Here is a 56,904-nt window from a genome sequence, read left to right on the forward strand (position 1 = left end):
GGTGACCTCGAAGCTGAGGCTCAGCGCGGCGGCGGGCGTCAGGTCCTGCAGCCGGTCGGGCCATTCCACCAGGCAGATCGCCTCGTCGAAGGCCTCGGTCAGCCCCAGTTCGACCACCTGGTCAGGGTCCGAGAGGCGGTAGAGGTCGCTGTGCCAGAGCTCGCCCGTGGGCACGTCGTAGACCTGCACCAGCGTGAAGGTGGGCGAAGGCACGTCCTCGGGCTCGTCCATCAGCGACTGGATCAGGCAGCGGGCGAAATGGGTCTTGCCCGCCCCGATGCCGCCGGTCAGCAGCAGCACGTCGCCGGGGCGCAGGCGCGGGGCGAGCGTGGCGGCCAGCGCACCGGTGGCGTCTGGAGAGGGCAGGGACAGGGCGCGCGTCGTCATGGCGCGAAGATACAATCCCCGCCCGCACGCGCAAGCGGCATCAGGGTGTCAGCCGGGGACGTTCGCCATCCGGGGATCGTGACTGAAGCGCAGGAGCGTCGCGCCGCCGGTCATCGGGCTGACCTTGCACATGAGCGGCCGGCCGTCCCGCAAGAGAAGTGGCGCCTCCCAGGCGGCGCGGTCGCCAAGGCTCAGCACGAAGTCGCGGATGTCACCCCAGATCGGGCTGGGGGCGCAGGCGTCCTGCCAGGAGGCGGTGGCCTCGGTCACCGACAGATCGGCCACGCAGGTGTCGGGATCATCGCCCCAGAGCCCGCGATAAGCTTCGTTGCAGAAGCTGAGAACCCCCTGGGGTGAAAAGACCGCCACCGCCTCCTCGATGCTGTCGAGCACCGAATGGGCCTGATCCAGCTCCTGCCGGAAGCGCCGGGTGAGGGTGATTTCGGAGCTGATGTCCTCGAACAGAAAGGCGATCCCGGCATCTGGATGCGGCCGCCCCGTGATCCGGTAGGTCAGGCCCGCGGGCAGTTCCCACGTCTCGATGTAGAGATCGGAGGAGGCCGCGGCGATGAGCCCCGTCAGGTGTTCGCGCCAACCCTTGTAGTTTTTTGGCTCGGGCATCATGCGCCCCTCGCGTAGCGTGTCGAAGACGCTCATGACGTTTGGGCGGGTGCTGAGGAATTCGGCCTGCAAGCCGGTGAGGTCGATCAACGCGGGATTGAACAGCACCAGGCGGTGATCGCGGTCGAAGACCGCGAGGCCGATTGGCAAATGCGCGAAGATACGGGTCAGGGTCTGCAGGAAACTGCGCTGGTTTATCTCGGCCCGGATGATGGCGTCGATATTCGTGGCGAAATGCATCCAGCCATCACGGTTGCGATGGGACTGCACCTCGTACCAGTAGCGGCTGTCCTCCCCGCGCGCGCCAAGAGCGGTCCGGCTGCGGCGCGTGTCGCTGCCGTCGGGGGCGACCAAATCGAAGGGTGCGGGGCCAGTGGGCGAGGCGTCGACCTGCGCGCAAGCGTCTTCGTAGGCGGCATTGCTCCAGACCACGTTTTGCGTCTCGTCGGTTTGCCAGATCGGGCAGGGCACCAGGGCCAGGGCGCGGCGCAGGCGGGGCAGCTCGTTCAACTCGGACTGCAGCTTGAGCCGCGCACCCGCGGCCATGGGCTCGGCCTCGATCAAGAGCCGAAGCGCGGGGCCCTCTGGACGGACCAGCAGCCGGGCGCCGGATGCCCCGACGGCGGAAAAGCTTGCTGGCTCGGCGGGCAGGGTTTCGGGCAGCGGGCCGAAATAGACCTCGAGCCGCGGCCGCAGCGACGGCCAGTCCGGCGTGTCGCCGGGCTCGGTTTCGAGAAAGTTTCGCGCTGCCCGGGTAATGTCGGCGACCCTTTGGCCGATCATCAGGATTTCGGTTTCTTCGTCGCGGCAACTCGGGCTTTCGTCCGCGCGCCCCGAGGCGGGCGATGCGTGGGACGCGCGCAAGCCGTAGGTTCCCAGAAACGCCGCGATCCCAGCGCCGACTCCGATGGCGAGCGCGATTGTGAGCTCCAATCCGGCCTCCGTTCCGTTGGACGTTTGGCCAGATTACGGTCTTACTGGTTAATAGACGGTTAATTTTGAGCGAGCGATCAAGAGCGGTGCGCAGAGGGGTGAGGTCAGGCGCCGAAGGCGGGATTCTCGCCGAGCGGGGTGCCGGGCGCGGTCTCGGGCGCGACGATGGCCACGCGCGGCCAGACCAGTTCGACCACCGCGCCCCGGCGTGTGCCCGGAGGCTCGGGTGCGGTCGGATCCGAGCCATTGGCGAAGCTCAACTCGGCGCCGGAGCGCTCCAGCAGGGTCTTTGCGATGAAAAGGCCCAGCCCCATGCCCTCGTATTCGGGCCGGGCGCGGCGTTCGGCCTCGGTCTTGCGGCGGCGGATCATCGGATCGCCGATCCGGCCTATGAGATGCGGCGGGAAGCCCGGCCCGTCGTCGATGATCCGCACGGTGACGCTTTGCGCATCCCAGCCGGTCTCGATCCAGACCCGGCTGCGGGCGAAATCGACGGCATTCTGCACGAGATTGCGCAGCCCGTGGATCACCTCTGGGTGACGCAGGACCTGCGGCATGGGCAGATCGGTGTCGCCGATCGTCTCGAGGCTGACGTGCTTGCCGCGGTTCTCGTGCGGCTCGGCTGCTTCGCGGATCACCTCGGTGAGCGGAGCAGTGCGCAGGTGCAGATCGTCCTTCCCCGCCCGGCCCATGGAGCGAAGGATGTCGCGGCAGCGGTCGGCCTGCGCCCGGATCAGCCGTGCGTCCTCCTGCAGCTCGGGGCGGTCGTCAAGCTCTTCGATGAGCTCGGCCGAGGTCAGCTTGATGGTTGCCAGAGGCGTGCCCAGCTCATGCGCCGCCGCAGCCACCACGCCGCCCAGGTCGTTGAGTTTCTGCTGCCGCGACAGCGCCATCTGGGTGGCGTTGAGCGCATCTGACATGGCGTTCATCTCGGTGGTGACCCGGCGGGCATAGACCGACAGGAAGACCAGAGCGATGGCGATGGCCGCCCATTGACCGAAGACGAAGAGATCGGGGATCTGCAGCACCTGCCCGTCGACCGTGTGCAGCGGCACATGCGCAAAGACCATGCCCGAGATCAGCAGGAAGGCAGTGACGTTGAGCACGATGGTCGAGCGCAGCGAGAGCATCACCGCCGAAACGGTCACCGGCCCCAGCACCATGACAGAGAAGGGATTGTGCAGCCCGCCGGTGAGATAGAGCAGGAAGCACAGCTGCAAGAGGTCGAACATCACCATGAGGAAGTTCTCGGCTTCCGACAGGCGCTTGGTCTCGGGGAAGATCAGGCTGGCGACGAGGTTGCCGATCACCGAAATGCCGACGGCGAGATAGCACAGGCCGAGCGGCAGCTGCAGATCGTAGACCGATTGGGCCACCACAAGCGCCGCGATCTGGCCGACGATGGCCACCCAGCGCAGCAGGATCATCGTGCGCAGCCGGATGAAGGTGCTGCGTTCTTCCTGCCAGGGCAGGACCAGGTCCGTCGGGCTCATGCCGGTGTCTTCTTTCGCATGGTTTCTTGGCTTGCGCCCCGGGGGGCAATCGTTAGGTCTGGGAGTGTCATGCTTGGGTCGGGGATTTGCAATGCGCCTCGCCCCGGCGCCGGCCCGATCGATCCCCGGAAGGAACCCGCCATGAAACCCGCCACGCTTGTCGCCATTGTCGCCGCCGGCGGCCTCGTCGCCCTTTCCGCCGGGATCTGGGTGGCAACCCAATGGGGCCGGGGAGACGATCCATTTGCCGACTGCCGCGAAGGCGTGGTGGCAGGCGGGGCCGGGGCGATCGGCGGACCCTTCGAGCTGGTGCTCCCCTCGGGAGAGACGGTGACCGACGCCGATGTGATCACCGAGCCGACGCTGCTTTATTTCGGCTACACCTTCTGCCCGGACATCTGCCCGCTCGACAATATCCGCAACGCCGATGCGGTCGACCTGCTGGCCGAGGCCGGCTATTCGGCGACGCCGATGATGATCTCGGTCGATCCGGCGCGGGACACGCCCGAGGTCATGGGGCAGTATGCCGCGAACATTCACGACAAGATGATCGGGCTGACCGGCTCGGAAGCGCAGGTCGCGCAGGCCGCGAAGGCCTACCGCGCCTATTACAAAAAGAACGACGAGGATCCCGAGTTCTACTCTGTGGATCATTCGGCCTTTACCTACCTCGTCTTGCCGGGACTTGGCTTCGCCGAGTTTTTCCGCCGCGACGTGTCGCCGGTGCAGCTGGCCGAGCGTACCACCTGCTTCATCGATCGCATGGGTCCGGCTTGATTTGACCGCATGTCGCGGGCGGGATAAGAGAATTTCTCATACGGCGCTTCAAGCCGGTCCATAGGACGGGGGCCTCCGTGGCGGAACTCACACAAGACGACCTGGGCGACGATCGCTCGCTGCTGCTTGTCGATGACGACGAGCCTTTCCTCAAGCGGCTGGCCAAGGCCATGGAGAAACGGGGCTTCGAGGTCGAGATTGCCGAGTCGGTCGCGGCCGGCACTGCCATCGCCAAGGCGCGTCCGCCGGCCTATGCCGTGGTCGACCTGAGGCTCGAGGATGGCAACGGGCTCGACGTGGTCGAGGTGCTGCGCGAGCGGCGCCCAGACAGCCGCATCGTCGTGCTGACCGGCTATGGTGCCATCGCCACCGCCGTCGCCGCGGTGAAGATCGGCGCCACCGACTACCTGTCGAAGCCGGCCGACGCCACCGACATCACCAATGCCCTGCTGTCGCGCGGCGACGACCTGCCGCCGCCGCCGGAGAACCCGATGAGCGCCGACCGTGTTCGTTGGGAGCACATCCAGCGGGTCTACGAGCTTTGCGACCGCAACGTGTCGGAAACCGCGCGGCGTCTCAACATGCACCGCCGGACTTTGCAGCGCATCCTCGCGAAGCGCTCTCCGAAGTGAGGGGCCGCGCCCGGGCAAGCGCGGCCTCCGGCGGCGGTATGTCTGCCTAGGAGAAATCAGGGGCCGCGCTTCGCAAGGGCGCGGCTTCCGTCTGTCCGGCAGGGCTCAGAGGTCGTAGCGCTTGAGCACCTTGTCGACGGTGCCGCCATCGCCGAGCAGGTAGTTGCGGATCGTGCCGTAGTCCTCGAAGCCGCGACTCTGATAGTAGATCAACCCGCCCTCGTTGTCGGCGCGGATCTCGGCGTTGATCCAGGCGTAGGCTTCGTCGCGGCAGGCGGCGCGGGTGGCCTCGAAAAGCGCCGAACCGATGCCGAGCCCGGTGCGGCCGACCCGCGCGAAAGTTGCGATCTGCGCGACGGTGTCCGCCTCGTCCTCTGCAACGTGCCAGACGGCGCGCGGCGTGCCCATCCAGTGGCGCAGGTCCTCTCCGCTGACGGGCTGTGTCATCGCCGTGGTGCCGCCCTGCGCGATGATCTCGTTGAGCAGCTCGGCCATCGGCCGCGCATCGAGCGTGCCCGCACGGCGGATGGAGATCCCAGCGCGGCTCACAGCAGCGCCAGCAGCTCGGCGTGGCGCGCGGTATAGGCGCGGCGCACCTCGACCGGCGGACGCAGGTGGATGTCGAGCCCTTCGACAAGGGTAGCGTCGGGGCGCTTGAAGAAGCGCGAGGCTTCGGTTTCGGAGAAGCCGGCGATCTGGGTGGCTTCCATCCAGGCCGAGACGTTATCGGCCTTCTTGATCTGCTTCTTGAGACGGATGCCGGGCGTGGCGGGCAGGCCGAAGCGGATATGGATCGCCGCCGCCAGCCGCTTGTCGAGTTCGCCGTAGCCCGGGCCGACCGCCGCTTTCACCGGTGAGATCATGTCGCCGATGACGTATTCGGGCGCGTCATGCAGCAGCGCGAAGAGTTTCTCGGCGGGACTGGCACCGGGGCACAGACGGCAGAACAGCGTCTCGACCAGCAGCGAATGCTCGGCGACGGAATAGGGGAAGTCGCCCCGGGTCTGGCCGTTCCAGCGGGCGACGAAGGCGAGGCCGTGGGCGATGTCCTCGATCTCGATGTCCACCGGCGTGGGGTCGAGCAGGTCGAGGCGTCGGCCGGAGAGCATGCGCTGCCAGGCGCGGGGTTGCTTGGGTTTGGGAGGCATCTTCAGAGGTCCAGGTCTTCCGTGGCGTAGACAAAATTGCCGTGCAGCTTGCCGCGGACCCAGTGGCCGAGGCCGCGGAACCTGCGCTGGATCCAGGTCTCGTTCCCGCGGTTCTCGAGGATCAGGATTGGCCTGCAGCGGTGGATGAGGTGATAGGCGCCCTTGAGCGCGCGCTTCTCGTGACCCTCGACGTCGAGTTGCAAGATGGTCACCTGCCGGTCGCGCGGAATAGCGAAGTCGAGCATCGCCGCTGCGACGCCGGGCAGGACGTCGCCGAAGAACGTGCCGGCGTGAACGATGTCTCCGCCGCCGGCATGGGCGCGCATGAAGGCCATGGTCTGCGGCTCATAAATTCCGCCAGCCCGGACGGCCTTCACCGCGGGGCGCGTCTCGAGCCCTTGGGGCACGCAGTAGCGCCCGTAAGCGTTGCTGGGAGGGGTCTGGTCCATGCCGCGGCTGCCTTTGGCGGATTATGCTTCCGTTTAGGCCAGACTGTGATCCACGTTGCGGGGCATAGCAAGGGATGCTACCCAGCCCAGCAATCCCGATATTCGAATTGGAGCGCCGGACCATGGCTGAAGACTATATCGTCAAGGACATCTCGCTGGCCGACTTTGGCCGCAAGGAACTCGACATCGCCGAAACCGAGATGCCGGGGCTGATGGCCTGCCGCGCCGAGTTCGGCGAGGCGCAGCCGCTGAAGGGCGCGCGGATCGTCGGCTCGCTGCACATGACGATCCAGACCGCGGTGCTGATCGAGACGCTGAAGGCGCTGGGCGCCGACGTGCGCTGGGCCTCGTGCAACATCTTCTCGACCCAGGACCACGCCGCCGCCGCGATCGCCGCGGGCGGCACGCCGGTCTTTGCCGTAAAGGGGCAGACGCTGGAAGAGCACTGGGATTACCTCGATCGCTCGTTCCAGTTCCCCGAGGGCGCGAACATGATCCTCGACGACGGCGGCGACGCGACGCTCTACATCCTGCTCGGCGCGCGCGCCGAGGCGGGCGAGGATCTGGGCGTGGCGACCTCGGAAGAGGAAGCGGTGATCCACGCGCAGATCAAGAAGCGCATGGAGCAGAGCCCGGGCTGGTTCGCCAAGACCCGCGAGGCGATCATGGGCGTCTCGGAAGAGACCACCACCGGCGTGCATCGCCTGTATGATCTGCAGAAGAAGGGCCAGCTGCCCTTCCCGGCGATCAACGTCAACGACAGCGTCACCAAGTCGAAGTTCGACAACAAGTACGGCTGCCGCGAGAGCCTCGTGGACGGCATCCGCCGCGCCACCGACGTGATGATGGCGGGCAAGGTCGCCGTGGTCTGCGGCTACGGCGACGTGGGCAAGGGCTCGGCCGCCTCGCTGGCCGGTGCCGGTGCGCGCGTGAAAGTGACCGAGGCTGACCCGATCTGCGCCCTGCAGGCGGCGATGGACGGCTTCGAGGTGGTGTTGCTGGAGGACGTCGTTGCCGACGCCGACATCTTCATCACCACCACCGGCAACAAGGACGTGATCCGCATCGAGCACATGCGCGAGATGAAGAACATGGCCATCGTCGGCAACATCGGCCACTTCGACAACGAGATCCAGGTGGCCTCGCTGAAGAACCACAAGTGGACCAACATCAAGGACCAGGTGGACATGATCGAGATGCCCTCGGGCAACAAGATCATCCTGCTGTCGGAAGGCCGCCTGCTGAACCTCGGCAATGCCACCGGTCACCCGAGCTTCGTGATGTCGGCCTCCTTCACCAACCAGGTGCTGGCGCAGATCGAGCTCTACAAGAACGGCGACCAATACGAGAACAAGGTCTACATCCTGCCCAAGCACCTCGACGAGAAAGTGGCGCGGCTGCACCTCGATCGGGTCGGTGCCAAGCTGACCACGCTCTCGACCGAGCAGGCGGCCTATATCGGCGTGACGCCGGAAGGGCCGTTCAAGCCCGAGCACTACCGCTACTGAGTTAGGGTCTGTTTCAGGCTATTTTGCAGACGCCCCGCCGTTCGGTGGGGCGTTTCGCATTTGAGGGCGTGCCGATGCCTCCGGCGGGAATACCCGGGCAAAGATGACAGGGCGCCGGGTTTCACCGGAGCGTCACATCACGGCCACGTGAGCGTTACGCAATGTCCGTAGCAGCGGCGCATCAATGCATCCACGAGGAGTTCCCGATGCGCCTTTCGCTTTCCCTTCTCGCCCTCGCCAGCGCGGCCGCCGCGCCCGCCACGGCCCAGGAGATCTTTCCGGCCAAGCTCGCCGGTCACGCCTACCTGCCCGCCCTGTCGCTGGTCGAGCCGCCGGCGGATGCGCCGCGCGACGCCTGGCTCTCCGGCAAGTTCACCGGCGCCGCGCGCAACGGCCAAGCGATGAGCGTCGAGGGCAACACCGGCAAGACCTACGGCAACCACGGCACCGGCATCTCGCTGCCCTTCATCGGCCAGCCGGTGCAGGGCATGTCGGGTTTTGCCATGACCCGCGCCGAGGACGGCAGCTTCTACACGCTGACCGACAACGGCTTCGGCTCGAAGCGCAACTCGCCCGACGCCATGCTGTTCTTCCACCGCATGGCGCCGGATTTCGAGACCGGCACGGTCGAGCGCCGCGAGACGATTTTCCTGTCGGACCCGGACCACAAGGTGCCCTTCCGCATTGCCTATGAAGGCACCGAGAGCCGCTATCTGACTGGCGCCGACTTCGACACGGAGTCGATCCAGGTGCTGGACGGTGACGTTTGGATCGGCGACGAGTTCGGCCCCTACATCATCCGCGCCGGGCTGGACGGCGTGGTGAAAGATGTCTTTGCCACCGAGCTCGACGGCAAGGAGCTTCATGGCCCCGACACTTACAGCGTTTTTGTCCCCGCGACTGCGGGCACCGACTACCAGGTGCAGCGCTCGGGCGGCTACGAGGGCATGGCGCTGCAACCGGGCACGGACCTGCTTTGGGCGATGCTGGAAAAGCCGATCCTGATCGAGGGCGGTGAAACCGAGGGGCCCTTCCTGCGGGTCATCGCTTTCGACCCTAAAGCAGGGGAATGGACCGGTGAGAGCGTGAAGTTCCAGCTTGCCGAGGGTGCCACGGCGATCGGTGATTTCAACTTCATCGACGAGACCCGCGCGCTGGTCATCGAGCGAGACAACGGCGAGGGCGACATGACGCAGGCCTGCGCCGAGGGTGCGACCGAGACCGCCGAGTGCTATCCGAACCCCGCCAAGGTGAAGAACATCGTGCTGGTCGACATGAGCGACACCGACGAAGAGGGCTTCATCCGCCGCATTGGCCAGATCGACCTGCTGAACATCGCCGACCCCGATGCCAAGGCGCTCGAGGGCATGGGCGCGGGCGGCGATCACTTCAGCTTCCCCTTCTTCACCATCGAGGACGTGATCGCGGTGGACGAGACCCACATCCTGGTCGCCAACGACAACAACCTGCCTTTCTCGGGCGGGCGCGTGCCGGGCGAGGCGGCGCACAACGAGTTCATCCTGCTCGAGGTTCCGGAACTGCTGGCCGCGAAGTAAGGCTCTGTTCCACGCAAAAAGGGGGCGCCTTTCGGCGCCCCCTTCGTGTTCCGTCGTGTCGTGCCGTGTCGTGTCGGGGCTCAGGCGTAGCGCTTGATCTCGCCCGACTTCAGCCGGCTCATGTAGCTGTTCATCTCGGCCTTCACGATCGGCATCAGGAAGTAGAGGCCGACGATGTTGAAGAGCGCCATCGCGAAGATCGCCGCATCCGAGAAGTCGATCACCGGGCCGAGGTTCATCGCCGCGCCGATGATGACGAAGATGCAGAACAGGACCTTGAAGCTCACCTCTTGGAACTTGCCTTCGCCGAACATGTAGGTCCAGGCCTTGAGCCCGTAGTAGCTCCAGGAGATCATCGTCGAGAAGGCGAAGAGGATCACCGCCAGCGCCAGCACGTAGGGGAACCACGAGATGGCGGATCCGAAGGCCGCCGAGGTCAGCGCCACGCCCGAGACGTCGCCCAGGGTCTCGACACGGCCCAGCTCGGCGTTCCAGATGTACTGGCCGGTCTCCGCGTCCACTTGCAGCACGCCGGTGATCACGATGACCAGCGCGGTCATGGTGCAGATCACCACCGTGTCGATGAAAGGCTCGAGCAGCGACACGAACCCCTCGGTGATCGGCTCCTTGGTGCGCACCGCCGAGTGGGCGATGGCCGCAGAGCCGACGCCCGCCTCGTTCGAGAAGGCCGCCCGCTTGAAGCCCTGGATCAGCGCGCCGACGAGCCCGCCCGCGACGCCGAGCCCGGTGAAGGCGCCGTCGAAAATCTGGCCAAGTGCCCAGCCGATCCGGTCATAATTCATCAAGATGATGATCAGCGCCGTGCCGACGTAGAGCACGCCCATGAAGGGAACGATCTTCTCGGTGACCTGGGCGATGCTTTTCAGGCCGCCGATGATCACCGCAAAGACGATGGCCGCGAAGATCACACCGGTGATCCAGCCCGGGTAGTCGCCGATGATATTGGCAAGCTGCGCATGCGCCTGGTTGGCCTGGAACATGTTGCCGCCGCCCAGCGAGCCGAGCACGCAGACGATCGAGAAGCAGATCGCCAACACCTTGCCGAAGCCGGCAAACCCGCGCTCCGCCATGCCCTTGCTGAGGTAGTACATCGGTCCGCCCGAGACGGTGCCGTCGGCGTATTCATTGCGGTATTTCACGCCAAGCGTGCATTCGGTGAACTTGGACGCCATCCCCATGAGACCCGCGAGGATCATCCAGAAGGTCGCGCCGGGTCCGCCGATCGACACGGCCACGGCCACACCGGCGATATTGCCGAGACCGACCGTGCCCGAAAGCGCCGTGGCGAGGGCCTGGAAGTGGCTGACCTCGCCGGCGTCATCGGGATCGGAATACTTGCCTGACACCAGCGCGATCGAATGCGGGAAGGCGCGGAACTGCACGAAGGCGAAATAGAGCGTGAAGATCGTCGCCGCGACCACCAGCCAGAGCACGATCCACGGGAAGGATGTGCCGGGGAAGGGGGCGAAGATGAAGTTGACGAAGGGGGTGGTAAAGCGGCCGACAACCTCGTTGATCCGATCGTCGAGGGTCTGCGCCGCCTCCTGCGCTTGGACGGGAAGGGCGGCGAGCGTCGCGCCGAGGGCCGGAAGGCCGACGCGAAGGGCGATTTGAATGGGTTTCATGACGGGTCTCCAGCGGCTCAGGGCACGATGACGGTTGGCACGGGGGCGACCTGCGCAAGGCCAAGGGGCACCGATCCAAAGATGCGTGCGGCCATGGACTGCGTGCCGGACCTGCCGACGAAGATCATGCTCGCGCCCGCCTCAGACGCGATCTCGGCCACCAGCTCGACCACCGATCCGTAGCGGATGCGGCAGTCGCCCTCGAGCCCGGCGGCGTGCACCTTGGCGAGCGCCGGATCGAGCATCACCTCCCTGGCCCGCGCCATTTCCTGCTTGCGGCGGGCGTGGCGCTCCTCGATTTCCTGAGGTGTCAGGAACTTGTAGGGCGACCATTCAAGGATATGGACAAGCAGCAAGGCCGCATCGTCCTTCTTGGCCCGCGCGATTGCATAATCGAGCAGACCGTCATCACCTTCCTTGTTCTCGTAGGCGACGACAAACGTCTCTGTTGCCATTGGAATTCCCCGGGTTTCTGCGTTTGAGAGCACAGGGCGATGCCCGTTATCCGGGTCTGCCAATCCTTGCACTCCCCCGCCCATGCTGCGGGCGGCATCACGGCTTTGTCACTAAAAAAAGTTTAACGCCATGACGCGAGTACGCGCTGTGCAGAAAAACAGAACGATTTTCCTCTCTTTATCAACAATCAAGGGGGACTATAGTCTGGTCAGGAAAAGCTGCGCCCGGCGCGCAGGAAGACCCAGTTCAGGAGGAGAGTGAGATGGGCAAGCGAGACGATCTTATCGAGAAATATGCCGCGGACCTGCGCGAGAAATGCGGCACGGAGCCAGACATGGATCTGCTTACCCAGGTCACCATCGGCTGCGGTCCGTCGATCTACGATACCGATGCCTCGACCGTTGCCGCCAGCGAAGCGCACGAGCTGGAGACCGTGAAGGACAACTTTCTGGTCAAGAAGCTGGGGCTCGAGGACGGGCCGGAACTGATGGAGGCGATCAATGCCGTGGTCGATACCTACGGGCGCTCCGAGCGCAACAAGTACCGGGCGGTGGTCTACTACCTGCTGGTGAAGCATTTCGGCAAGGAAGGCGCCTACGCCTGAGGGCGGGTCGCTAGAATTCTAAACACTACCGCTTTGCGCCCAGGGCGCGGCCATGCGACATTCTAGGCTCGGCCAGAACGGTCGGGTCCAGTTTCTCCGAAACGTGCGTGGGAGCACGCGGGGTGGTACAGGGGTCCGGCTCTTGGCGGACCCCTGTTTGCGTGGTGAAGCGGCGCGCGTTGCTTCCGGTGCCGGTATTCTCAGACCGTCCGCGACTCCCGTCCGGCCCAAGCGCTGCCAAGCGGCCTCAGCGCCGGATCAGGCCTTCAGCCCGCCCTTGGCGCAGATGTGCAAGAACTCGGCCTCGGTCACCGGCTGCACCGACAGGCGCGACTGCTTGATCAGCGCCATCTCCGAGAGGGCCGGGTCTGCCTTGACTTCATCGAGCGTGACCGGGCTCGGCAGCGTTTCGACAGCCTTGATGTCCACGCATTCCCAGCGCGGGTCATCGGCCTTGCTGTCGGGGTGCACCTCGGCGCAGATCTCGATGATGCCGACAACCGCCTTCTCGCTCTGCGAGTGGTAGAAGAAGCCGCGGTCGCCGAGTTTCATCTCGCGCATGAAGTTGCGGGCCTGGTAGTTGCGGACGCCGTCCCATTCCTCGCCCGCGTCGCCCTTCGCGAGCTGGTCCTCCCAGGACCAGGTCGAGGGCTCGGACTTGAAGAGCCAGTATCTCATCTGGTCACCCGATGACCTTTTTCCACGCGGTCAGCGTGACGCTCTCGAAGAGGCCGGCCAGCGCATAGGGATCCTTGTCGGCCCAGTCCTGCGCCGCGGCCATGTCGGCGACGTCGAGGATGACCAGGCTGCCGGCCATCTCGCCGGCGTCATCCAGCAGCGGTCCCGCCTGTGCGACCACGCCGGTGCGTTCGATGTAGGCGAGATGTTCCGCACGGGTATCCTTGCGGATCTGCAGGGCACCGGGTTTGTCCTTGGCGAAAAGCGCGACGAGCATGGTCATTCCTCCTTCAGGGGTCGAGACAGAAGCTCTTCCAGAGCCTCGGCGATGGTGACTTTGCCTTCGGTCAGCGCGGCGACAACGCCCGAGACCGGCATGGGGAGTCCGTCACGCGCCGCGAGCGCGGCGACGGCGCGGGCAGTGGCGGCGCCCTCGACGGTGACCGAGGGGTCGAATCCCTCGGCGCGGCCGAGCGCCTGGCCGTAGCGGTAGTTGCGCGACAACTCCGAAGTGCACGTGAGCGCCAGGTCGCCAAGGCCCGAAAGCCCCGTGATCGTCTCTGATTTTGCTCCCAGATGTACCGCAAGCCGGGTCATCTCGGCAAAGCCACGGGTCATCAGCGCGGCACGGGCGCTGTCGCCGAAGCCGGCGCCGATGCAGGCGCCGCAGGCGATGGCCATGACGTTCTTCAGGGCGCCGCCGACCTCGGCACCGGTGACATCCGTGCTGCGGTAGAGCCTCAGCGTCTTGGTCGAGAGCACGTGCTGCAGCACCAGCCCCGCCTCGGCGTCTGCGCAGGCCAGCGTCAGCGCTGTCGGCAGGCCGCGGGCAATGTCCGCGGCAAAGCTCGGGCCGGTGAGGATTGCGGGCAGGGCGCCGGGCTTGGAATGGGCGATCACATGGCTCGGCCCCTCGCCGGTCGCCAGATCGATGCCCTTGCAGCAGGCGACCAGCTTCTGCCCCTCGAGCGGCTGGGCAATCGACCCCAATACGGACGAAAGCGTCTGCATCGGCACCGCGAGCAGCAGCGTCTCGGCGGTCGAGGCGCGGGCGAGATCGGCGGTGACCTCGATCCCTTCAGGCAGGGTCACCCCGGGCAGGCGGGCGGTCTGGCGGCTTTGCGCCATCGCGCCCATGGTGTCCGCGTCGCGGCCCCAGAGCATCACCTTCCGGCCGTCCTGCGCCAGCGCCACGGCCAGCGCCGTGCCAAAGGCACCCGCGCCCAGAACGCCAATCATGCCTTTGCCCCTTTTTTCCCCGAGCCGAGCAGCGGCGCGGCGGTCTTGTCGAGTGGCCAGCGTGGACGCGCGGCAAGGGTCATGTCAGACACTTCCCCGGCCGCCAGAAGCTCGCCGCCGGCATAGGCGATCATCGCCGCATTGTCGGTACAAAGCCGCAGCGGCGGGGCGGTGAAGGCCACCCCATGCTCTTCGCAGAGACCTTCCAGCGCGCCGCGCAGGGCCTTGTTGGCGGCAACGCCCCCGGCCACGGCCAGCGCCGGCTCGGCGGGAGTTTCCGCGAGATAGAGCCGCATCGCGCGCCGGGTCTTCTCGGCCAGCACGTCGCGCACCGCCGCCTGGAAACCGGCGCAGAGGTCGGCCACGTCCTGCCGGTGAAGCCCGCCCTGCTCCTCGATCAGCTTGTCGCGCAGGCGCAGCAGCGCGGTCTTCAACCCCGAGAAGGACAGATCGCAGCCCTCGCGGTCGAGCAGCGGACGTGGGAAACGGAAACGTGTCTCGTCGCCGGATTCCGCCGCCTCCTCGACCGAGGGGCCGCCGGGCTGCGCCAGCCCGAGCAGGCGGGCGGTCTTGTCGAAAGCCTCACCGGGCGCGTCGTCGATGGTGCCGCCGAGCCGCTTGAAGGCCTGCGGGCCGCGCACGATCAGGAACTGGCAATGCCCGCCCGAGACCAGCAGCATCAGATAGGGATAGGCGAGCCCGTCGGTCAGCCGCGGCGTCAGCGCGTGGCCGGCAAGGTGGTTCACCCCGATCAGCGGCTTGCCGGTGGCCGCCGCGATGCCCTTGCCCATCATCACGCCCGAGAGCACGCCGCCGATCAGACCGGGGCCCGCGGTCACCGCGATGGCATCGAGCTCGGTCACCGGCACCCCGGCCTGCACCAGCGCCTGTTCGATGGCCAGATCGAGCTTCTCGGCGTGGGCGCGGGCGGCAATTTCGGGCACCACGCCGCCAAAGGCCGCGTGCAGCTCGTTCTGGCCGAGCACCACCGAGGACAGGATCTCTTGCCCGCGCAACACGGCGGCGGCGGTGTCGTCACAGCTGCTTTCCAGCCCGAGGATCGTCAGTTCCGGCATCGGCACATCCGTTGCATCCCTTTGGTCCTGCAGCTACCACCAGAGCAGGGTCCTCACAATCCCGAGCCCTCCAATCCCGGAGCAAGGATGCCAGATTCCCAGCCCCTCCTGCTGCTCACCCGCCCGCGCGCGGCCTCCGCGCGTTTTCTCGGCGAGCTTCGTGACGACGGCGTTTCGGGGTTCACGCCGATCCTCAGCCCGCTGATCGAGGTCGAGACCACCGGCCCGCTGCCCGAGCTCGCGGGAGTTACCGGGCTCGTTTTCACCTCTGCAAGCGGCGTGCGCGCCTATGCCGAACTGGGGGGTACGCCGCTGCCGCTGTGCTATGCCGTGGGCGAGGCGACGGCCCGCGCGGCGCGGCTGATCGGGATGACCCCGCGCGTCGCACAGGGCGATGCCGAGGCACTTCTGGCGCTGGTTCTAGGCGAGTCGCCCGGCGGCGCGCTGCTGCATCCGCGCGGCACCCATGCGCGGGGCGATCTTGCCGCGCGACTCACCGCGGCCGGTCAGCCCTGCGCCGAGGCGGTTATTTACGACCAGCCGACTCGGCCGCTCAGCGCCGAGGCGGTCTCTGCGCTGCGCGGACAACTCCCGGTGGTCGTGCCGCTTTTTTCACCCCGCAGCGCCGCGCTCTTTGCCGCGGCTGCGCGGGACGTTAACGCTACCGCGCCGCTTTTCGCCGCATATATGAGCGCGGAGGTGGAAGCGGCCCTCTCCGGCCTCTATGTTCTCGACTCAGAGATTGTTTTGCGACCCGACGCCGGGCTTATGCGTAAGTCGGTGGAAAAGCTCCTAGAATGCGCGCGATCGCTTGTGGAGCGCGTCGGGTCCGTGAAAAGTTATGAAAGTGACGCGAGATCCGCAGAGGATCCGCAAGCGACAGATTGAAAGGGTGGACCGCGTGGCCGACAAGAAGAAGCCTCTAGACGACGCCAAGGACAAGCCGGAGGAGGGGCAGTCCTCCCCCGAGACCGAGGCCACCCTCGATGAGACGGCCGAAGGCACCGACACCGCGCCGGCGGATAACAGTGCCGCGCCCGAAGGCGAGGACACGCTCGGGGACGAGGTGAAAAACGCCGCCGGGGCCGAGAGTCTCGAGGCCGACGCGGACGATACGCTTGCCGGCGACGCGCCCGACACGATCGCAAGCACCGAGGGCACCGACACCTTCGTGACCGAGGACTCGCTCCTCAGCGCCGAGGCCGAGGACACGGTTGCGCAGGATACGGCGGCGCAGGAGCCTGCCAGTTCGATGGAATCGATCCACTCGGTGGGCGAGGCGGTCGAGCTCGACAGCGACACCGATGTGGGCAAGGACGCCGACACGCTGATCGCCGAGGGCGACGATAGCCTCGCGGCACGGACCGACACCTCCGCGCCGGCCGCCGCTGTGCCGCCGCGCGAGGTCGTCCGCGAGACGGTGGTCGAGCGCAAGGGGGGCTTCGTGCCGATGGCGCTTGGCGGCATCCTCGCCGCGGCGCTTGGCTGGGGCGCCTCGAGCTACCAGTCCGGGAGTTACCCCTTCGGCGACGGCGGCGACGCGTTCGAGGCGCAGACCGCGGCCTCTCTGGCAGAGCAATCCGAGAAGATCGACGCGCTGAGCGGCACGGTTGCCGAGACCGCGGCGCAGGTGGGCGGCATCGACCTTTCCGGGCTCGAGAGTTCCACCGCCGATCTCGGCGCGCGGATGCAGGCCGCCGAGGGCTCTGCCGCGACGCTCACCGAGCAGGTGGCGCAGTTGCAGTCCCGCATCGAGAGCATGCAGAACCAGTGGTTGTCGGAATCGGTCTCGCCCGAGGCCATGGCCGCCTACGAGAAGGCGCTTGCCGACGTGCGCACCGCGATCGAGACGCAGCGCGCCGAGGTCGAGCAGATGACCCAGGACGCCATGGCGGCGCAGCAGAGCGCCTCGGATCAGGCGATGCTGGCCAAGTCGCGCACCGCGCTGTCCGACATCAACACCGCGCTGCGCGATGGCGCGCCCTACGCCGAGGCGCTGCAGGTGCTGCAGACAAATGGTGTGAACGTCCCCGATGGGCTGGCCGCTTCCGCGGACGAGGGTGCACCGACCCAGGCTGCGCTGGTGGCCGATTTCCCGCCCGCAGCGCGCGATGCGCTTTCGGCGGCCCGCCGGGCCGAGGCCACCACCGAGGATACCGCCAGCCGGGTCACCACTTTCTTCGCCAACCAGCTTGGCGCCCGCTCGGTTGAGCCGCGCGAGGGGGACGACCCCGACGCCGTCCTCTCGCGCGCCGAGGCGGCGCTGCGATCGGCGGATCTTGGCACCGTGCTGAGCGAGCTTGCGGCTCTGCCGGAACCGGCGCAGGCCGAGCTGGCCGATTGGACCGCCCGCGCCAAGGCGCGCAAGGCGGCGCTCGACGGCGCCGATGCCGTCGCACAGACACTGAACCAGAACTGAGGGTAAGGGATCGTTTTCATGCTTTGGTCACTTCTGAAAATCGTTCTCTTCGTCGCCGTTGTGGCGGGGCTGACCCTCGGGGCCGGCTACCTGATGGAAAGCTCGGGCGGGGTGCAGGTCACCGCCGGCGGAATGGAATTCACCCTCGGGCCGCTGCAGTCGGTGATTGCCGCCATCGTGCTGGTCTTCGTGCTGTGGGTGGTCTTCAAGCTGGTCTCGCTGCTCATCGCCATCCTGAAGTTCATCAACGGCGACGATACGGCGCTGTCGCGCTATTTCGACCGCAACCGCGAGCGCAAAGGGTATCAGGCGATGTCCGAAGGGCTGCTGGCGCTGGCCTCGGGCGAGGGCAAGCTCGCCATGGCCAAGGCGCAGAAAGCCGAGCGCTACCTGCACAAGCCCGAGCTGACGCAACTGCTGACCGCGCAGGCCGCCGAGATGACCGGCGACACCCGCAAGGCCGAGGAAGTTTACAAGAAGCTCATCACCAACGAGCAGACCCGCTTCGTCGGCATCCGCGGGATGATGAAGCAGAAGCTGGCCAAGGGCGACACGGACACGGCGCTGAAGCTGGCCGAGCGCGCCTTTGCGCTCAAGCCCAAGCACGAGGAAATCCAGGATCTGCTTCTGCAGCTGCAAGCCTCGAAACATGACTGGCAGGGCGCGCGCAAGACGCTCTCGGCCAAGCTCAAGCACGGCGCCCTGCCGCGCGATGTCTACCGCCGCCGAGACGCCGTCCTGGCGCTGTCGGAAGCCAAGGACATCATGGACGAGGACAAGCCGATCGAGGCCCGCGAGGCGGCCATCGCTGCGTCGAAGGGCTCGCCCGACCTGATCCCCGGCGCGGCCATGGCGGCACGCTCTTATATCGCGCAGGACAAGCCCAAGCTGGCGACCCGCATCCTCAAGAAGGCATGGTCGGTTCAGCCGCACCCGGACCTGGCCGCCGCCTTCGCCGAGATCGCCCCGGACGAGACCCCGTCGGCCCGGATGAAGCGTTTTGGCACGCTCACCTCGATCAACCCCGAGCACCGCGAGACCAAGCTGCTCAAGGCCGAGCTGGCGCTCGCCGCCGAGGACTTTCCCGAGGCACGCCGCGCCGTGGGCAACCTCGCCGAGACCGAGCCCGATGCCCGCGTGCTCACCGTCATGGCGGCCATCGCCAAGGGCGAGGGCGCGGCCGAACCGGTGGTGCGCGGTTGGCTGGCAAAGGCGCTGCTGGCGCCGCGCGGCCCGCAGTGGGTCTGCGACAAGTGCAACCACATCCACGGCGAATGGGTGCCGGTCTGCGCCAATTGCGAGGGCTTCGATACGCTGAGCTGGCGCAGCCCGCCGCAGTCCGACGTCGCCCCCGCCGGGGCCGAGATGCTGCCGTTGATCATCGGCTCGCTCGAGGACCGCAGCGCCGAGGCCGAGGCCGCGACCGAGGCGGAAGAGGCGCACGAGGTGCTGACGCCGACGCCCGAGACGCCGGCGGACCCGCTCGACAGCGCAGAGACGTCTCCTGACCTGAAGCGGGACGTGCCGGATGCCGAGACCGTTGAAGACACGGCGGAAGGCAGCCACGGCGCGGTTGAACACGAGAAGGCAAAATAGGCCTTTTCCTGCGGCGGCCTCGGTGCTAAGAGGCCGCCCACCAGTGCCGCTGTAGCTCAGCTGGTAGAGCACGTCATTCGTAATGATGGGGTCGGGGGTTCGAGTCCCTTCAGCGGCACCACGGTCTTTCCGGAGCGCGCTCCGAAGGCCGGACAAGAGAAAAGGCCACCCGTCGCGGGTGGCCTTTTTCGTTTTATGCCGCCCGGGTTGTGATCTTTGCCACCGCGCCCCATGGGCGCGCTGGAACTGGAAGAGGGGGGCTCTGCCCCCATCCGCTGGGTGGACGTCCTTGGGATTTCGGGTCTGGAAACCAAAAAGGCAGGGTGCCGCTCTCCGAGGCGGGATGCTGGAGGTGCCGGGGGTGAAGCATGTAAGGGGCGCGGGTTTCGGGCGCGCGTCGACTACGGCCTCTCGACTTGTCTTCGCGGCAGACGCAGGTTGCGGAAAGCTCCCACCGCAAAGAGGTCCGCCCCATGCCCGCCATCGTCTCCGGTATCATCGTCCTTCTGCTCTTCCAGCTCTGCGGCGAGGTGATCTCGCGCATCTTCGGCCTGCCGCTGCCTGGCCCGGTGCTTGCCATGGTGGCGCTGGTCATTGGCATGGCGCTCTCGGAGCGGCTCCTCGCGCTTATTCGGCCGGTGGCGAGCTTCCTGCTGCAGAACCTCTCGCTGCTCTTCGTGCCGGTGGGCGTGGGGGCGGTGGCGCGCCTGTCCGAGCTCTCGGCCCACGCGCTGGCGATCGGCGTGTCGCTGATCGGCTCGACGCTTCTGGCGATCTGCGTCGGGGCGCTGACCTTCGAGCATGTGGCGCGGCGCACCGGCAACGTCGACGAGGAGGAGGAGGCATGACCGACCCGCTGCTGATCTGGTCCTATCTCGAGAGCGGGCCGCTTCTCTGGCTCACCGCCACGCTGGTCGCCTATTGGATCGGCGACCGCATCTTCCGTCTTTCGCATGGCAAGCCCTGGTTCAACCCGGTGCTGCTGTCGGTGATCGCACTGGGGGCGCTGCTGCTGGCGACGGGCACGCCCTATGAGACCTATTTCGAGGGCGCGCAGTTCGTCCACTTCATGCTCGGCCCGGCGACGGTGTCGCTGGCGCTGCCGCTGCATGCCAACCTGCGGCGGGTGCGCAAGGCGGCGCTGCCCATGGCGCTGGCGCTGCTGGCGGGCTCGCTGACCGCCGTGGTCTCGGCGCTGGGGCTGGCCTGGATGCTGGGGGCCGACTTCGGGCTTCTGGCCTCGCTGGCACCAAAGTCGGCGACTGCGCCGGTGGCAATCGGCATCTCGGAAAAGCTCGGCGGCGATCCGTCGATGACCGCGGTGCTGGTGCTGTTGACCGGGATGATCGGGGCGATCGCCGTGACGCCGATGCTGAACGCGCTGGGGCTGCGCGACTGGCGCGGGCGCGGCTTTGCCACCGGGGTTGCCGCGCATGGCGTCGGCACCGCGCGGGCGCTGCAGGTGCATCCGACAGCCGGGGCCTTTGCCGGGATTGGCATGGGGATGAACGCGGTGCTGACCGGGCTCATCGCGCCGCTGGTGCTGCAGCTCTTCCGCTAGCAGAGAGGGCGGGGCGCTTACGCCCCTTTTGCCACCTCGTCGAGCGCGCGCAGCGTCGTCAGCAGCGCGCCGAGCCGGTCCACGGGTACCATGTTCGGCCCGTCCGAGGGGGCGTTGTCCGGATCCTCGTGGGTTTCGATGAAGACCGCCGCGCAGCCCACGGCCACGGCGGCGCGGGCCAGCGTCGGCACGTATTGCCGCTGGCCTCCCGACGACGTCCCCTGTCCGCCCGGCAGCTGCACCGAATGGGTGGCATCGAAGACCACCGGGTAGCCGGTTTCCGCCATGATCGGCAGCGCGCGCATGTCCGAGACCAGCATGTTGTAGCCGAAGCTCGCGCCGCGCTCGCACAGCAGCAGCCGCTCGTTGCCGGTGCTGGCGATCTTGTCCGCCACGTTCGCCATGTCCCAAGGTGCCAGGAACTGGCCCTTTTTCACGTTGATCGCCGCACCGGTCTCGCCCGCCGCCAGCAAAAGGTCGGTCTGGCGCGACAGAAACGCGGGGATCTGCAGGATGTCCACGGCCTGCGCCACCGCGCTGCATTGCTCGGCGGTGTGGATGTCGGTGAGCACCGGCACGCCGAACTCGGCGCCGATCTGCGACAGGATCGACAGCCCCGCCTCCATGCCGATGCCGCGCTTGCCCGAGAGCGAGGAGCGGTTGGCCTTGTCGAAGCTGCCCTTGAACACCCACGGGGTGCGCGCGGCCTCGGCGGCGGCGGCGATCTTTTCGGCCAGCATGCGCGCATGCTCGAGGCTTTCCAGCTGGCACGGCCCGGCGATCAGCGCCAGTGGCGCGTCATTGGCGAAGGTGACGGATTTGACGGCGACGGGTTTCATGGCGGGACTCCGGACGGGTTCCTGGGCGGTCATGCGATGCCTTCCTTCTTCAGAACGGCCTCGATACGGGCCACGTCGACGGGGTTGTTGAGCTCCCAGAACACCCGGCCCCGCGCCTCGACGGGCACGCAGGTGACCGGCGTTCCGTTCTCGAGGAAGCGCAGTTGCTCGAGCCCCTCGGCGCGCTCGAGCGGGCCCTCGTTCCAGGCGGCGTAGCGGCGCAGCGCGTCGGGGCGGTAGCCGTAGACGCCGACATGGTGCCAGACCTCGGGCGGGGTTTCGAGGTTGCCGACGTAGGGCAGCACCTCTTTCGAAAAGTAGAGCGCGGTGCCGTCGTGGCGCATCACCGCGGTGGTGCCGCCGACGCGGCCGGCGTGGCGGTCGGTGACGAAGTTGGCCAGGGTCTCCGGGTCGGTCTTCAGCACCGGGGTGGCCATCTCGACCGACCGATCCTGCATCGCGGCGATCAGCGCCTCGATGAACCACGGCGGGGTCAGCGGTGCGTCGCCCTGCAGGTTGATGACAATCTCCGGCGCGCCGTCCAACTGCGCCACACCCTCGGCACAGCGCTCGGTTCCATTGCGGGCCTCGGAGGAGGTCATCAGCACCTCGGCGCCAAAGCCGCGCGCCGCATCGGCGATGCGGTCGTCATCTGTCAGCACGTAAACCGCCGAGACGCCCTCGACGGTCAGGGCGGCCTCCCAGGCGCGCTGGATCAGGCTCTTCTTCTCGCCGGTGGCACCGGTCAGCTCGACCAGCGGCTTGCCCGGGTAGCGGGACGAGGCGTAGCGGGCGGGGATGAAGATGACCGCGCTCATGCCACACCTGCCCGCAGCGCGTCGTGGATGTGCAGCAGCCCGACGAGGCGCTCGGCCTCGTCGACCACCAGAAGGACCGTCCGTTTCTTCGCGTTGAGCACGCCGAGTGCCTCCGTAAGCAGGGTGTCGGGTTGGGTGACCAGCGGGCCGGGCGTGGCAACCTCTCCCGCGCGGCGCTCGAGCAGCCCCTCCATGTTGCGGCGCAGGTCGCCGTCGGTGATGATGCCCGCGACACGGCCCTCGGTGACCACCGCCGCGACGCCGAAGCCTTTCTGCGACATGACCACCAGCGCCTCGCTCATCGGGGTGGTCGGGCTGACCACGGGCAGCTCGTCGCCCTTGTGCATCACCGCCGAGACCCGCAGCAGCGCCGCGCCGAGCGAGCCGCCGGGGTGGAAATGTGCATAGCTGTCGCGGCCGAAGCCGCGGTTGCTCATCAGCGCCACGGCCAGCGCGTCGCCGAGCGCCATGCAGAGCGTCGTCGACGTGGTGGGCGCCATGCCGATGGCGCAGGCCTCGGGGGCGTCGGGCAGCAGCAGGATGTGATCGGAGGCGGTCGCCAGCGTGCTCTCTGCGCGCTTGGTGATGGCGATCATCGGAATCGAGAAGCGCGCGCAGTAGCCGATCATGTCAGCCAGCTCTCGGGTCTCGCCGGAATTGGAGATCAGGATCACCGCATCCGCCGAGGTGATCATGCCAAGATCGCCATGGCTGGCCTCGCCGGGGTGGACGAATTGCGCCGGGGTGCCGGTCGAGGCCAGCGTCGCGGCGATTTTCGCGGCGACATGGCCGGACTTTCCCATGCCGGAGACGATGACCCGGCCACGGATGTTCAGCAACAGAGAGACCACGGCGTCGAACTCCGCGGGCAGTTCGTCGGAGAGCCGGACCAGCGCCTCGGTCTCGGTGGCCAGCACCCTGCGGGCGATGTCGGAAGGGGTTTCGGACATGGGGATCCCTGATCTTGAGATGCCCGCGTGTTATCCCGCAATCGCCGGCTTGTCCAATGGCGCGGCGCGGCAGGAGCGGTCGTGCCCGGGGCACAGATGGCCCGTCGCGACGGCGCAGCGACTCGTCAGCGCGGGACGGGCGGCGCCGCAGCTTGGGCAGAGGGCTCGAAAGCGGCGGTTTGCCGTTTGCGTGCCCGCGCCGCGCCGCTATGGAAAGGCACCTTTCGCAAGAGGACCGGAGCACATGCAGATCACGCGCCGTATCGCCACGCCTTCGGACGCGCCGCCGCTCGCCGAGCTGCGGGCCGAGGCGATGCGCCCGAGCCTCGAGGCGCTGGGGCGCTACGACCCGCTGCGCGTGCGGCGGCGGTTCCTCGACAGCTTCGATCCGGCGGAGACGGTGGTTCTGCTGCAGGGCGATCAGCTTGCCGGCTTTTTCGTCCTGCGCCGGCGGCCGGAGGAGCACTATCTCGACCATCTCTACCTTGCCGCGCAAGCGCGCGGCCTCGGGCTTGGCCGCAGGGTCATCACGGAGTTGCAGGACGACGCGCGGGCGGCGGGCGTGCCGATCCGGCTCATGGCGCTCAAGGGCAGCCCGGCGAACCGCTTCTACCGCGCCTGCGGTTTCGAGGCCGTGGGCGAAGAACCTTTCGACGTGCTCTACCGCTGGCAGCCCTGAGCGGGGCTATTCGAGAATCTCGTCCGCCTTGACGCCCCAAACCGCGGACTTCGGCGCCCAACCGTCGTAGCCGCCGGCGGACAGTTCGCACCAGTCTTTCTCGCAATGCTCGAGATGGGCGATCACCCCGACCGCCAGCTTGGCCTCGACCGGGGCGTCCGGATCGGGGCGCAGGTGCAGCTCGAGCATGTCCTGCTCGACAAGCACCGTGCGCACCCCCGACAGCAGCGCGTAATGGATCCAGCCGCCCATGCCGTCCTTGTCGCGCACCCGGCGCCAATGGCCATATTCGGCGATGATCTCGAGCGGCATGTCCCGCCGGGTGTAGACCCAGTCGATGCGGTGGGTGAGCGAGGGGCCGCGCCGGGCGTTGCCCTCGTTGGTCTTCAGCGACACGTAGCGCGGCAACGGCAGGTTGGTGACCGGCCCGCGCTCTTCGGCCGCCTGCGCGGCCGTGCCGCAGAGCAGGGCGGCAAGCAGCCCCGCCAACACAGAAGTCCTGACCATCGTGTCTGTCCTGCTCGAGATTTTACGCCGGGGTTCTTGTGCCCCGTGCATGCTTGCGACAGTGTGCCAAAGCAAAGAGCGTAAGGAAAGGGAGGCCCTGACCGGAATGCCGCAGAAACGCCTGACTGTTGTCGTGACGCGACGTTTGCCGGAGGTGGTGGAAACCCGCCTGAGCGAGCTTTTCAACGTCAAATTGCGCACCGACGACCTCGCGATGACTCGCGCGGAATTGACCGCGGCAATGGCCGAGGCCGACGTCCTGGTGCCGACTCTGACCGACCAGATCGACGCCGGGCTGATCGCCCAGGCCGGACCGCGACTCAAGCTGATCGCCAATTATGGCGCGGGCGTCGATCACATCGACGTGGAAACCGCCCGGGCGCGGGGCATCATGGTGTCGAACACGCCGGGGGTGATGACCGACGATACCGCCGATATGGTGATGGGGCTGATGCTGGCGGTGATGCGCCGCATGCAGGAGGGGCTCGCCACGATGCAGGAGGGCAACTGGGCCGGCTGGGCGCCGACCGCCTTCCTCGGCACGCGGCTTGGCGGCAAGCGGCTCGGCATTCTCGGGATGGGGCGGATCGGCCAGGCGGTGGCGCGGCGCGCCTCGGCCTTCGGCATGCAGATCCACTACCACAACCGCCGCCGCCTGCGAGAAGAGACCGAGGAGGCGCTCGAGGCGACCTATTGGGAGAGTCTCGACCAGATGGTGGCGCGGATGGATGTGGTCTCGGTCAACTGTCCGCACACCCCCTCGACCTTCCACCTGCTAAACGCCCGCCGGCTGCGGCTGATGAAGCCGTCGGCTGTGCTGATCAACACCTCGCGCGGCGAGGTGATCGACGAATCGGCGCTGACCCGGATGCTCAAGGCGGGCGAGCTGGGCGGTGCCGGGCTCGACGTGTACCAGCACAAGATCAAGGGCAACCCCGAGCTGGTTAACATGCCGAACGTCGCGATGCTGCCGCACATGGGCTCGGCGACGCTCGAGGGGCGCATCGAGATGGGCGAGAAGGTGATCATCAACGTCAAGACCTTCGCCGACGGGCACCGCCCGCCGGATCAGGTCGTGCCGGCGATGCTCTGAGCCGCCGGGACAGCATTTCCTAGATATTCAAGACACGGGTAGATCATGCGAATTCTGATGTTCGGATCGACGGGGCAAGTCGCGCGCGAGATCGAGCGCCGCGCCCCCGTCGTCTCACTGTCCCGCCAGGACGTCGACCTTACCGACCCGGCCGATTGCGCCGAGGCGGTGCGGGCCGAGGCCCCCGACGTGGTGATCAACGCCGCCGCCTATACCGCCGTCGACCAGGCAGAGAGCGACGAGATCACCGCCGCGCGGGTCAACGGCGAGGCGCCGGGCGCCATGGCGCAGGCCTGTGCCGACCTCGGCATCCCCTTCATCCACATCTCGACCGATTACGTTTTCGACGGCACCGGCGATCAGCCGTTTGTGCCGGATGCGCCCACCGCGCCGCTCGGCGCCTATGGCCGCACCAAGCTGGCGGGCGAGGAGGCGGTGCGCGCCGCGGGCGGTCCGCATGCGATCATCCGCACCAGCTGGGTGGTTTCGGCCCACGGCAAGAACTTCGTGAAGACCATGCTGAAGCTCGGCGCCGAACGCGACAGGCTGACCATCGTCGCCGACCAGATCGGCGGGCCGACCCCGGCGGCGGACATCGCCGAGCTCTGCCTCGCCGCGGCGGGCCAGCTCATCAAGGCGCCGGAGAAGTCGGGCACCTACCACCTCTCGGGCGCCCCCGACGTGAGCTGGGCCGACTTTGCCCGCGAGATCTTCGCCCAGTCGGGGATCTCCTGCGAGGTGGTCGATATCCCGACCTCCGAGTTCCCGACCCCGGCGAAGCGCCCGGCCAATTCGCGCCTCGACAACAGCGCGACCGAGGCCGCCTTCGGCCTGCCGCGTCCGGACTGGCGGGTGGGTCTGGCAGCGATCCTTGCGGAGCTTCAGGCCAAGGAGGGCTGAGTCCCTCCGTCGCGCGGCGCCTGCTCGCATTCTCTTAAAAACGCCGGGAGTCTCCGTTTTCCCGCCATTCTTCCGCACCCTTTCCGCCCCGCGTTTGCGCGAATGTGGCGGCATCGCAACGAAGCGGATGAGGGTGACCCATGGAGCGGACACTGGAGCGCGGCCTGTCGTCCTGGCAGGCCTGGGGAACGGGCAACGGCGCCCATTACGACTTTGCGGCTCAGGACCTGGCGCGCGTCGATGCCGGCATCGCGGCCGGGGTCTTTGGGTATGAGGCGATCGCGGCGCGGGGTGACGCGCTGGACGAGGCGCGGGTCGAAGATGCGCTCGCCGAACACGCTCATGCCCATGAGCAGGCGCTTCAGGCGCAGGGCCGGAAATCGAAACTGGCGCTGCTGCGCGGCGAGGCCGATGGAAGCGTGCGCGGGCTGCGCAACGCGGTGATCAGCATCGGGTATTGGTTCGACTCGCATCATGCGCCCGAAGAGACCGCGGCGCTGCCTGCCGAGGCGGGCTACGCCGAAAGCTGGCGGATCGGCTGGGCGGAGCGCCTGCCCGAGATCATGCAGCTCTCCGTCGATGGCCCGCTCGAGGACATGGGGCTCGAGTCCAGCGGACATGTCCCGCGGAGCGACCCAGTGCCGCATCCTTTCGCGCCGCAGGGCGCGACGGGCGCCGAGGGCGCGGGACCCTCCGATGCCGGGCGTGCCTTTCTCGAAGAGATGTTGGCGGATGAGGACGAGCCCCCGGGCTTCGACTTCGCCAGCCACGACGCGGCGGGCAGCCCGGTGCAGCACGGGCAGGAGGCTCTGGCGCAGGAAGAGCTGATGTTGCTCGAAAACCAGTACGCGGCGCTGCATGGGGCACTTTTCGACGGAGACGCCATCTGGAAGGTGCAGGGCGACATCGACCATCCCCATGAGGTCGCGTCGCATCACGCCCCCGAGTACCCCGCCGCTCCCGACGGACAAGGTGACCACGGCCAGCCCCTGCATGCGGTGCTCTTCGACGGGCATTTCGCCTGAGCGCAGCGCGTCCAGTCGTTGCGCAGAAAGTCCCCGCGCGCCGTTGCCGGACCGCCAGAAAAAAGCCCGCTCCAAAGGGAGCGGGCTTTGATCTGTCACGACAGGGACCTGTCAGCCGATGGCTGCAGGGGACTCAGCCAAATTCCTTGTAGCTGATTTCCTTCTGGTCGGTGCCGGTCTTGCTGCGGCGCACGTGCAGTCGGTTGAGCGCGTTCACATAGGCCTTGGCAGACGCATAAACCGTATCGGTATCCGCCGACTGGCCGGTGGCGATCTTGCCGTCCTCTTCGAGGCGCACCGAGACGGTTGCCTGCGCATCGGTGCCCTCGGTCACCGCGTTCACCTGGTAGAGCTGCAGCCGCGCCTCGTTGGGATAGAGTGCCCGCACTGCCTTGAAGGTGGCGTCAACGGGGCCGTCGCCTTCCATGACGCAGGATTTCTCCTCGCCGCCAACTTCCATCTCGAGCGTTGCCTCGGCCGGCCCGCCGGTGCCGCAGACGACCTTGAGCGAGACGATTTCGAGGTGATCGGCGCCATCGGTCATCGCCGCCGTCACCAGCGCGAGGATGTCCTCGTCGAAGACCTCCTTCTTGCGGTCGGCAAGGTCCTTGAACCGCACGAAGATGTCCTTGAGCTGGTTGTCACCAACGTCGACGCCGAGGTCCTTGAGCTTGGCGCGGAGCGCGGCGCGGCCCGAGTGCTTGCCGAGCGGCAGCGAGGTGCCTGCGAGACCCACGTCCTCGGGGCGCATGATCTCGAAGGTTTCCTTGTTCTTGAGCATGCCGTCCTGGTGGATGCCCGACTCGTGGGCAAAGGCGTTCTTGCCGACGATCGCCTTGTTGAACTGCACCGGGAAGCCCGAGACCGTCGCGACGCGGCGCGAGATGTGCATGATCTTGCGGGTGTCGATCTTGGTCTCGAACGGCATGATGTCGCCGCGCACCTTGAGCGCCATCACCACCTCTTCGAGCGCGGTGTTGCCCGCCCGCTCGCCAAGGCCGTTGATGGTGCATTCGATCTGCCGCGCGCCGGCCTCGACGGCGGCGAGGCTGTTCGCCGTCGCCATGCCGAGGTCATTGTGGCAGTGGGTCGCGAAGATGATCTCGTCGGCGCCCGGCACCTTCTCGATCAGCATGCGGATCAGCTCGGCCGATTCCACCGGCGCGGTGTACCCCACGGTGTCGGGGATGTTGATCGTGGTGGCGCCCGCCTTGATGGCGATCTCGACCACGCGGCAGAGATAGTCATGCTCGGTCCGGGTCGCATCCATGGGCGACCATTGCACGTTGTCGCAGAGGTTGCGGGCGTGGGTCACCGTTTGGTGGATGCGCTCGGCCATCTCGTCCATGGTGAGGTTCGGGATGGCACGGTGCAGCGGCGAGGTGCCGATGAAGGTGTGGATGCGCGGGCGGTTGGCGTGTTTCACCGCCTCCCAGCAGCGGTCGATGTCGTTGAGCTGCGCCCGGGCAAGGCCGCAGATCACCGCGTTCTTCGAGCGCTCGGCGATTTCTGAGACGGCGCGGAAATCGCCCTCGGAGGCGATCGGGAAGCCCGCCTCGATGATGTCGACCCCCATCTCGTCGAGCAGCTCGGCGATCTCGAGCTTCTCGTCGTGGGTCATGGTCGCGCCGGGCGACTGCTCGCCGTCACGGAGGGTCGTGTCGAAGATGTACACGCGGTCTTTGGCTTGGTCTGTCATTTTTCGGATCTCTTGAATCGTCGTCCTAGAAAGGGTTCGCCGGCGCGAAACGGTCCTCCTCTGAGCGGTCGCGCCGAGATGCGCGCTCAGAGGCGGATTAGGACTAGACGCAGGCCAAGCGCAACCGGCGCGCGGAATGCACGTGCAGCAGCGGGGATATGGCCAAGGGTCATCATGGCCGCGACTATACGCAGCGGCAGCGAAATGAAAACCGCAAATACCGCGAGAGGCCCGGAAAGTTACGCCGCAGTGCAGCACGACCCTTGTGCCGCTTGAGTGACCGTACCGCGTGCCCATATGTTCCGGGAAAGCCGTTTGGTTCAGGATTGTTTCGGGGGAATTTCATGGTCGGGCGTTTTCTGAGGGCAGCATTGCTGGCTGCCGGCTGGCCCCTTGCAGCGCTGGCGCAGGAGGGCGGCAGCCCCGAGCGCGAGGTCTATGTCTTCGGCAACTCGCTGGTGCATTTCCTCGGGCAGGAGGCGCATAGCAACACGCCCTACTGGCTCGCGCAGCTGGCGAAGGCTGATGGCGCGCGGCTGTCGCTCGACGGGCAATGGGGCTTCCTGCGCGACTTTTCCGACAACCTGCCACCCGAGCCGAACTGGACGATCCCCGGGGTGAGTAACCATTGGGACCCGGGGCGCGGCGCCTTCGGCGATGCGGGCTTCGACGCGGTGCTGATCACCCCGGCGAACTTCCTGCAGTACCAGGTCTCGGACGCGCCCTATCCGGGCAACAACCCCTCGGGCACCAGCCCGATGGATGCGATTCTCACCGTCGCCGACTGGGTCGAGGGGCACGCCCCCGGCACGCCGCTCTGGATTTACGAGGGCTGGCCCGACATGGCCTCGGTCGCCGGGGACTATCCGCCCTCGGCGCGGGGGATGCGGCGCTACCACGATTACACGCTCGGCGCCTATGGGGTCTGGTACGATGACCTGCTGGACAAGCTGCGCGCGGCGCGTCCCGGCCAGCCGGTGCAGCTCATTCCGGTGGCGCGGGTGCTGTCGGAACTGCTCGAGGAGGGCGGGCCGCTGCAGGACGTGCCTGCGCAGGCGCTCTACGTCGACGATGCGCCGCATGGCACGCCCTCGCTTTACTTCCTTGCCGCCATGGTGACCTACAGCGCGCTTTACGGCACGCCGCCCCCCGAGGGCTATGCGCCGCCGCCCGAGATCGACCGGGCGATCGCCGCCGTCTACCCGCAGATCGCCGCGCATGTCTGGCAGGTGGTCTCCGAGGGGCTGCCCGAGAAGGCCGCGGCGGTGGCGCCTGCGCTGGAAGCGCCCGAACAGGGTGCCGCTGAGCCGGCCGCAGACACGTCGCTGCCGCCGCGCCCACGGCTTGCACTGCCCGACGCCGGGGCCCGTCCCGAGGGTGCCCCGGCCTTGGCCATGGGGCTCAACGGCCTGTCGGACTGGTCCACCCAGCATCCCTTTGTCGACCTGATGAAATCCTCGCGGCCTTGGATTGGCCACTTGCCGGGGCAGTGGGGCGGCGTGGAGATCGACGCGCTCCGCGCCCTTGGTGTGTTGGACGAGAATGGGTGGCCGCTGCGCATCCCCGAGGGGGTCGAGCGGCTGGAAGCCCTGCTGCTCACCGATCAACCCGAGGCCGCGCAGCACCTGCGCGGCACCTACGTGGTGACCTGGCAGGGCAAGGGCGATCTGCAGCTCACCGGCCGCGCCAGCCGCGTGCGCATGGATGAGGGGCGGGCGCTCTTCGACTACGCGCCGGGCGAGGGCTCGGTGGGCATCTCGATCTCGGCGATCGATCCCGAGGACCCGATCCGCGACATCCATGTGGTGCGCGAGGATCAGGTGCCGCTTTTCGAAGCCGGTGCGCTGTTCAATCCGCACTGGCTGGCGCGCATCCACGACCTGCGCAGCCTGCGCTTCATGGACTGGATGATGACCAATGGCTCCCCGGCGCAGCGCTGGGATGACCGCCCCCGCTTGAGCGATGCCACCTGGACCGCCTGGGGTGTGCCGCCCGAGGTGATGATCGACCTTGCCAACGAGGTCGGCGCCGATCCGTGGTTCGCCTTGCCGCATATGGCCGATGACGACTACGTCCGCCGCTTCGCCGAGTTGGCGAAGACGCGGCTCGATCCGGGGCTCAAGGCCTATGTCGAATATTCCAACGAGGTCTGGAATTTCATCTTCCCGCAGGCGCAATGGGCGACCCAGCAGGCCGAGGCGCGCTGGGGCCGCTCGGAGACGGGCTGGATCCAGTTCTACGCGCTGCGCGCCGCGCAGGTGATGGACATCTGGAGCGAGGTTTACGGCACAGAAGCCGGCGCGCGGCTTGTCCGGGTGATCTCGACCCACACCGGCTGGCCGGGTCTCGAGGAGCAGATCCTCACGGCGCCGCTGGCCTATCTCGCGCTCGGGCGCGCGCCGCAGGAGAGCTTCGACGCCTACGCCGTCGCGGGCTACTTCGGCTACGAGCTTGGGGGCGAGGAGATGGCGAAGCAGATGGACGACTGGCTCTCGCGCGCCGAGATGCAGGCGCAGGAGGACGGCGAGGCGCAGGGGCTGCGCCGCGTTGCCCTGCGCGAATACGTGAAAGAACATCGTTTTGATGCCGCGATGCTGCCGGTGGCGCTCGCGCTGCAGGAGGGCTCGCTGGCGGAACTGACCGGCGAGATCCTGCCCTATCACGCCGAGGTTGCCGACAAGGCCGGGCTGCGGCTGGTGATGTACGAGGGCGGCACCCATGTGGCGGCGCAGGCCGAGCGGCTGCAGGACGAGAGGCTCACCGCATTTTTCGAGCAGTTCAACTACAGCCCCGAGATGGCCAAGCTCTACGAGCAGCTGCTGAATGGCTGGATGGCGGCGGATGGCACGCTCTTCAATGCCTTCGTCGACGTCGCCCCGGCCTCGCAGTGGGGCAGCTGGGGGGCGCTGCGGCATCTCGATGATGCAAACCCGCGCTGGGACATGCTGATGAGCTACAACGCCGCAGCGCCCACCCATTGGGAAGAGCGCCCCCCGGGCACCTTCGACGACGGGCTGCTCCTGCGCGCCGCGCCCGGTGGCGCGACGCTGGAGGGCAGCGCGCGGCCCGATGTGCTGCTTGGCGGGGCCGGGAACGATCTGCTGATCGGCAAGGGCGGCGACGATCACCTCAACGGGGGGGGCGGCGAGGACCGGGCTCTGCTGCCGGGCGCGCAGGGGGAGTACACCTTCACGCACGATGCGGCGGGGCGGCTGCTGGCGGCGGGGCCGCGCGGGCGGGTCACGCTCTACGCCGTCGAACTGCTGGGCTTCGAGGACACGCCCGAGGCGGATCTCCCCACCGCCGGCCTCTGAGGCCCAACTCTCTTCAAGAAGAGCCGCAAGGGCCCCGGATGGTCTTTGCCGCTACTGCCGCGCGCGCAGGATTTCCTCGACCAGTGTCTCGGCGCCGAGGCTGGCGCGGAAGTCACGTTCGACCCGTTCCCGTCCGGCCGCGCCAAGGCGGCGGGCGGTCTCGGGGTTCTGCGCCAGGTCGCGGATCGCCCGCGCCAGCGCCGTCGGGTCCTTTGGCGGCACAAGCTTGCCGCAATGCCCATCGTCGATCAGCTCGCGCACCCCGCCCGCATCGGTGCCGATCACCGGCACGCCGCAGGCCATGGCCTCCATGTAGGCCACGCCGAGCGGTTCGTGCCAGGAGGCCAGAACGAAGACATGCGCCGAGAGCAGCTTGTCGCGCACCGCCCCGGCGTCGATCGCCCCCAAGAGCTTCACGTGGTCGCGCAGTCGCAGCTTGCGCAGATGTGCCTCGAGCTCGGCGCGGTAGCCGCTGCCGCCGGCGTCATCCTCGCCAGCGATCTCCAGCCGCACGTCGACGCCCTGGTCGAGCAGCTGGCGCATCGCCGACATCAGGTCCTGGTGGCCCTTCACAACGTTCAGCCGCCCGCAGGAGAAAAGCCGCACCGGGCGGCCCTTCTCGGGCGGCACATAGGGCGCGTCGCGGCGCAGCTCCTCGGTGTCGACCCCCATGGGGCGGATCACCATGCGCTGCGGCAGGTTGTCCCCCAGCGCCGCGTGCAGCTCATCCGTCAGCTTGCGGGTGATCACCGTGGCAAAGGCGGCCTCGCGCCATTTCACCCGCTGGCCAGGGCCGTAATCCGACAGCGGGCCATGCAGGGTCAGCGAATAGGGCGCGCCGCCGAGCCTCTGCGCGAGATTGGCCACCAGCGCGGCGCGGGCGCAGCTGTGCACGTGGACGTGGTCGAGCCCATGCCTCCGCGCGTAGGCCCGCAGCGCCTCGGCGGCCGAGAGCGTCAGCGCCGTGTCCCGGGCAAAGCCCGGCCCTTCGCGCAGGAGGTCGCGCGCAAGCCGACCCGGCAGCAGCCGGGCCAGCGTGGTCGCCGCCGCCAGGGGGCGAATCTCGCCAAGATAGGTGGTGCGGGCGATGGCGTCCTTCGACCAGCTGTGCGCGATCAGCCCGCTGGGCGGCACGCGCGTCGACAAAAGGTGCACCTCGTGGCCCATGGCCTCGAGCGCCTGCACCTCGCGCCAGAAGAAGATATGCGTCTGCCCAGGGAACTGGGGAACGAGATAGCCAATCCGAAGATTTTGCGACAGCGGAACCCCCACGCGTCGAACAGCAGGCCGGGACGGCCGTCGACAATTAAACCACAAACTCCCTCAAATCATTCTTTGGCCATAGTTTGCTGGCAAAGCTACCCTGTCCTGGTGCAGGACATAGGCATGTGTGTCGTCCTTGGTACGGATCATGGCATCTGACGAGTATCGGTTTCCTGGCAGCCCCGCGGTTTCGGTGATCCTGCCCGCCTGCAACGAGAGCGCGCTGATCGGCGCGTGCCTGAAGGCTCTGCTGGCCTCGGACTGGCCCGGGGACAGCCCCGCGCCCGAGGTCATCGTGGTTGCCAATGGCTGCGTGGATGACACCGCCGCGCGCGCCCGCGGGGCCATCGACGGCTTCGCCGCGCGGGGTTGGCGCCTGCGGGTGATCGAGCGGGCAGAGGGCGGCAAGCTCGCCGCGCTCAATGCCGGTGACGCAGAGGCACTCTCGGGCATCCGCATCTACCTCGACGCCGATGTGACGGTCAGCAAGGCGCTTCTCGCACAGCTTTACGCCGCCCTGAGCCGGCCCGGCGCGCGCTATGCCAGCGGACGGCTGCGGATCACCGCCCACGGCTGGGCCGCCCGCGCCTATGCCCGGACCTGGCGGCAGGTGCCCTTCATGTCCGACGGCGTGCCCGGCTGCGGTGTCTTCGCGGTCAACGCCGAGGGCCGCGCGCGCTGGCCCGAGTTTCCCGACGTCATTTCGGACGACACCTTCGTGCGGCTCAGCTTCACCCCCGAAGAGCGCGCCTCGGTGCCCGCGTATTACGAATGGCCCATCGCCGAGGGGCTGGCCGCGCTGGTGCGCGTGCGTCGCAGGCAGGACGCCGGGGTGGCGCAGGTTGGCAAACTCTATCCGCGGCTTCTAGGCAATGACGACAAGCTGCCGCTTTCGGCCATCGGCAAGTTGCGCATGGCGCTGCGCGATCCGATCGGCTTTGCCGTCTACAGCGGTGTGGCGCTGCTGGTGCGGCTGACCCCGCAGGCGCACCCGGAGTGGAGCCGCAGCCGGTGAGCACCACCCTGATCCAACGCTTTTCCGGGGCCTCGCTCGGCGCCCGGGTGCTGCGCTCGTCGCTGCTCACCGTCGGCAGCTTCGGCTTTTCGCAGGCGCTGCGGCTCGGCAGCAATCTGATCCTCACCCGGCTGCTCTTCCCCGAGGCTTTCGGTCTCATGGCGCTGGTCTCGGTCTTCCTGATGGGGCTGATGCAGTTCTCGGACGTGGGCGTCACCCCGGCGATCCTGCAAAGCAAGCGCGGCGACGATCGGGCATTCCTCGACACCGCCTGGACCATCCAGGTGCTGCGTGGAATTGGCCTCTGGCTCTGTGCCTGCGCGCTGGCCTGGCCCATGTCGCTGTTCTACGACGAGCCGCAGCTTATGCACCTGCTGCCTGTGGCGGGGCTGTCACTGCTGATCGTCGGCTTCCGCCCGACCCGCATGGACAGCGCTAACCGTCACCTGCTGCTCGGCCGGGTCACCCTGCTCGAGCTTGCCACCCAGACCATCGGTGTCGGCAGTGCGGTGCTTCTGGCCTGGGCCACCGGCTCGGTCTGGTCGCTGGTGCTCTCCGGGCTGATCAGCAGCCTCGTCGAGGTGACCGCCAACTCGCTGCTGCTGGCGGGGGGGCGCAACCGCTTCCGCATGGAGCCAGAGGCGCGGCACGAACTGGTGACCTTCGGCAAATGGATCTTCCTGTCGACGGTCTGCGGCTTCTTCTTCAGCCAGGGCGACAAGATCCTGATCGGCAAATATCTCAGCCTCGACGCCTTCGGGGTCTACAACATCGGCTACTTCCTCGCCTCCTTCCCGATGCTGCTGGGCGGCATGGTGACGCGCAAGGTGCTGATCCCGATCTACCGCGAGAGCCCGCCGCGCGAAAGCCGCCAGAACTTCCTGCGCCTGCGCAAGATGCGCTTTTCAGTGACTGGCGCGCTTCTGGTGCTGGTCGCCAGCTTCGCCGTCTGCGGCCACGGGCTGGTCGAACTGATGTACGACGAGCGCTATCTTGCCGCCGGGGCGGTGACTGTGCTCATCGCCTGCATGCAGATGCCGCAGATCATCGTGCAGACCTACGACCAAGCGGCGCTGGCGGCGGGTGACAGCCGCAGCTTCTTCGTCCTCGCGCTTGCGCGGGCGCTGCTGATGGTGGGCTGCATCCTCGTCGGGCTGGAAACCTACGGGCTGATCGGTGCTCTGCTCGGCTACGGCGCGGCCTTTGCGCTGGCTTATCCGGTGGTGGTCTGGCTGGCGCGGCGCATGGGCGTCTGGGATCCGCTGCACGACCTGTGCTTCGCGCTCTTCGGCGCGGCGCTGGCGGCGCTTGCAATCTCGCTCAACTGGCCCGCCGTCACCGCGCTCAGCAGCCAGGGCTGGTGAGCCCCGCCGGTCTCGCGCCTGCGGCGACAGCGGCCCGAGACACGCGCGGTCACGCCTGATAGTCTCCTTTGCGGCGGACAGTGCCGTGACCTGTCCCGCTTTGTTTCCCGCGACGGCGGATCACGCCGCATTGCGCCCAATTTTCTCCGTAATCTGTCTTTACGGAGCATGAGGTCGCGGGGTTTGTGCGAGTGAGGAAGGCTTCTTGGACAGTCAACGTGACATCGCCGAGACAGGTACCGCAGAGACGGACATTGCCATCGTCGGCATGGCCGCGCATCTGCCCGGCGCCGCCGATATCGCCGCCTATTGGGAGAACCTGCGTGAGGGCCGCCGCGCCATCCGCCGGTTCACCGAGGATGAGTTGCGCGCGGCCGGCGAAGACCCGGGCCTGCTGCGCCACCGCGACTACGTGCCCTTCGGGGCGCCGCTCGATGGTTTCGAGATGTTCGATGCGGAGTTCTTCGGCTTCGCTCCCAAGGATGCGGCGATCATGGACCCGCAGCACCGGCAGTTCCTCGAAACCTCCTGGGAGGCGCTCGAGACCGCCGGTCACGTCCCCGACAGCTTCGACGGCTCCATCGGGGTCTTCGGCGGCGTCGGCATGGGCAGCTATTTCTACGTCAACCTGTGCTCCAACCCCGAGCTCGTCGACAGCACGGGCATGTTCCTGCTGCGCCATACCGGAAACGACAAGGACTTCCTGACCACGCGGCTCAGCTACGTGCTCGACCTGCACGGGCCGTCGGTCAACGTCCAGACCGCCTGTTCCACCTCGCTCGTCGCCACCCATTTCGCCGTTCAGGCGCTGCTGAGCGGTGAATGCGACATGGCGCTGGCGGGCGGCGTGACCATCGAGCTGCCGCAGGGGCGCGGCTATCTCTACCGCGAGAACGAAATCCTCTCGCCCGACGGCGAATGCCATGCCTTCGATCACCGCGCGCAGGGCACGGTCTTCGGCTCGGGCGCCGGGGTCGTGGTGCTGCGCCGCCTCGGGGATGCGCTTGCCGACGGCGATCACGTCTGGGCGGTCATCAAGGGCTCGGCGATCAACAACGACGGCGCGGGCAAGGCTGGCTATCTCGCCCCTTCGGTCGATGGTCAGGCGCAGGCGATCGCCGAGGCGCAGGCCGTGGCAGGCGTCAGCCCGGACAGCATCGATTACGTCGAATGCCACGGCACCGGCACCTATCTCGGTGATCCCATCGAGGTCGCGGCTCTGACCCAGGCCTTTTCGGGAAGCGGCTCTAATCAAGGGCATTGCCGGATCGGCTCGGTGAAGACCAATATCGGCCACCTCGACACCGCCGCCGGGGTCGCGAGCCTGATCAAGACCTCGCTGGCGCTGCACCATGGGCAGATACCGCCCTCGCTGAGCTACGAGAAACCCAACCCCGCCATCGACTTCGAAAACTCGCGCTTCGTGGTGAACGACACGCTGACACCATGGACGCGCGGCGATCATCCGCGCCGCGCCGGGGTGAACTCGCTCGGTGTCGGCGGCACCAATGCCCATGTGGTCCTGCAAGAGGCGCCGCCGCGCCCGGCTTCGGAGCAGAGCGACTGGCCGTTCCAGATCCTCACCCTGTCGGGCCGCAACAAGGCGGCGCTGGAGCAGAACGCGCAGCGCCTCGCCACACATCTGCGCGCGCATCCAGAGCAGCCACTGGCCGATGTCGCCTTCACCCTGAAGCAGGGTCGCCGCGCCTTCGAAAAGCGCCGCGTTGTGGTCGCCGCGAGCCATGAGGAGGCTGCGCGCCTGCTGGAGGAAAACACCCCCCGCCGGGTGCATACTCATAGCGCGCTCGACCGGCCCGACGTCGCCTTCCTCTTCCCCGGCGGCGGCGCGCAATACGCCGGCATGGGGCGCGATCTTTACGAAACAGAGCCTGTTTTCGCCGATTGGATGAACCGCGGACTGGCCGCGCTGGCCGAGATCACCGACGCGGACATCCGCGCCCTCTGGCTGCCCGCGCCGGAAGCGAAGGCGGCGGCCGAGGAGGCGCTGAAACGCCCCTCCCTGCAGCTGCCGCTGATCCTGATGATGGAAGTGGCGCTTGCGAAGCTCTGGATGAGCTGGGGTCTCGAGCCCGCCGCGCTCGCGGGGCATTCCATGGGCGAGAACACCGCGGCCTGCATCGCGGGCGTGATGAGCTTCGAGGACTGCATCGGCCTTGTGCACCTGCGCGGACGGCTCTTCGACACGGTGCCGGCAGGCGGCATGCTCTCGGTCGGCCTGCCCGCCGAGACGCTGCAGGGCTACCTCGGCGCCGATCTCGACCTCGGCGCGGTCAATGCGCCCGAGCTCTCGGTGGCCTCGGGGCCTGCAGAGGCGCTGAAATCGCTTGAACAGAGACTGATCGCGGACGGTATCGACTGCCAGCGCATCGCCATCGACATCGCTGCGCACAGCCGGATGCTGGAGCCGATCCTCGAGCAGTTCCGCGCCTACCTGCGCTCCATCGACCTCAGCCCGCCGCGCATCCCGCTGACCTCGAACCTCAGCGGCAGCTGGATGACCGACGAAGAGGCGACCAGCCCCGATTACTGGGTCGAGCATCTGCGCGGGACCGTGCATTTCGCTGATTGCGTGGCGACGCTTGCCGCGCATCAGAGCCGCATTTTCCTAGAGGTCGGCCCGGGCAAGGCGCTTTCCTCGCTTGCCCGCCAGCACCCCGCGGTCCCCGGCCAGCAGGTGCTTTCCTCGCTGCGTCACCCCGACGAAGAGATCGCCGACGACCGCCACATGTTCGAGGTGCTGGGCCGTCTCTGGGCGCTCGGCGCCGAGATCGACTGGGCGCAGGTCTGGGGCGAGGCCCGGCGCAACCGCGTCGTGCTGCCCACCTACGCCTTCCAGCGCGCGCCCTACTTCATCGCGCCGGGCAAACAGGCCGAGCCCGCGCCGAAGCACCTGATGCGCAGCGACAACCTGACCGACTGGGGCTGGAAGCCGGTCTGGCGCCCGCGCGTCGCCGAGGCTGCGCTGGACGTCACCGAGGCGCTTGCGACGGTCGAGCCGCAGGTCTGGCTGATGTTCATGGACGAGGCCGGGCTCGCCGCCCGCTGCGCCGCGCGGCTCGGTGTCGCTGGCCATGAGGTGATCGAGGTGCGCCCCGGCGATGTCTTCTCCCGCCTCTCGGACAGCTCCTATATCCTGCCGCCCGAGCGGGGCCGCGAGGGCTACGACCTGCTGCTGCAGGACCTTGCGCTTCGGGGTCATGTGCCCACGCGTATCGCGCATTTCTGGCTGGTGACCGAGGGCGAGACTCACCGTCCCGGCTCGAGCTTCTTCCACCGCGTGCAGGAGCAGGGCTTCTACTCGCTGCTCTTCCTCGCGCAGGCCATGGCCGAGGAACCGCTGCCGCGTCCGCTGCAGATGACCGTGCTGACCACCGGCGCCGCGCAGGTGCAGGACGAGCCGCTGGCGCATCCGTCCAAGGCGACCATCGCCGGACCTGCCCGTGTCATCCCGCGCGAAGTGCCCGGTGTGCGTGTCGAAACGCTGGATCTGGTCCTGCCCGAGCGCGCGGCCCACACGCCTTTTGCCCGGCGCAAGGCCGAGGCCGCGCACGAGGTCGCCTTCGTCCGGCTCACCGATCTCGTGCTCGAGGACCTGCTTGCCGAGCCCGGGGATGCGACCGCCGCCCTTCGACACGGCCGCCGGTTCGAATGCATCATGACCCCCGTGCCGCTGCCCGAGGGCGCGCCGCAGCCGGGGCGGGGGACCTACCTGCTCACCGGTGGCTTCGGCGGCATTGGATTGTCGCTCGGCATGGCCTTCGCAAAGCACGGCGCCAAGCTGATCCTTGTCGCCCGCCGCGCCCTGCCTGCGCGCGAGGGCTGGCCGGGATACCTTGCCCGCCACGCGCCGCAGGAGGCCATCGCCCGCCGCATCCGCGCTGTGCTGGCGCTCGAGGAGGCCGGGGCCGAAGTCATGGTGATCGCCGCCGACGTCTGCAACCGCGCCGGGCTTCAGGCCGCGCGGGATGCGGCCGAGGCGCGCTTTGGCCGCATCACCGGGGTGATCCACGCCGCGGGCGTCATCGACGACGCGCCTCTGCTGACCAAGACGCCGGCCTCGGTGGAGGACGTCTTTACCCCGAAAATCCACGGCACGCAGGTGCTGGGCGAGGTCTTCCCCGATGGCGCCACCGACTGGATCGCGCTCTTCTCGTCCTCCTCCACCGTCACCGCCCCGGCGGGGCAGGTGGATTACGTCGCCGCCAACGAGTTTCTCAACGCCTTCGCGCGGTCGCGCGCCGGCGGGCAGACGCAGGTCACCGCGATCAACTGGGACATCTGGAACGAGGTCGGCATGGCCGCCGAGGCCGTCGCCGCCCGCAGCGGAGATCTGCCTGCGCCGCCCGTGGCGCCCACTGGCCTGCCACTGCTTGGCAACGCCACCTTCGACCGTTTCGGCAACCGGCTGTTCACGAGCACGCTCTCGACGGATGACTGGATCATCGACGAGCACCGCACCCGCGCGGGCGACGCCCTTTTGCCGGGCACCGGCTATCTGACCCTTGCAGCCCATGCGCTGAAGGCGCAGCACGAAGACCAGCCTTTCGAGATCCGCGACCTCGCCTTCCTGCGCCCGTTGCGGGTGGCCGCTGATCGCCCCCGCGACCTTCGCCTGCGACTCACCCGCCGCGACGAGGGGTACGGCTTCGAGGTGCTGGCCGATGCAACGCTGAATGGTCGTTGTGGGTTCGCGCTCACGGCGCAGGCGACGCTGTCGCTCCTGCCCCTGCAGCGCCCGGCACGGCTCGACGTGACAGCCCTGCGCGCCCGATGCGCTGCCCCCGAGCGCGCGCCGCGCGGTAGCAAGCTCGCCGCCGCGCAGGACCAGCAGCTTGCCTTCGGGCCGCGCTGGAAGGTGCTCGACGCCGCGGCGCTGAGGCAGGGCGAGGGGGTTGCCGATCTCTCCTTGTCGCCCGAGGCGGCGCAGGACGGCTGCCTGCTGCACCCGGCGCTTCTCGACATCGCCACCGGCTGGGCGATGGCGCTGATCCCGGGCTGGCAGCCGACCCACCTCTGGGTGCCGGTGTCCTACGCCCGAGTCCGCGTCTACGCACCTTTGCCGGATCGTATCGTGAGCTGGGTCCGCAGTGCGGCGGACACTCGGGCCGAGAGCGGAACCGCCAGCTTCGACGTCACCCTCTGCGCGCCCGATGGCAGCGTGCTGATGGAGATCACCGGCTTCACCCTCCGCCGCCTCGACACGCCCGAGCAGTTGCAGGCCGCGCCGCGGCTCACCGCTGCCGAGCTGGAGACCGAGGACCAGGGCGCCGCGCAGCCGCTCTCGCCCGCAGAGGAGCGGCTGGCCCACACCCTGTCGCAGGGCATCCTGCCCGAAGAAGGCGTCGAGGGTTTTGCCCGCGCGCTGGCGCTCGGCCTGCCGCAAGTGGTGGTCTCTTCGATGGATCTCGATCAGCTCAGACGGCAGAGTGCCGCCGCGAGCCTCGACACGCCCGAGGGGCAGAGCTTCGAGCGCCCGCAACTGGACAGCGATTTCGTCGCCCCCGAGGGCGAGATAGAGCGCACGCTCGCCGGGTTCTGGCAGGAGCTTCTCGGCGTCCAGAGCGTCGGGGCCGAAGACAGTTTCTTCGACCTTGGCGGGCACAGCCTGATTGCCGTGCGGCTGTTTGCCATGGTGCGCAAGGCCTTCCGCGTCGATTTCCCGATCTCGGTGCTGTTCGAGGCGCCGACCATCCGCCGCTGCGCCGCGCTCATCGCCGAGCGCACGGGCCACGTGGGCGGCGCAGAGAGCGAAACGCCCAAGACCCCCGAGCGCCGCTTCACCCATCTGGTGCCAATGCACGACGGAGAGGGCGGGCCGCGCCGGCCGTTCTTCCTCGTGGCGGGGATGTTCGGCAACGTGCTCAACCTGCGCCATCTCGCGCATCTTCTGGGGGCCGACCGGCGCTTCTACGGGCTGCAGGCCAAGGGGCTCTACGGCGGCGAGGCACCCCATGCGACCATCGAGGCTGCCGCCGCCGATTACATCGCCGAGATGCGGCAGGTGCAGCCCGAGGGCCCCTACATGCTCGGCGGCTTTTCGGGCGGTGGGATCACCGCCTATGAGATCGCCCGCCAGCTCGAGTCCCTGGGCGAAGAGGTGGCGCTCTGCGTCCTGCTCGACACACCGTTGCCGACGCGCCGCCCGCTCGGACGCGCCGACCGCCTGCGCATCCAGTGGCAGGAAGCCAGGGCCAAAGGCCCGCTTTACCCGCTGATATGGGCGCGCAACCGCCTGCGCTGGGAGATCGCCAAGCGCCGCGCCAGCGAGGCCACCCACGCCGGGCACGCCTTCCACAACGCCGAGATCGAAGCCGCCTTCCTGCAGGCCGTGGCGCAGTACCGCGTCCGCCCCTGGGACGGGAAACTGGTGCTCTACCGCCCGCCGCTGGTCGGCAAGTGGCAGGTTGGCGGCGGCCGCATGGTGAATTCGGAACGCGCCTACGTGCTGGCCGACAACGACTGGGGACAATATGTGCCCGGGGTCGAGGTGCACGAGGTGCCGGGGGATCACGATTCCATGGTGCTCGAGCCCAACGTACGGGTGCTGGCCGCGCAAATGCGGCAGGCCATTGCCGAGGCCGAGGCCGAGGCATCTGCCCCCGACCGCCGGGCGATGCCGGTCCCTGCCGAGGCGGCGGAATAGCCCATGCCGCGCGTGCTCGTCATATCGCTCAACTACCGCACGGCAGAGATGACCCTGCGTTCGGCGCAGGCGGCGCTGCGCGCCCTGCAGGGTCTCGAGGCGGAGCTGGTGATCGTCGACAATGCCAGTGGCGACGGATCTTACGAAAAGATGAAGGCTGCGCTCGCGGCAGAGGACTGGGCCCGGGGCGCGCCGATCCGATTGATCGGCTCCGACCACAACGGCGGCTTCGGCGCGGGCAACAACATCGGCATCCACGCGGGATGGTCGGACGGCAGCCGCCCCGACTACGTCTACCTGCTGAACTCCGACGCCTTTCCCGCGCCGGATGCGATCCGCGCGCTGGTCGCACATCTCGAAGCGCACCCCGAGGCGGGCCTGGCCGGAAGCTATCTTCACGGCGAGGACGGCGAGACGCATATGACCGCGTTCCGCTTCCCCTCCATCGCCTCGGAATTCGAAGGCGCCGCCCGCTTCGGCCCGGTCTCGCGGCTGCTGCGGCGCAAGGCCGTGCCGATGCCTGTCCCCGCTGGGACACAGCGCGTGGATTGGCTGGCCGGTGCATCATTGATGATGCGGCAGGCGGTGCTGGCCGAGATTGGGCTCTTCGACGAGACCTTCTTCCTCTACTTCGAGGAAACCGAGCTCTGCCACCGCGCCGCCCGTGCCGGGTATCAGACCCATTACGTGCGGGACAGCGAGGTCATGCACATCGGCTCGGTCTCGACGGGTATGAAGCGCTGGACCCGCATTCCGACCTTCTGGCTCGACAGCCGCTGGCATTATTTCTCCAAGACCCACGGGCGGGGCTACGCGGGGCTGGCGACGCTGTCGCACGCCTGCGGCGGGCTGCTCTGGCGGCTGCGTCGGGTGATCCAGCGCAAGCCCGCCGCCGATCCCGCGCACTTCCTGCGCGACCTGATATCCCATGACCTCCGCGCCCTGTTCCGGCCCGCGGCGCGACGCGCCGTCCCCGCGGGGACAGGCGGCGCAGAGGCGAACGCGGAGAGACTGTGATGGACAAGTTCAGCTCTGTCGTCATCGGCAACGAGTCCTTGCTGGTGCAATGCGCCGGGAAGCTGCAGGCCGCCGGACATCGCATCGAGGCGGTTGTGACCAGAAATCCCGAAATCGGGAAATGGGCGATGGATCAGGGAATCTCGGTCGTCGCGCCCGGTCCCGGTCTGGCAGAGCGACTGTCGCAGCCCTTCGATTACCTGCTCTCGATCTCTAATCTGGACATAATTCCCGCGGATGTGCTGGCGCTGCCCGTCAGGGGCACGGTAAATTTCCACGACGGCCCGCTGCCGCGGCACGCCGGGCTCAACGCCCCGGTCTGGGCGCTGATCGAGGGCGAAACCCGCCATGGCATCACCTGGCATATGATCGAGGGCGGCGTGGACGAGGGCGATATCCTTGTGACCCGCGGCTTCGACATCTCGGCCAGCGACACCGCGCTGACGCTGAACGCCAAGGCTTTCGAGGCGGCCATCGACAGTTTCGACGAGGTGATCGATCAGCTGGCGACCGACCTGAAACGCCTGCCTCAGGACCTCTCGCAACGCAGCTACCACGCGCTCGCCGACCGGCCCTCGGGCCACGGGCTGCTGGATTTCACCAAGCCCGCCACCGACCTTGCCCGGCTGGTGCGGGCGCTGGATCACGGCGGCTATGCCAACCCGCTCTCGGCCCCGAAGGTGCGCGCCAATGGGCGCATCTGGCTGGTGGGCGAGGCCCGGGGGATCGAGGGGCGTGGCACCCCGGGGGAGATCCTCGAGGCCAGCGACGATCATCTCACCGTGGCCTGCGGCAGCGGCGCGCTGCGGCTGGCGCATTTCACCCATCCCTGCGGCGCGCCGGCGCTGGTGGCGCAGGTTGGCAAACCCGGCGGGGCGCTGGATCTCGTGGAGTCGGAGGAGCGCGCCCGGATCGACACCGCCATCCGGACCGTCGCCCCGCATGAACCCTTCTGGCGCGGACGGTTGGCCGAGCTGCGCCCCTTTGAAATGCCGGGTCTCGGGCGGCAGACGGGCGCGATCACCCGTCGCACGCTCTCGCTCGGCGAGGCCGATCTCGCCGCGGTCGTCGGCGCCTTTGCCGTGCGGCACGACCCGCAGGGGGTGTGCGACATCGCCCTTGCCGACCTCGCGCTGAGCGGGCTGGCCAAGAGCGGGATACTCACCCCCTGGGTGCCGCTGCGCGCCGAGGCCGAGGGGGATGCCAACGCACTGCAGGCGCGTATGGCCGAGGCCATGACCGAGGCGCGCAGGCGCCGGGGCTTTGCCACCGATCTGCCCGCCCGCACGCCCGAGTTGAGCGGTGCGCCACAGGTGCCGCATCTGGGGCTGAGCCTTGCCGCCGGGCCAATCCCCGGCGCGGTGCTGACCGTCGAGCAGACCGCTCAGGGCATCCTGCTGCATGCCGGCATCGGCCGCATCCCAGCCGCGCAGGTGGAGCTGATCGCCGCCCGGCTTGAGCTGATCGCGGCGCATCTGACCGGCGACACCGAGATTCGCGACCTGCCGATCCTGCCCGAGGCCGAGCGCGCGATGGTCATCGACCTGTGGAACGCCACTGGCGTGGCGCATGACCGCGACCTGACGGTTCAGGCCGCGTTCGAGGCGCAGGTGGCCAAGACCCCCGAGGCCGTGGCGCTGGTTTTCGAGGGGCAGAGCCTGAGCTACGCCGACCTCGACGCCCGCGCCAACCGCGCGGCGCAGGTGCTGCAGGCCATGGGCGTCGGGCCGGGCGTGGTCGTGGGACTCTGCACGCGCCGCTCGATCGACCTGCTGGTCGGGGCGCTTGGAATCCTCAAGGCGGGCGGTGCCTATCTGCCGCTTGACCCGGCCTATCCGGCGGAGCGGCTGCAGCACTACATCGCCGACAGCGGTGCGCCGGTGATCGTCACCCAGTCGGCGTTGGCGAAGACCCTGCCGGAGCATGAGGCGCAGCTTCTGCTGCTCGACGCCGACCCGCGCTTATCGCAAGCTCCGGCCTTGCGCCCCGAGGCGACCAGCGGGCCCGAGGACATTGCCTATCTGATCTACACCAGCGGCTCGACGGGCACGCCGAAAGGGGTGATGGTCGAGCACCGCAACGTGGTGAACTTCTTTTCCGGAATGGACGCCGTCGTGCCGCACGAGCCGGCGGGCACATGGCTGGCGGTGACCTCGCTCAGCTTCGATATCTCGGTGCTGGAGCTTTTCTACACGCTGGCGCGCGGCTTCAAGGTGGTGCTGACCTCGGACGAGGACCGGGGGCTGATCTCGAACGGGCCGATGCCGCTCTCGGACGCGCGCATGGATTTCTCGCTCTACTACTGGGGCAACGACGACGGTGCCGGCCGCGACAAGTACCGGCTGCTGCTCGAGGGCGCGAAGTTCGGTGACAGAAACGGCTTCTGCGCGGTCTGGACCCCCGAGAGGCACTTCCACGCCTTTGGCGGGCCCTACCCGAACCCCTCTGTGACCGGGGCGGCGGTGGCGGCGGTGACCCAGAACCTCGCCGTGCGCGCAGGCTCGGTGGTCTCGCCGCTGCACCACCCGGCGCGGATCGCCGAGGAATGGGCGGTAATCGACAACCTGACGAACGGCCGCGCCGGGCTGGCACTGGCCTCGGGCTGGCAGCCGGATGACTTCGTGCTGCGCCCCGAGAACACGCCGCCGGACAACAAGAAGGCCGTCATCGAGAATATCTCCCAGATCCGAGAACTATGGGCGGGACGGCCTGTCGCCTTTCCGCGCAAGGACGGCTCGACCCATGACGTGGTGACCCAGCCACGGCCCGTGTCCATGGAGCTGCCGCTCTGGCTGACCGTCGCCGGCAACCCGCAGACCTGGAAGGATGCGGGCACCCATGGCTGCAACGTGCTGACGCACCTGCTGGGCCAGAGCATCGACGACGTGGCCGAGATGATCCGCCTCTACCATGCGGCGCTGCGCGAGGCCGGGCGCGATCCCAAGGATTTCACCGTCACCTTGATGCTGCACAGCTACATCGCCGAAACCCGTGAGCAGGCGCGCGAGACCGCGCGCGGGCCGATGCGCGAGTACCTGCGGTCCGCGGCGGCGCTGATCAAGCAATACGCCTGGGCCTTCCCGGCGTTCAAACGCCCGAAGGGGGTGAACAACGCTTTCGATCTGGATCTCGACATTCTGGAACCCGACGATCTGGAGGCCATTCTCGATTTCGCCTTCGAGCGGTATTTCACCGAAAGCGGGCTCTTTGGCACGGTCGAGGACGCGCTTGAGCGCACCGAGCAGCTGAAACGGATCGGCGTGGGAGAGATCGCCTGCCTGATCGACTACGGCATCCCGGTCGAGACCGTGCTGCAGGGTCTGAGGCCGTTGGCCGAGGTGGTGAAGCGGGCCAATGTGGCGCCGGAACTGGCGGAGGAGGACTTCTCGATCGCCGCGCAGATCCTGCGCCATGGGGTGACGCATATGCAGTGCACCCCGTCGATGGCGCGGATGATCGCGATGAACGACGAGGCGCGCTATGCGCTGTCGAAGGTGGCGCACCTCTTTCTCGGCGGCGAGCCGCTGCCCGGCGCGCTGGTCGAGGAGTTCGGGCGGATCACGGACGCTTCGATCACCAACATGTATGGGCCGACCGAGACGACGATCTGGTCCTCGACCGAGGATGCGCGCGCGGACGAGGGCGTGGTGAACATCGGCCTGCCGTTGGCCAACCAGCAGCTCTACGTGCTGGACGAGGCGCGGCAACCGGTGGGCGTGGGCGTGCCGGGCGAGCTCTGGATCGGCGGCGAGGGGGTGACGCGCGGCTATTGGGGACAAGAGGCGCTGACCGGGGAACGCTTCGTGTCCAACCCGTTCCATTCGGGCCGTATGTACCGCACCGGCGATCTGGTGCGGCGGCGAATGGATGGGCGGATCGACTTCATCGGCAGGGTCGACCATCAGGTGAAGCTGCGCGGCTACCGCATCGAGCTGGGCGAGATCGAGGCCGTCATGGAGGCGCAGCCGGGGGTCTCACAGGCGGTTGTCGTGGTGCGCGAGGACAGCCCCGGCGATCTGCGGCTCGTGGGGTATTACACCGCGTCCGTCAAGGTGGACGAGGGCGGGCTGCGGGCCGCGATGGGCAGCGGATTGCCCGCCTTCATGGTGCCCGCGCATTTTGTCAGGCTCGACGCCTTCCCCCTGACGCCGAACAAGAAAATCGACCGCAAGGCGCTGCCCGCGCCCGTGGCGCGGCGGGACGCGCCGACGTCGGTAGAAGCACCTATGGCCGCCGCGCCGACTCCCGTGGCGACGCCCGCGCAGACGGTGGACACAACGCGGGTCGAGGCAGAGGTCGCCGAGATCTGGTCGACCGTGCTGGGGGTGCAGGGGCTCTCCGGGCGGGACAATTTCTTCGAGCTGGGCGGGCATTCGCTGCTCGCGGTGCAGGCGCATCGGGCGATCCGCGACGGGCTGGGGGTGAAGGGCCTGTCGATCACCGACATCTTCCGCTTCCCGGTCCTGGCGGACCTGGCCGAGCGGGTCGCGGGGCTTACCGGCGGCGTGGCTGCGCCCGCGCCCAAGCGGGCTGCACCAGAGGGACCGGTCGTGCCGAGCGCGCCTGAGACTGAGACCGAGACAGCGATAGAGACGGGGGTCGGGACGGAGACGGGTCGCGCCGCGCCGGAGGTGGCTCCGCCGCTCAACCCGCGCGCACAGATGCGGGCGGACCTCATGAACCGGCGTCGCGAGATGCGCGCCAAGAGGCGCGCGTGACATGGTCCGGCCCGAGGATCTCAGGGATCTGCTGAATGGGGTCACGCTGCCCGAGGGTCTGGTCTGGGCGGTGTCGGAGCCGGTGGAGGATCTGTCGGAGCTTTTCCCCGAGGAACGCGCCGGCATCTCCCGGGCGGTCCCGAAGCGGCAGGCGGAATTTGCCGGTGGGCGGCTGGCGGCGCGTGCGGCGCTGCGCCAGCTCGGCCTGCGGGACGTTGCCATTCCCAAGGGTGCGGACCGGGCACCGGTCTGGCCCGAGGGCGTTGTCGCCAGCATCACCCATACCGAGGGTCTCTGCCTTGCCATGGCGGCAAGGGCGCGGGACTGGCGCGGACTGGGAATCGATCTTGAGGTCGATCGTCCGATGCGCTCGGAGCTGATCCGCAGCATTGCCAGCGTGCCCGAGCTGGCGCGGCTCTCGCCGATGCCTTTCTCGCGCGCCGGAGTGAGAATCTTCAGCGCCAAGGAGGCGGCCTACAAGGCGCAGTACCCGCTGACCGGGGCGCTCTTTGGTTTCGAGGCGATGGAATCACGCCTGCCGCTGGGGGCGATGCGAATGGTGGCGAAAATGGGGCTTGGGGCTGGGGCGACTTTGCCGATGCTCCAGATCGTGAAATTTGACCTGATCGTGTCGATCTGCACCCTTCCCAACGAGTGATAGGCGAAAAATCCCTATTTTATGTCCTAAATGTGACCGTGATCCCGACATTGGACACGAAGTGTTTCCCGATTGGCCCGGTATAAAGATGGCGTAAACCGGGCGAAATTGTTAGATTTTGACATGAAAGCGGCGCGCCTACCCTTGGTCCCAACCCCAAATTGGCCGGGGCAGGGGCGCCGCTTTCCGATCGCATTGGGGGCCATTGCGGGAGTTTTGTTGTGAACCAGTTCCAGTCGTTTTCCGAGGTGCTCTCCGCAGTGCGCCGCCGTTTCGTTCTGATTGCCCTGACCTTCGTGGTCGGCACGGCGATCGCTGTGTTCTTCGCGCTGAACCAGCCCAAGCTCTACGAGGCGACGGCGGTGGTCCAGATCGAGGAAGCGCAGGTTGCGCCCAATCCGACCAGCGCCACAGGCGCGGCGGAGTCCGCTTCTCGGCGGGTACAGCTCATCGAGCAGCGGATCATGTCGCGCGATAACCTCGTGCGCATCATGCAAGAGCACGGGTTGTTCGTGTCCGGTCCCGAGATGCCGATGAACGAGCGCGTCTTCCGTATGCGCGAGTCGGCCTCGATCCAGGAAATTCGCGCCACCCCGAATGTCTACGCGCCGCAGAACCAGCCCTCGGGGCTGATGATCACCGTACGGCTCGACGATCCGCAGAAGGCTGCGGACGTGGCCAACGAGCTGATGTACTCGGTGATCGACATGTCGCGCAGCCGAAGCGAGACTCGGGCGCGTGACGCTCTGGCCTTCTTCGAGGCCGAGGACGCGCGGGTCGAGGCCGAGATTGAGGCGATGGATGCCCGTATCGCCGAGTTCAAGAAGCAGAATTCCGAAGCGCTGCCTTCCGGGCTGACCGCCATGCGCGACCAGCTTGGCACGCTCGAGGACAACAAGCTGCAGCTCGACCGGGACATCGTCGCGCTGCAGGCCAATTCCGCCCGCCAGCGCGAGGACGTGCAGGCCCGACAGCTGGCGTTGCTCGAAGAGCAGAGGCAGTTGGTCGCGGTGCGCATCGACGGCATCGAAGAGACCCTCCGCCGTGCCCCCGAGGTCGAGCGCGAACTCAGCGGGCTGGAGCGCGAGCGCACGCAGCTGCAGGACCAGTACAGCGTGATCACCCGCCGCAAGGCGGATGCCGAGATGGGGCAGATGCTCGAGGACCGGCAGCAGTCGGACCGCTTCGAGGTGCTCGAGACGGCGCTGGTGCCCGAGGTCTCGGCCTCGCAGAGCCGCCGCAAGCTGGTGGCCGTGGGCGCCGTGGCGAGCCTGATCGCCGGGCTGATCGCGGCCTTCGCCGCCGAGATGATGAACCCGGCCCTGCGCAGCGCGGCACAGATGGAACGGGTGCTCGGGATCCAGCCCGTGGTGGCGATCCCGCCGGTGAAAAGCCGCCGCGACCGTCGCGGCAGGGGTCTCGGCGTCGCTGCTCTGGTGCTGGCACTGGGGGCCGCGCTCTTTGGCGGGCTGCGCCTGCTGGGCGACAGGCTGCCGATGATCGAGCGTTTCTTGCCGCGCGTCGGGGCCTAGGCCAAGCTGGCCGGCGACAGGGGGAGCTGAGACGGAAAAGGCGGGCCCCGGGCCCGCCTTTCTCAGTATTGGTACTTCTTGAGGTTGGTGCCCTCGGCCTTGTTCAGCACCATGCCGAGCAGCGGCGTATCGGCGCCGAGGCGACGCTCGACCTCGCGGATCTCGCGCTCGGTGGTCAGCCCGCCGCCGACCACCATCAGCACCCCGTCGATTTGCGGCCGGAAGGCCAGAACATCGTCGTAGTAGAGCGCGGGTGGCAGATCGAAGAGCATCACGTCGGGCTGCAGCCGCGCCTCGATCGAGGTGATCACCTCGGCGGTGGCTGGCGCGTTGAGCAGCTCGGCGGCGTAGGGCTCGATGACCTCGTTGAAGCCGAAGGCGATGTTGTGCCCGGCGTGGATGTGGTTCTCGCCCATGCGCAGCAGGTGCGCCTCGGGAGGGATCACACCGCGCAGCAGCGCCCCCATGGCACCGGGCGCGCGCATCCCCATGACCTTGTGCAGCGACGGGTTGCGCAGGTCGAGATCCATCAGCAGCGCCCGCAGCCCCTCCTGCCGCGACATCGAGATGGCGAGGTTGGCGGCGGTGAACGTCTTGCCGCAGCCCTTGCTGGGCGAGGTGATGCCGACGCGGGTCCAGCCGTTCTCGGCCAGCGCCTGGGTCAAGCGGGTGCGCAGCACATCAAAGGCGGCATGGGCCGGGTCTTCGCGGCTGGCGGTGATAATGCGGTTGCGCTCGAGATGGACGCTGTCGATCTCGAGCACCGGCAGCCGGTCCCACAGCGCCCCGGCTTGGGGCGTTGCGCGGCGGGTGATCGGGCGGCGCGGGGCGGGGACGGGCTCGGCCGCCTCCGCGCAGGGCGCGGGCGGCTCGGGCGCAGGGCGCGGCGTCACGGTGCGGGCGCGGGTCGCGGCGGGCTGCCGGCGGGCGGGCTCAATCTCCGCGCGGTGCTGCTCAGTCTGGATCTGGGCAACCCGGATTTGGTCAGTCCGCATCTGGTCTGCGCGGGCCTGTTCGGTGCGGGCGTCTTCGGCCTCGCGTTCGGCTTCGCGGCGGGCGAGCCGGTCGGCGCGGCGCTCGAGCGGGAAGATCGGCGGATCCTCCGGCGTCTCATCGACCCGTTTCCGACGCTGGAACTTGCGGCGTTCTACCATACTCGTCTCTCCGCACCTCACACGCGGGCACCCCACCTGCGGCGCCCCTGCCCAATCGGCAAGGAGACCGCCTGCTTTCAGGCCGGCGGCGCCGGGCCACACCCGACGTTCACACGGCCCGTGCACTCATGACCATTCGTGTCATAACGCCATGAGATTCGGTCAACAATAAGGAGGAAATGGGCGCAGTGGCCGCGCAACCTTCCCTCTAGAACCCGAAGAGATTTGCTTCGGTGATGGCTCTTTCGATGAAACGCCCGCGGTCCGCTTCGGGTTGCCAACCCAGCACGGCTTTTGGCTTGTCGTTGACGAAGGGCGAGAAATGAGCGCGGCTCTGCCAGTCGGCCAGCGAGGGGCGCACCAGCCCTTTCTTGCGCAGGGCGTATTTCTTGAGCCCATATTTGACCGCGTCAGCGGCGTAAAAGATCGAAAGGTTGCCCGAGCTTACGCGGATGCGGGCGCCGAGCGTTTCCTCGATCGCGTCAAAATACCCGCGCGCGGTGAGCATGGGCTCACCCACGAGATTGAAGCTCTGGCCGATGGCCGCGGGGTCAGCGCCCATGCGGAGCAGCCCGTCAGCCACGTCGTCGATCAGCACGAAGGGCAGGATGTTCTGCCCCGGCCCCCAGATGCGCACCGCGCCCGCACCATGCCAGCGGCCGATCCCCCAATGTTGCAGCGGCCCGCCGTGGCCCACGACGATGCCGGGCCGGGCGATGGTCACCGGCAGACCGCGCTCGGCGTGCAGCTTCTTCAGCTGGCGCTCGCATTCGGCCTTGGAGCGGGCGTAGAGGTTGCGGCCCGTCATGTCGTCCGGGAAGCGGGTTTCCTCGGTGATCTGCACATGCGGATCGGACATGTCGTAGCTGGCGATGGTGCCGGTGTAGACCAGCCGCTTCACCCCCGCCGCCTCGCTGGCCATGGCGATGCGGGTGGAGACGCCGACATCGTTGACCAGCGCCCCGGCCCAGGTCGTCTCGAGCGAACGGGCAAGGTTGTAGACCGTGTCGATGCCCTGCATGGCCTGCGTGAGCGCGTCGAGATCATGGAGCGAAACGCCGACCGTCTCTACCTGATCGGGCAGGTCGGGGAAGGGGCCGTGGCGCCCGCGCGAGAGCACGCGCACGTCCTGGCCCTCGGCCACCAGCCGCCGGGTCAGGGCGCGGCCGATGAAGCCGGTGCCGCCGATCACCATGGCGGTGGGCCTCGGCTTTCGGGTCTGCACGGCGGGCGCTTTCACGTCCAGCGTTTCGGGGGGGAGCTTGGCGATGGCGGCCTCGAGGGCCTGCATGACGGCGACGGCGCTCCGCGCCGAGAAGCGGGTGTCCTGCGGCTGACCCGCGGCGAGCGGGCCGTAGATGGCCGCCATCATGCCGCGGAAGCTCTGGGCGTAGGGGCCTTTCTGGTTCAGCGATGCGGTCTGGATCGCGGCGTTGCGCAGACCTTCGCGCAGGTGTTGCCAGCTTTGCTCCAGTTGCCGCCGCAGGGGGTTCATGATGAGGTCCGAGGCATTTTCACGGTCCACCACCAGCGTGTCGGCCGCATAGTCGAGACGCGCCCGCCCCGAGGAGCCGCGCAGCGTCACCGAGCGGTCGTCCACCGTCTCGACCATCGACAGCTGAAAGGTGATCTCGACCCCGCCGGCGCGGGCGAGGATGCGGAAGCCCTGCGGGCGGAGGTCCTCCCCCGGAAGCCCGATCGGCTTGGTCGCCTCGGCATGCAGGATGTCGAGCGGGCCGAAAAGATCGACGGCAAAGGCAAAGGGGTGCGGCCCCAGCTCGAGCAGCAGGTTCTTCGGCGCGCGCAGCAGCCACAGGCTGAACGGGCCCGAGCGCAGCGGCGCAAGCGGCAGCGCCCAGGTGATTTCGGCCTGCGAGACGCGGCCATAGGTGCCGGCCTGCAGCGCCTCTTTCATCCGGACGTAGGAGGGCAGGCCAAGGAAGTTGTGCCCGGGGTGAAAACGCTTGCCCGCGGCCTCGGCGGTCTCGGCAATGGCACGGGTCTCTGCAAGGCTCACCGCCACGGGTTTTTCGACCAGCACGTGCAGCCCCGCCCTCAGGCATTGCTGCGCCAGCCCCGCGTGCAGCTGCGGCGGGGTGAGGATATGCACCGCGTCGCAGGCGCCGGAGGCGATCAGTGCCTCGACGGAGGTAAAAGGGACGGCGCCATAGGCCATGGCCAGCCCCTCGGCGGCGGGTTCCGACAGGTCGCAGACCGCGGTGACCTGCGCGCCCTCGGTCGCCGTCAGTGCATCACCGTGCCAGCTGGCGATATAACCGGCGCCGATGAGGCCCACGCGGATCGGTTGAGGCATGAGGGCTCCTTACTTGTACTCGATCAGGCGCATGGGCGCCTGTCTCAGTCGGCGCCAGTGGAAGGTGGCCATGCCGATGAGGTTGGGAAATTTGGACAGGGTGAGCAGCAGCGCATGGCGGCGCGCCTCGGGGGCTGGCAGCCCCTCGCGGCGCAGGCCCTGCGCCGTGCGCATCCAGTTGAGCGGGTAGGCGGCCAGCGCTGCCAGGGCGAGCGGCCAGAAAAGGGCGGCACCGAGAAGGATCGAGAGCGGCAGCAGCAGTGCATAGACCAGCGCGCGCTTGCGCTCGGTGGTGAAGCAGTCAGGGTGCAAATGGCCGACCTGCGCGAAGCCATGGCCGGTGCGCACGGCGCGTTTCCACCATTGACCGAAGTGCAGCATGGCGGCGTCGTGGCGGGTCATTTCCAGCGGGAGCCGTTCCAGCGTCCAGCCGGCCTTGCGCAGGCGGGTGCAGACCTCGTCGTCCTCGGCGGCGATCACCCTGGGGTCGAAACCGCCGACCTCGATGAAGGCTTCGGCGCGCAGCATCATGTCGCCGCCGCAGGTTTGGATTTCACCGGCGGGACGGTGCCATTCGACGTCGCAGAGCTGGTTGTAGAGGCTGGCGTCGCGGTGGATCTCCGCGCGCCAGCCGGTGACGAGCCCGGTCTTCGGGTGCGCGCGCATATGGGCGCAGGCGCTGTCGAGCCAGCCGGGCACCAGGGCGCAGTCACCGTCGATGAACTGCACGAGCTGCGGATCGTCGAGCGCCGCGAAACCCGCGTTGCGGGCGCGGGCTGCTGTGAAGGGGGTGCTCAGGTCCAGATCCACCACCTTCGCGCCGGCGTCGCGCGCCGCGGCGAGGCTGCCGTCGCTGGAGCCGCTGTCGACATAGACCACCTGTCGCGCCTGTCCCATCACCGAGGCCAGCGCGGCGACCAGCCGGGTGCCCTCGTTGCGGCCGATGAGAACGACGTCGACGGCGGTCATGCGCGAGGCTCGGTTGCACAGAAGAGGGCGGAGAGCTTTGCCGCCTCGGTCTTCGCGGTGAAGTGGGCCTCGACCTTGGCGCGGCCTGCGGCGCCCATGCTGCGGCGCAGGTCCGGGTCGGCGAGCAGGGCGTCCAGCGCCTCGGTCAGCGCGTCAGCCTCGCCCGGCGGCACCAGCAGGCCGCTGACGCCGTGTTCGACCAGCTCGGGCACCCCGGCGATGCGGGTGGTCACCACCGGCACCTGCGCGACCATCGCCTCCATCAACACCACGGGCACGCCCTCGGCGAAGCTCGGCAGGACGAAGACGTCGGCCTCGGCCAGCGCTTCGGCGACCTCGGCCTGCGAGCGGTAGCCGAGGAACTCGGTGCGCGCGGCGATGCCCAACTCGGCCGCCATGGCCTCCAGCACCGCGCGTTCGGGTCCGTCACCGATGAGGCGCAGACGCAGCTCCGGGTGTTGCGGTGCGAGTGCCGACAGTGCGCGCAGCAGGACCGGCACGCCCTTCACCCCGGCAAGACGGCCGGTGAAGAGCAGGGTCTGCCCTTCATGCCGCGAGGGCGCGTAGCGCGTGGGCTCGATGCCGCAGTGGATGATCTTTAGCTTGTCCCAGTCCGCCCGGCCCGCGAAACACATGAGCTGCGCGCGGCAGAAGGCGCTGATGCAGGCGACAAAGCGGGCCCGGCGGGTCTTTTCGTCGATGCGCCAGTGCTGCGGCTCGAAGAAGATGTCAGGCCCGTGGATGGTGAAGCTGAAAGGGATGCCCGACAGCTCCGAGGCCAGCATGGCGACGGTGCAGGACGCCTTGGCGATGTGGTTGTGCAAATGCTGCACGCCGGCGTTCTCCAGCGCTTCGGCCAGCACCCCGGCCTCGGCAAAGTAGATCAGGTTGAAGGCGCGCCCCTTGAGTCCCTTCGGTGCGCTGCGCCACGCGAGTGTCAGCGCGCGCAGGTAGCGGCCGGGCCGGCGCATCCCCCGGGCATGGGCACGCAGCAGCCGCAGCGGCGACCGGCAGGCGTCCAGCACCTTGAAGGTCCGCGCGTGTTCGGCGCGCTGCTCGGGGCCGACGAGATGTTCGGGGCCCGTGGTGCGGATCGAGCAGGTCAGCACCTCGTGGCCGAGCTCGCGCAGGGCGGCGACCTCGCGCTGAATGAAGGTGTCCGAGGCGCGGGGGTATTCACCGGTAAGATAGGCGAGCTTGGGCAGGCTCATTCGCGGCTCTCCTGCACGGCGCGGGCCATGAGCGCGTCGAAGCGGTCCTGCGGTAGCGAGCCGAGCGCCGCGACGAGCCCCTTGTCGGGGTAGCGCAGCGGCATCATCCGTGCCTTGAGCACCGGCACGCGCAGCAGGCCGGGCAGGCGCGAGGCCAGCGGCGCCAGCAGCCTCGCGGCCAGCATCCAGAGCGGCCAGGGCAGCGGCAGCACCGCTTTCGGCCAGCCCGACGCGGCATGCGCCCGCAGGAAGCGGGTGCGGTCGGGACGGTCGGGGTCGATGAGATTGACCGCGCGCACCCCGTCGGGGCGGCGCAGGGCGGCCTGCAGCAGGCGTTTCGCCACATGCGAGACATGGGCGAGCGGCAGGTCTCCCTTGGTGCCGACGCGGATCAGCAGCGGGCCGAGCGTTGGGCCAAGATG

Annotated in this window: 45 protein-coding genes and 1 tRNA gene (2 of these 46 only partly in view); 23 read left to right on the plus strand and 23 right to left on the minus strand. The window is 68.0% G+C overall.

Annotation, left to right across the window (positions count from 1 at the left end; genetic code table 11):
• The 3 genes from tsaE to regB all read right to left on the minus strand — a co-directional run.
• Positions 1 to 387: the 5' portion of a tRNA (adenosine(37)-N6)-threonylcarbamoyltransferase complex ATPase subunit type 1 TsaE gene (gene tsaE / locus G0Q01_RS07480; protein ID WP_164213179.1), read on the minus strand. The gene continues 75 nt to the left of window position 1, outside the view; the window shows 387 of its 462 coding nt (coding positions 1-387); the start codon lies at positions 385 to 387; the stop codon falls past the left edge of the window.
• Between the two features lie 48 nt (positions 388 to 435).
• Positions 436 to 1,941: a PAS-domain containing protein gene (locus G0Q01_RS07485; protein ID WP_164213180.1), complete on the minus strand. Its 1,506-nt coding sequence runs from the start codon at positions 1,939 to 1,941 to the stop codon at positions 436 to 438.
• A 104-nt stretch (positions 1,942 to 2,045) separates the two neighbouring features.
• A complete protein-coding gene (gene regB / locus G0Q01_RS07490; RefSeq protein WP_164192751.1) occupies positions 2,046 to 3,434 on the minus strand; it encodes a sensor histidine kinase RegB in 1,389 nt (462 codons plus the stop codon).
• 141 nt (positions 3,435 to 3,575) lie between these two features.
• Here regB and G0Q01_RS07495 point away from each other — a divergent pair, with 141 nt between their 5' ends.
• Positions 3,576 to 4,211, plus strand: a complete 636-nt coding sequence (locus tag G0Q01_RS07495; RefSeq protein WP_164213181.1) for an SCO family protein — start codon at positions 3,576 to 3,578, stop codon at positions 4,209 to 4,211.
• 77 nt (positions 4,212 to 4,288) lie between these two features.
• On the plus strand, positions 4,289 to 4,843 hold the full coding sequence (locus G0Q01_RS07500) for an ActR/PrrA/RegA family redox response regulator transcription factor (protein ID WP_108964175.1): 555 nt from the start codon (positions 4,289 to 4,291) through the stop codon (positions 4,841 to 4,843).
• A 105-nt stretch (positions 4,844 to 4,948) separates the two neighbouring features.
• Here G0Q01_RS07500 and G0Q01_RS07505 read toward each other — a convergent pair whose 3' ends face one another.
• The 3 genes from G0Q01_RS07505 to G0Q01_RS07515 are packed head-to-tail and all read right to left on the minus strand — an operon-like array spanning position 4,949 to position 6,440.
• Positions 4,949 to 5,338: a GNAT family N-acetyltransferase gene (locus G0Q01_RS07505; protein ID WP_164213282.1), complete on the minus strand. Its 390-nt coding sequence runs from the start codon at positions 5,336 to 5,338 to the stop codon at positions 4,949 to 4,951.
• A 50-nt stretch (positions 5,339 to 5,388) separates the two neighbouring features.
• On the minus strand, positions 5,389 to 5,991 hold the full coding sequence (locus G0Q01_RS07510) for an HD family hydrolase (protein ID WP_164192742.1): 603 nt from the start codon (positions 5,989 to 5,991) through the stop codon (positions 5,389 to 5,391).
• 2 nt (positions 5,992 to 5,993) lie between these two features.
• On the minus strand, positions 5,994 to 6,440 hold the full coding sequence (locus tag G0Q01_RS07515; protein WP_164213182.1) for an FkbM family methyltransferase: 447 nt from the start codon (positions 6,438 to 6,440) through the stop codon (positions 5,994 to 5,996).
• Between the two features lie 122 nt (positions 6,441 to 6,562).
• Between G0Q01_RS07515 and ahcY the strand changes: the two genes are divergently transcribed.
• Positions 6,563 to 7,948, plus strand: a complete 1,386-nt coding sequence (gene ahcY, locus G0Q01_RS07520; protein ID WP_108964171.1) for an adenosylhomocysteinase — start codon at positions 6,563 to 6,565, stop codon at positions 7,946 to 7,948.
• A gap of 206 nt (positions 7,949 to 8,154) precedes the next feature.
• Positions 8,155 to 9,504 (plus strand): esterase-like activity of phytase family protein, encoded by a 1,350-nt coding sequence (locus tag G0Q01_RS07525; protein ID WP_164213183.1) that lies wholly within the window; start codon positions 8,155 to 8,157, stop codon positions 9,502 to 9,504.
• Positions 9,505 to 9,584: 80 nt separating this feature from the next.
• On the opposite strand, the gene G0Q01_RS07530 is transcribed toward G0Q01_RS07525, so the two are convergent.
• A complete protein-coding gene (locus G0Q01_RS07530) occupies positions 9,585 to 11,150 on the minus strand; it encodes a sodium:alanine symporter family protein (protein ID WP_108964169.1) in 1,566 nt (521 codons plus the stop codon).
• A gap of 17 nt (positions 11,151 to 11,167) precedes the next feature.
• A complete protein-coding gene (locus G0Q01_RS07535; protein WP_108964168.1) occupies positions 11,168 to 11,605 on the minus strand; it encodes a universal stress protein in 438 nt (145 codons plus the stop codon).
• A 263-nt stretch (positions 11,606 to 11,868) separates the two neighbouring features.
• Between G0Q01_RS07535 and G0Q01_RS07540 the strand changes: the two genes are divergently transcribed.
• Positions 11,869 to 12,210 (plus strand): DUF2853 family protein, encoded by a 342-nt coding sequence (locus G0Q01_RS07540; RefSeq protein ID WP_108964167.1) that lies wholly within the window; start codon positions 11,869 to 11,871, stop codon positions 12,208 to 12,210.
• Positions 12,211 to 12,468: 258 nt separating this feature from the next.
• Here G0Q01_RS07540 and G0Q01_RS07545 read toward each other — a convergent pair whose 3' ends face one another.
• The 4 genes from G0Q01_RS07545 to tsaD are packed head-to-tail and all read right to left on the minus strand — an operon-like array spanning position 12,469 to position 15,203.
• The gene (locus G0Q01_RS07545) at positions 12,469 to 12,888 is read right to left on the minus strand and encodes an EVE domain-containing protein (protein ID WP_164213184.1); all 420 of its coding nucleotides are present in this window, start codon (positions 12,886 to 12,888) and stop codon (positions 12,469 to 12,471) included.
• 4 nt (positions 12,889 to 12,892) lie between these two features.
• Positions 12,893 to 13,165 (minus strand): YciI family protein, encoded by a 273-nt coding sequence (locus G0Q01_RS07550; protein ID WP_164213283.1) that lies wholly within the window; start codon positions 13,163 to 13,165, stop codon positions 12,893 to 12,895.
• Positions 13,166 to 13,167: 2 nt separating this feature from the next.
• Entirely contained in the window at positions 13,168 to 14,127 is a 960-nt protein-coding gene (locus G0Q01_RS07555) for an NAD(P)H-dependent glycerol-3-phosphate dehydrogenase (protein WP_164213185.1), read from the minus strand.
• Positions 14,124 to 15,203, minus strand: a complete 1,080-nt coding sequence (gene tsaD / locus G0Q01_RS07560; protein ID WP_108964163.1) for a tRNA (adenosine(37)-N6)-threonylcarbamoyltransferase complex transferase subunit TsaD — start codon at positions 15,201 to 15,203, stop codon at positions 14,124 to 14,126. Before tsaD ends, G0Q01_RS07555 begins: the two co-directional genes overlap by 4 nt.
• Positions 15,204 to 15,290: 87 nt before the next feature.
• Between tsaD and G0Q01_RS07565 the strand changes: the two genes are divergently transcribed.
• From G0Q01_RS07565 to G0Q01_RS07590, 6 genes are all read left to right on the plus strand, one after another.
• Positions 15,291 to 16,091: a uroporphyrinogen-III synthase gene (locus G0Q01_RS07565; protein ID WP_164213186.1), complete on the plus strand. Its 801-nt coding sequence runs from the start codon at positions 15,291 to 15,293 to the stop codon at positions 16,089 to 16,091.
• Between the two features lie 13 nt (positions 16,092 to 16,104).
• The gene (locus G0Q01_RS07570; protein WP_164213187.1) at positions 16,105 to 17,622 is read left to right on the plus strand and encodes a COG4223 family protein; all 1,518 of its coding nucleotides are present in this window, start codon (positions 16,105 to 16,107) and stop codon (positions 17,620 to 17,622) included.
• 18 nt (positions 17,623 to 17,640) lie between these two features.
• Entirely contained in the window at positions 17,641 to 19,218 is a 1,578-nt protein-coding gene (locus G0Q01_RS07575) for a heme biosynthesis protein HemY (RefSeq protein WP_164213188.1), read from the plus strand.
• 45 nt (positions 19,219 to 19,263) lie between these two features.
• A tRNA-Thr gene (locus tag G0Q01_RS07580) sits at positions 19,264 to 19,339 on the plus strand.
• A gap of 352 nt (positions 19,340 to 19,691) precedes the next feature.
• Complete coding sequence (locus G0Q01_RS07585; protein WP_203594932.1) at positions 19,692 to 20,066, plus strand: CidA/LrgA family protein; 375 nt, start codon at positions 19,692 to 19,694, stop codon at positions 20,064 to 20,066.
• Positions 20,063 to 20,779: an LrgB family protein gene (locus G0Q01_RS07590; RefSeq protein WP_108964160.1), complete on the plus strand. Its 717-nt coding sequence runs from the start codon at positions 20,063 to 20,065 to the stop codon at positions 20,777 to 20,779. The genes G0Q01_RS07585 and G0Q01_RS07590 overlap by 4 nt, the downstream gene beginning before the upstream one ends.
• Positions 20,780 to 20,796: 17 nt before the next feature.
• Here G0Q01_RS07590 and kdsA read toward each other — a convergent pair whose 3' ends face one another.
• Genes kdsA through G0Q01_RS07605 form a run of 3 tightly spaced genes read right to left on the minus strand, consistent with a single transcriptional unit; the run spans position 20,797 to position 23,386 of the window.
• Positions 20,797 to 21,618: a 3-deoxy-8-phosphooctulonate synthase gene (gene kdsA, locus G0Q01_RS07595; RefSeq protein WP_108967436.1), complete on the minus strand. Its 822-nt coding sequence runs from the start codon at positions 21,616 to 21,618 to the stop codon at positions 20,797 to 20,799.
• A gap of 29 nt (positions 21,619 to 21,647) precedes the next feature.
• Positions 21,648 to 22,436 carry a 3-deoxy-manno-octulosonate cytidylyltransferase gene (locus G0Q01_RS07600; protein ID WP_164213189.1) on the minus strand — a complete coding sequence of 263 codons (789 nt, stop codon included), beginning with the start codon at positions 22,434 to 22,436 and terminating at the stop codon, positions 21,648 to 21,650.
• Positions 22,433 to 23,386 (minus strand): SIS domain-containing protein, encoded by a 954-nt coding sequence (locus G0Q01_RS07605; RefSeq protein ID WP_108964158.1) that lies wholly within the window; start codon positions 23,384 to 23,386, stop codon positions 22,433 to 22,435. Before G0Q01_RS07605 ends, G0Q01_RS07600 begins: the two co-directional genes overlap by 4 nt.
• 244 nt (positions 23,387 to 23,630) lie before the next feature.
• Between G0Q01_RS07605 and G0Q01_RS07610 the strand changes: the two genes are divergently transcribed.
• On the plus strand, positions 23,631 to 24,065 hold the full coding sequence (locus G0Q01_RS07610) for a GNAT family N-acetyltransferase (RefSeq protein ID WP_203594933.1): 435 nt from the start codon (positions 23,631 to 23,633) through the stop codon (positions 24,063 to 24,065).
• Positions 24,066 to 24,071: 6 nt separating this feature from the next.
• Here G0Q01_RS07610 and G0Q01_RS07615 read toward each other — a convergent pair whose 3' ends face one another.
• Positions 24,072 to 24,572 (minus strand): SH3 domain-containing protein, encoded by a 501-nt coding sequence (locus G0Q01_RS07615; RefSeq protein ID WP_108964157.1) that lies wholly within the window; start codon positions 24,570 to 24,572, stop codon positions 24,072 to 24,074.
• 106 nt (positions 24,573 to 24,678) lie between these two features.
• Between G0Q01_RS07615 and G0Q01_RS07620 the strand changes: the two genes are divergently transcribed.
• From G0Q01_RS07620 to G0Q01_RS07630, 3 genes are all read left to right on the plus strand, one after another.
• Positions 24,679 to 25,665 carry a D-glycerate dehydrogenase gene (locus G0Q01_RS07620; RefSeq protein ID WP_095881881.1) on the plus strand — a complete coding sequence of 329 codons (987 nt, stop codon included), beginning with the start codon at positions 24,679 to 24,681 and terminating at the stop codon, positions 25,663 to 25,665.
• A 57-nt stretch (positions 25,666 to 25,722) separates the two neighbouring features.
• Positions 25,723 to 26,565 carry a dTDP-4-dehydrorhamnose reductase gene (rfbD, locus tag G0Q01_RS07625; RefSeq protein WP_235939827.1) on the plus strand — a complete coding sequence of 281 codons (843 nt, stop codon included), beginning with the start codon at positions 25,723 to 25,725 and terminating at the stop codon, positions 26,563 to 26,565.
• A 140-nt stretch (positions 26,566 to 26,705) separates the two neighbouring features.
• The gene (locus G0Q01_RS07630) at positions 26,706 to 27,590 is read left to right on the plus strand and encodes a hypothetical protein (protein WP_164213191.1); all 885 of its coding nucleotides are present in this window, start codon (positions 26,706 to 26,708) and stop codon (positions 27,588 to 27,590) included.
• 133 nt (positions 27,591 to 27,723) lie between these two features.
• On the opposite strand, the gene G0Q01_RS07635 is transcribed toward G0Q01_RS07630, so the two are convergent.
• Positions 27,724 to 29,289: a 2-isopropylmalate synthase gene (locus tag G0Q01_RS07635; RefSeq protein WP_164198553.1), complete on the minus strand. Its 1,566-nt coding sequence runs from the start codon at positions 29,287 to 29,289 to the stop codon at positions 27,724 to 27,726.
• A gap of 344 nt (positions 29,290 to 29,633) precedes the next feature.
• Between G0Q01_RS07635 and G0Q01_RS07640 the strand changes: the two genes are divergently transcribed.
• Entirely contained in the window at positions 29,634 to 32,603 is a 2,970-nt protein-coding gene (locus tag G0Q01_RS07640) for a calcium-binding protein (RefSeq protein ID WP_164213192.1), read from the plus strand.
• A gap of 51 nt (positions 32,604 to 32,654) precedes the next feature.
• On the opposite strand, the gene epsE is transcribed toward G0Q01_RS07640, so the two are convergent.
• Positions 32,655 to 33,863 carry an exopolysaccharide biosynthesis GT4 family glycosyltransferase EpsE gene (gene epsE / locus G0Q01_RS07645; protein WP_164213286.1) on the minus strand — a complete coding sequence of 403 codons (1,209 nt, stop codon included), beginning with the start codon at positions 33,861 to 33,863 and terminating at the stop codon, positions 32,655 to 32,657.
• A 151-nt stretch (positions 33,864 to 34,014) separates the two neighbouring features.
• On the opposite strand from epsE, the gene G0Q01_RS07650 reads away from it, so the two are divergent.
• The 7 genes from G0Q01_RS07650 (at position 34,015) to G0Q01_RS07680 (ending at position 50,834) form a co-directional block, all read left to right on the plus strand.
• Complete coding sequence (locus G0Q01_RS07650) at positions 34,015 to 34,881, plus strand: glycosyltransferase family 2 protein (RefSeq protein ID WP_164213193.1); 867 nt, start codon at positions 34,015 to 34,017, stop codon at positions 34,879 to 34,881.
• Positions 34,878 to 36,245 carry an oligosaccharide flippase family protein gene (locus G0Q01_RS07655; protein ID WP_164213194.1) on the plus strand — a complete coding sequence of 456 codons (1,368 nt, stop codon included), beginning with the start codon at positions 34,878 to 34,880 and terminating at the stop codon, positions 36,243 to 36,245. The genes G0Q01_RS07650 and G0Q01_RS07655 overlap by 4 nt, the downstream gene beginning before the upstream one ends.
• A 205-nt stretch (positions 36,246 to 36,450) precedes the next feature.
• On the plus strand, positions 36,451 to 42,909 hold the full coding sequence (locus G0Q01_RS07660) for a type I polyketide synthase (protein ID WP_255455575.1): 6,459 nt from the start codon (positions 36,451 to 36,453) through the stop codon (positions 42,907 to 42,909).
• Positions 42,910 to 42,912: 3 nt separating this feature from the next.
• Entirely contained in the window at positions 42,913 to 43,926 is a 1,014-nt protein-coding gene (locus G0Q01_RS07665) for a glycosyltransferase family 2 protein (protein WP_164213195.1), read from the plus strand.
• Positions 43,926 to 48,644, plus strand: a complete 4,719-nt coding sequence (locus tag G0Q01_RS07670; RefSeq protein WP_164213196.1) for a MupA/Atu3671 family FMN-dependent luciferase-like monooxygenase — start codon at positions 43,926 to 43,928, stop codon at positions 48,642 to 48,644. Before G0Q01_RS07665 ends, G0Q01_RS07670 begins: the two co-directional genes overlap by 1 nt.
• A gap of 1 nt (position 48,645) precedes the next feature.
• Positions 48,646 to 49,302 (plus strand): 4'-phosphopantetheinyl transferase, encoded by a 657-nt coding sequence (locus tag G0Q01_RS07675; protein ID WP_164213197.1) that lies wholly within the window; start codon positions 48,646 to 48,648, stop codon positions 49,300 to 49,302.
• Positions 49,303 to 49,523: 221 nt separating this feature from the next.
• Positions 49,524 to 50,834 (plus strand): Wzz/FepE/Etk N-terminal domain-containing protein, encoded by a 1,311-nt coding sequence (locus tag G0Q01_RS07680; RefSeq protein ID WP_164213198.1) that lies wholly within the window; start codon positions 49,524 to 49,526, stop codon positions 50,832 to 50,834.
• A 62-nt stretch (positions 50,835 to 50,896) separates the two neighbouring features.
• On the opposite strand, the gene G0Q01_RS07685 is transcribed toward G0Q01_RS07680, so the two are convergent.
• From G0Q01_RS07685 to G0Q01_RS07705, 5 genes are all read right to left on the minus strand, one after another.
• Positions 50,897 to 51,988 (minus strand): CpsD/CapB family tyrosine-protein kinase, encoded by a 1,092-nt coding sequence (locus G0Q01_RS07685; protein WP_164213199.1) that lies wholly within the window; start codon positions 51,986 to 51,988, stop codon positions 50,897 to 50,899.
• Positions 51,989 to 52,196: 208 nt separating this feature from the next.
• Positions 52,197 to 54,302, minus strand: a complete 2,106-nt coding sequence (locus tag G0Q01_RS07690) for an NAD-dependent epimerase/dehydratase family protein (protein ID WP_164213200.1) — start codon at positions 54,300 to 54,302, stop codon at positions 52,197 to 52,199.
• Between the two features lie 9 nt (positions 54,303 to 54,311).
• A complete protein-coding gene (locus G0Q01_RS07695; protein WP_164213201.1) occupies positions 54,312 to 55,271 on the minus strand; it encodes a glycosyltransferase family 2 protein in 960 nt (319 codons plus the stop codon).
• Positions 55,268 to 56,482 (minus strand): glycosyltransferase, encoded by a 1,215-nt coding sequence (locus tag G0Q01_RS07700; protein WP_164213202.1) that lies wholly within the window; start codon positions 56,480 to 56,482, stop codon positions 55,268 to 55,270. The genes G0Q01_RS07695 and G0Q01_RS07700 overlap by 4 nt, the downstream gene beginning before the upstream one ends.
• Positions 56,479 to 56,904 carry the final stretch of an NAD(P)-dependent oxidoreductase gene (locus G0Q01_RS07705; protein WP_164213203.1) on the minus strand. It continues 570 nt past the right edge of the window, so only the last 426 of its 996 coding nucleotides appear in the window; its start codon lies beyond the right edge, outside the window; the stop codon is at positions 56,479 to 56,481. Before G0Q01_RS07705 ends, G0Q01_RS07700 begins: the two co-directional genes overlap by 4 nt.

Source organism: Salipiger sp. PrR007 (genome assembly GCF_010499845.1).
GTDB lineage: Bacteria > Pseudomonadota > Alphaproteobacteria > Rhodobacterales > Rhodobacteraceae > Salipiger > Salipiger pacificus_A.

What these genes read in the sequence shown, in the direction of transcription:
- regB (WP_164192751.1), bottom strand. Translation starts at nt 3,434, where the DNA reads ATGAGCCCGACGGACCTGGTCCTGCCCTGGCAGGAAGAACGCAGCACC.
- G0Q01_RS07495 (WP_164213181.1), top strand. Translation starts at nt 3,576, where the DNA reads ATGAAACCCGCCACGCTTGTCGCCATTGTCGCCGCCGGCGGCCTCGTC.
- G0Q01_RS07505 (WP_164213282.1), bottom strand. Translation starts at nt 5,338, where the DNA reads ATGGCCGAGCTGCTCAACGAGATCATCGCGCAGGGCGGCACCACGGCG.
- G0Q01_RS07510 (WP_164192742.1), bottom strand. Translation starts at nt 5,991, where the DNA reads ATGCCTCCCAAACCCAAGCAACCCCGCGCCTGGCAGCGCATGCTCTCC.
- G0Q01_RS07515 (WP_164213182.1), bottom strand. Translation starts at nt 6,440, where the DNA reads ATGGACCAGACCCCTCCCAGCAACGCTTACGGGCGCTACTGCGTGCCC.
- ahcY (WP_108964171.1), top strand. Translation starts at nt 6,563, where the DNA reads ATGGCTGAAGACTATATCGTCAAGGACATCTCGCTGGCCGACTTTGGC.
- G0Q01_RS07525 (WP_164213183.1), top strand. Translation starts at nt 8,155, where the DNA reads ATGCGCCTTTCGCTTTCCCTTCTCGCCCTCGCCAGCGCGGCCGCCGCG.
- G0Q01_RS07530 (WP_108964169.1), bottom strand. Translation starts at nt 11,150, where the DNA reads ATGAAACCCATTCAAATCGCCCTTCGCGTCGGCCTTCCGGCCCTCGGC.
- G0Q01_RS07535 (WP_108964168.1), bottom strand. Translation starts at nt 11,605, where the DNA reads ATGGCAACAGAGACGTTTGTCGTCGCCTACGAGAACAAGGAAGGTGAT.
- G0Q01_RS07540 (WP_108964167.1), top strand. Translation starts at nt 11,869, where the DNA reads ATGGGCAAGCGAGACGATCTTATCGAGAAATATGCCGCGGACCTGCGC.
- G0Q01_RS07545 (WP_164213184.1), bottom strand. Translation starts at nt 12,888, where the DNA reads ATGAGATACTGGCTCTTCAAGTCCGAGCCCTCGACCTGGTCCTGGGAG.
- G0Q01_RS07550 (WP_164213283.1), bottom strand. Translation starts at nt 13,165, where the DNA reads ATGCTCGTCGCGCTTTTCGCCAAGGACAAACCCGGTGCCCTGCAGATC.
- G0Q01_RS07555 (WP_164213185.1), bottom strand. Translation starts at nt 14,127, where the DNA reads ATGATTGGCGTTCTGGGCGCGGGTGCCTTTGGCACGGCGCTGGCCGTG.
- tsaD (WP_108964163.1), bottom strand. Translation starts at nt 15,203, where the DNA reads ATGCCGGAACTGACGATCCTCGGGCTGGAAAGCAGCTGTGACGACACC.
- G0Q01_RS07565 (WP_164213186.1), top strand. Translation starts at nt 15,291, where the DNA reads ATGCCAGATTCCCAGCCCCTCCTGCTGCTCACCCGCCCGCGCGCGGCC.
- G0Q01_RS07575 (WP_164213188.1), top strand. Translation starts at nt 17,641, where the DNA reads ATGCTTTGGTCACTTCTGAAAATCGTTCTCTTCGTCGCCGTTGTGGCG.
- G0Q01_RS07585 (WP_203594932.1), top strand. Translation starts at nt 19,692, where the DNA reads ATGCCCGCCATCGTCTCCGGTATCATCGTCCTTCTGCTCTTCCAGCTC.
- G0Q01_RS07590 (WP_108964160.1), top strand. Translation starts at nt 20,063, where the DNA reads ATGACCGACCCGCTGCTGATCTGGTCCTATCTCGAGAGCGGGCCGCTT.
- kdsA (WP_108967436.1), bottom strand. Translation starts at nt 21,618, where the DNA reads ATGAAACCCGTCGCCGTCAAATCCGTCACCTTCGCCAATGACGCGCCA.
- G0Q01_RS07600 (WP_164213189.1), bottom strand. Translation starts at nt 22,436, where the DNA reads ATGAGCGCGGTCATCTTCATCCCCGCCCGCTACGCCTCGTCCCGCTAC.
- G0Q01_RS07605 (WP_108964158.1), bottom strand. Translation starts at nt 23,386, where the DNA reads ATGTCCGAAACCCCTTCCGACATCGCCCGCAGGGTGCTGGCCACCGAG.
- G0Q01_RS07610 (WP_203594933.1), top strand. Translation starts at nt 23,631, where the DNA reads ATGCAGATCACGCGCCGTATCGCCACGCCTTCGGACGCGCCGCCGCTC.
- G0Q01_RS07615 (WP_108964157.1), bottom strand. Translation starts at nt 24,572, where the DNA reads ATGGTCAGGACTTCTGTGTTGGCGGGGCTGCTTGCCGCCCTGCTCTGC.
- G0Q01_RS07620 (WP_095881881.1), top strand. Translation starts at nt 24,679, where the DNA reads ATGCCGCAGAAACGCCTGACTGTTGTCGTGACGCGACGTTTGCCGGAG.
- rfbD (WP_235939827.1), top strand. Translation starts at nt 25,723, where the DNA reads ATGTTCGGATCGACGGGGCAAGTCGCGCGCGAGATCGAGCGCCGCGCC.
- G0Q01_RS07630 (WP_164213191.1), top strand. Translation starts at nt 26,706, where the DNA reads ATGGAGCGGACACTGGAGCGCGGCCTGTCGTCCTGGCAGGCCTGGGGA.
- G0Q01_RS07635 (WP_164198553.1), bottom strand. Translation starts at nt 29,289, where the DNA reads ATGACAGACCAAGCCAAAGACCGCGTGTACATCTTCGACACGACCCTC.
- G0Q01_RS07640 (WP_164213192.1), top strand. Translation starts at nt 29,634, where the DNA reads ATGGTCGGGCGTTTTCTGAGGGCAGCATTGCTGGCTGCCGGCTGGCCC.
- G0Q01_RS07650 (WP_164213193.1), top strand. Translation starts at nt 34,015, where the DNA reads ATGGCATCTGACGAGTATCGGTTTCCTGGCAGCCCCGCGGTTTCGGTG.
- G0Q01_RS07665 (WP_164213195.1), top strand. Translation starts at nt 42,913, where the DNA reads ATGCCGCGCGTGCTCGTCATATCGCTCAACTACCGCACGGCAGAGATG.
- G0Q01_RS07670 (WP_164213196.1), top strand. Translation starts at nt 43,926, where the DNA reads ATGGACAAGTTCAGCTCTGTCGTCATCGGCAACGAGTCCTTGCTGGTG.
- G0Q01_RS07675 (WP_164213197.1), top strand. Translation starts at nt 48,646, where the DNA reads ATGGTCCGGCCCGAGGATCTCAGGGATCTGCTGAATGGGGTCACGCTG.
- G0Q01_RS07685 (WP_164213199.1), bottom strand. Translation starts at nt 51,988, where the DNA reads ATGGTAGAACGCCGCAAGTTCCAGCGTCGGAAACGGGTCGATGAGACG.
- G0Q01_RS07690 (WP_164213200.1), bottom strand. Translation starts at nt 54,302, where the DNA reads ATGCCTCAACCGATCCGCGTGGGCCTCATCGGCGCCGGTTATATCGCC.
- G0Q01_RS07695 (WP_164213201.1), bottom strand. Translation starts at nt 55,271, where the DNA reads ATGACCGCCGTCGACGTCGTTCTCATCGGCCGCAACGAGGGCACCCGG.
- G0Q01_RS07700 (WP_164213202.1), bottom strand. Translation starts at nt 56,482, where the DNA reads ATGAGCCTGCCCAAGCTCGCCTATCTTACCGGTGAATACCCCCGCGCC.